The organism is Microcystis ichthyoblabe FBCC-A1114, assembly GCF_050500245.1.
Lineage (GTDB): Bacteria > Cyanobacteriota > Cyanobacteriia > Cyanobacteriales > Microcystaceae > Microcystis > Microcystis ichthyoblabe_A.
Window position 1 is genome coordinate 1028455 of record NZ_CP191408.1, and the last position, 57671, is coordinate 1086125.

Here is a 57671-nt window from a genome sequence, read left to right on the forward strand (position 1 = left end):
AATCATCACGGCCAAGGAACGGGGCGAAGGATAGAGAATTTGGGCGATTAATGACCAATCTGACCCATAACACCGCCGATAAACCGCTTTAACCCGCTCTTTTCCCAACTGTTCACAAGCTTGTAAATGCCATTGACGAAAATCCCTCCGCATCTGCTGATGAGTTCGCAAATCTCGCTGGGCAAATCTGCCCTCAGCTAGTTTATTAGCCCCGATAGTGTTAAAGTTACCATTAGCGATCGCTTTTAGATCCCAGTAGAGATGATAAAAAGGATCTTGACCCAAGGCGAGACTTTCCAGAATTTCCTTAGCGTAACCTCTAGCTGGATTTAATCGCAATAATTCCCGTAATTCCCGACAAAACTGCTCATTTTCGGGCATACCACGCCATTGCCAATAATTAACATCCGGTTTTGCCAGAGACTGCCTATATATACTACGCCAAACTTGCGGAACAGTACAAGCGATCGGGGTAGCCAAGGGAGTAGCCAGGGGACAAAATTGACCCTTTAAAGAGCTTTCAGGAGCATCTTCTAGTAAACAGGCAAGATGATAGGCGGGATGACTACGGGGCTTTTTTTGGGGGCTAATAAACCAAAAAGCCGTTAAAATAAGAATTAGGTACAAGAGTAGAGAAAGAATTTGCTCCGCCATCGCCACTTTTAGTTAGTCTGCTCAGTTACCTCAAGAATTATAATTGGTGCTATGGTCGCTGAAAAGTTCTTTGTATCTCGGCTGATTGTCAGAAATCTACAAAATTGGGTGATATGCCGAAAGTTTCCATATATTCTTACTCTAAGGATTGTTGTTGGCAAATTTTCTTTATAGTTAATAGTTAGCTTGCCATCTTTACGCTCAAAAATCGGAGTTCATAGACTTATATAGTCTCCAGAGTAAAATTAACCAAAGGGTGATTTCATGAAATTGCTAATAAAAATACTAAAAAACTTTCGGAAATTATTCAAGTCAGAAGTTACTTCTCAAGAGTTAAATATCAGAGAAGGTTTGGAGTACCTAAAAGAAACCTCTGAATCCGCCAATAAAACATGGGAATTGTTTCAATATTTTCGTAGTGAAATTCAACATGAACATAGCTTATTAATGGGTCGTGTAACTTGGTATATTACTTGCCAATCTTTTTTACTTACTGTATATGCTATTACTTACAGCAATAGCAAAGGACCAAACTGGTTTTCTAATCTTTTGCTACCGAGCCTAGCAATTATTGTATCTTTTTTGTCTTATTTTATGATTCAGGGTGCTACAAAAACTATTGATATGTGGGGGAAATTACGTTTAAAATTAGTTAGTGAGAATTCAAAATTAGACCCTGTTCTTATTCCTCGATGGCGTTCAAATGCTCCTAAAGATGACCCTATTCATTTGAGAGCACTTTGGTTTCCTCAGTTTATTTCAATTCTTTTTGTAGTCATTTGGGTGCTGATTGCATATTTTTCTTGGAGGTTTCCTTGGCTATAACTACCAGCGATCGCCGCTATGGTAGATATGGTAAAGTGCGTTCCTTAATGCGAGTCCTACCGCTACAGCGATCGATTTTGGGGAACACACCATGGTCATTGATTCAAGTAAATGATAATAAGCTAAAAACGTCTAGGCACAGGGACGGACGGGAGTGCGATCGGATATAGACAAATATGGGGGCATTTTACCTTACTTTTTGGAGCCGTGATCTGTGGGCAATATGACATGATTAATAGAAGAAACAGGGAGTAAAGAGTATGGCTACCTATCAAGATGTTCGCCGGCAAGTGGAGAATCTCACCCCAGACGAGCAACTTCGCTTGTTAAAAGAGTTAGCTGTAATGGTACGTCGCCCTATGCTTGTTAAGCCCAAGCATAGCATTATGGAACTAGAAGGACTAGGAAAAGAAATCTGGAATGGACTTGATGCTCAAGAGTACGTTAATCAGGAACGAGCCTCATGGAATGGCTAATGCAACTACAAGGTCAAGTTGTGGGTTTGGATACCGCGCCACTCATTTACCTGATCGAGCAAAATCAGGTATATTTAGGGCTTGTTCGTGCCTTTTTTGGGGCGCTAAGTCGAGGCGAGTTTCAAGTTGTTACCTCTACGTTGACGCTGACGGAAGTTTTGGTGCATCCATTACGCTCAGGCAATGTAGAACTTGCCTGCCAGTATCGTGATATTCTTCTCGATCAAGAAAACTTAATTACAGTACCTATTTCTGTTGAGATTGCCGAAGTTGCCGCCCAGTTAAGAGCAAGACAAAACTTGCGAACTCCAGACGCAATCCAGATTGCCACTGCTATGGGAGAAGGTGCTATGTTTTTCTTGACCAATGATGCCCGTTTAGCTGCTGTCCCAGATTTAAAAGTTTTGGTTTTGGATGCTCTGTAACAGTACGCCAATCTGGTAGAGTTCGTTCCTTGAACATTGATTAAAGTAAATGATAATAATCTAAAAACGTCTAGGCACAGCGACGGACGGGAGTGCGATCGCTTATGATGGGGTTGTAAATTTTTGTTACGAAGTGCAGATATGGTAGGGTGCGTTCCCTAATGCGAGTCCTACCGCTGCAGCGATCGATTTTCAGGAACCCCAACATCCTCACCTATTACCATGAAAGGGTATAATAAGTTTACTTAAGGTCATCAAAGAGGTAACAAAACCTTAATGGAAAGTCGTATCCATATCCATCCAGATATTTGTAATGGAAGACCTGTTATAGCTGGAACCCGAATTCCGGTGCAAACAGTTATGGAATTTTTAGGATCAGGGGATTCTATTGAAGAAGTAATTGAAGAATATCCTTCTCTGAATCGAGAAGATATTTATGCCTGTATGCAATTTGCAGCAAGATTGATGGCGAATCACTATGAAGTCAGAAAAATTGCATGAATGGTTTTTTCTTTGATGAAAATTTACCAGCTAAAATCCTGTTCACTCCATCTTTACCGATCATTTTTAGGGAGAAGTCCAAGGGATACGGAAATTTGGCAATATGCAAAGGATAAAAAACTGGTTATTGTTACGAAAGATACAGACTTTTTCGATCAACTAATGCTTAATTTTTTTGCACCCAAAGTAGTACATCTCCGTTTTGGCAATATACGAAAACGAGAATTTCATCAGTTTTTAGCTCGTATTTGGCCAGAAGTTGAAGCTTTGGTTATTGAACATAAATTAGTTAATGTCTATTTAGATAGAATTGAAGCATTTAGATAATTTTTCCTAACATTCATTGCGATATCGCTAAGGTGGGTAATGCCTGCCTTACTCTAGGGAAAGTCCAGTAATAATATCTTCTGGGGGAATCCCAGCTTGAATTAAAGTGGTTGTTAATCCTTCTTCAAGATTATCATCTTCAATGACAATTTTATTTTTCAATAAACGAGCGTGAAATAAAATTGTATTAATCCATGCTTCTTTTTCCCAACCAGTCATAATTATTAAAAAGTTGCCTGATTCTGGATCACAAACTGGGGTAATTTTAAGGGTTTGTAATCGAGGTTGCATCGCCGACTCTTTTCTGATAACTTGAGTCAGAATATCGGCATAATTTACTGTGTTATCCATTCGCAAATTATCTCCTTTTGAGGATTATAAATAATTAAATTGATTCTATTACGTTTAATAACCAGTTGGAAAATAGCTTTTTTGAAGTGTTTTAAATAAACCGCTTGACTAATGCCCAAAAAAAGTTTTCTTTCAGGTTCTTGTGAATCTAAAGCCCATTGGTATAATTGAAGTTGTCCTATTGTTTTTTCTAATTCACTGATAACTGAAGGCGTATCAAAGTCTTTGATTTCTACGGCAATTTTACGTTCTTCTTTTTCCGCAGCAAAAAACTTTTCTGCTCCTAAATCAGCTTTAAGCAAGGTTTTTTCTAAGGTTAGAATTAAAGGATCATCAGTGATTTTCCAACCTTCTTTTTCTAAAGTATGACGTAATGATAAATGTAGATCGTCTCGTCTGGACATCCTTATAAACCCTGCTTAAGAGGTTCGGTTTCTATTCTACTACAGTTCGCCCTAATTCGGATTTATTATGACCGAAAAAGCGGTAAGGTGGGCAATGCTCACCCTACTATTTCTATTTTCGCTTGGTCAGGCTAGAGACTAACCCTAATCCTCCTAATCCTAACAAGGCAACAACGGAACTCAGTGCAGATATGGTAGGGTGTGTTCCTTAAACATTGATTCAAGCAAATGATAATAATCTAAAAACGTCTAGGCACAGCGACGGACGGGAGTGCGAGTGCCGTCGAATAATTGTAAATTTTTGTTACGAAGTGCAGTCAGATTGAAGAATTAGTGATATGGTCGCTGAAAAGTTCTTTGTATCTCAGCTGATTGTCAGTAATCCACAAAACGGGGTGATATGCCGAAAGTTTCCCCATATCCTTACTCTGGTTATTCGGAAAGTTTCTGTATAATCAATGGTTAGCTGGGCTCGTAATATCACGATGTATCTGATTAGGAGCGATATTATGCGACTTAGTGAAAACTTTTTACAGCCAGCATTGTCAGATGATTTTTACTGGCTCAACGAGCCGACGCATTATCGTTTGGGTAATGGCTTGGAAATTTCTACAGATGAAAAAACTGATTTTTGGCAAAACACACACTATGGTTTTCAAAGAGACGATGGGCATTGCTTATTGATGCGACAAGTTGGCGATTTTTCCCTAATGACCCAAGTAGAATTTCAGCCTCGGGAAAAATATGATCAATGTGGCCTAATGGTGCGGATTAACAGTCAGAATTGGATAAAAGTTTCCACGGAATATGAAAGCGAACAAGCTAGTCGGCTTGGTTCTGTGGTGACCAATTTGGGATATTCTGATTGGGCAACGCAAGACATTTCTTCACGATACCGCGAAATGTGGTATCGCATCAGTAAACGGGGGAGCGATTTTCTGCTAGAGAATTCTTATGATGGGCAGGCTTGGCTGCAAATGCGGATCACACACTTACACAAGATAGCCGACGATTGCCAAATCGGAGTGTATGCCTGCAGCCCGATAGGCAAAGCGTTTCGCTGTTGTTTCAAAACCTTGGAAATCTCAGACAATCAGTGGCTGGTAATACCAGAAGCCAGCTAATAACTGTATGCACCTGACTGGCACTTATGCGCCTTAACGCCTGGCTTGTTATGGTTCACGGCTTGTCTGTCTTATGCTAGAGTTTCATAATTACCCAAAGCTAATGAGGCAAAAAATAATGACGGACAAAAATAAGCCAGAAGAATTTCAAGAAGCAATGATTTCAGTGGGAGTGGGTACAGCGATTGGAGCTAGTGCATCGGCAGTAGTTGGCGGTATGGGACTTGCTGTAGGAGGAACTGCTCTAGGAGTCGGTATGGCTCCAGTAGCAGCAGCAGGAGCAGTGGTCGGCACAGCAGTTTACGGAACCAAAAAAGCAATAGAAGAACAAGACGCAACGGCAATTGGAGCAGCGGCAATTGGTGCGGGTGCTGGAGCCGGCATATCAGCATTGGTTGGGGGTATGGGATTAGCAGTAGGAGGGACGGCAGTTGCAGTGACGATGGCTCCCGTAGCGGCAGTAGGAGCAGTAATTGGTTTGGCTGGGTATGGGATCTCTAAATTATTCACTGAGTAAGTAATGGCTAAACGGAAAAGACATTCCCCCAATGCTGCTCAAAAATTAGTAAGAGGAGCAATTCGGGACTTTATTAATCAGGTTAATGGCATAGTTATTGAGCCGGAGATAAATACTCCTGTAAAGGGGACAGAGGCTTGGTATCGGGACAAACTGGCTAGAGAATTAGGAGGAAAAACCGAGGTTTACATTGATAAGGTAGGTAGAATAGATGTCTTAACTAATACGGAAATAATTGAAGTTAAAAATACAAAAGGCTGGAAATCAGCGATCGGGCAAATCAAGAGTTATGGACAGTATTATCCCAAGCATAAAATGAGAGTTCACCTATTTGGGAAATTGACTGAGAGTAAACTAGAAACTATTCAGAGAGTATGTAACCTAGAAGGTATAACTCTAACTTGGGAATAGTATGATCGCCGATTTAGTAAGATTCGTTCCCTGATGCGAGTCCTACCGCTGCAGCGATCGATTTTGGGGAACACACCATGGTCATTGATTCAAGTCAATGATTATAAGCTAAGTAGCTGGTTATAATTAAATTAAAAATGGATTTTAGGTTCGATCCCCCCTGCCCCCCTTGATAAGGGGGGTGTCTGACAACTTTTAACGCCTACCTACTTAAAAACCTCTAGGCACAGCGACGGACGGGAGTGCGATCGGATATAGACAAATATGGGGGCATTTTACCTTACTTTTTGGAGCCGTGATCTGTGGGCAATATGACATGATTAATGGAAGAAACAGGGAGTAAAGAGCATGACTACCTATCAAGATGTTCGCCGGCAAGTTGAGAATCTCACCCCAGACGAGCAACTTCGCTTATCAAAAGAGTTAGCTGTTACCTCTACGTTGACGCTGACGGAAGTTTTGGTGCATCCATTACGCTCAGGCAATGTAGAACTTGCCGGCCAGTATCGTGATATTCTTCTCGATCAAGAAAACTTAATTAGGGTTTGCTGTATAGTTCCCCAGAGAGAATCTAGGAGCCACACAGTTGGCAAAATGGTAGTTTCGTCCCTTAGTTTCTCAATTTTATCTGGCGTTCGCTCATAAAAGTGCCAGGGTTTTGAGTCCCTCCGATCGATTTCTCAACGTTTGTTTCTGGCACTTTTTTGGCTGAAAAAGTAACAAAACCCTTTTCTGGTAAGGCTTTCACTGATATTCAGCCAGCCCTAATTTAGGTTAACTACTCCCCCACAAGCCCGCTTTTAAGTACATATATTCTACCTTTTTGTGATTGCTCGTCAGCCGCGCTCGATCGATGTTATTATCACTATCTCTCTAGGCTTTCTATATTTTTCTCTCTCGGTGGGATGTTTTTCTGTATGCTGGTAATGGTTTCCTTTTTTTATCCGCATATCTCCCCCCCCTATGGTCGATAGTCTTCCCCTACGCAATTTAAAATATTATTGTGAAAGATTCGCATCTTTGAATGTTAATGTTAGTAAAAAAAGAGGTAATGCTCAATATAAACCAATTTTACTTTTATCAGTTATCGATCTAATTTCACAGGGATTAATCACGGAGAATAAAATTTTTGTTTCGGATGAATTAATTAATACATTTAATAGATACTGGAATGTTTTATCGTCTCAATACGAGGGGGGGTTGTATTATCCATTTTTTCACTTACAAAGCGAAGGATTCTGGTATTTAAGATTAAAGCCAGATTTTAATGGGCTACAGCCAAAGTCAATGAAAAAACTCAAATTAGCTGTAGAATATGCCTCATTAGATGAGGATTTATATAATTTGCTTCAAGACCAAAATTATCGTCAAGAATTAATAGACACTTTAATATCAGTATGGTTTTTATCATCTCAAAAAGAAATTAGTGAAATATTGACTATTAACACTAACTTGCAGGATGTAAGTACGGAAGAATTATCAATATTCGATAATGTAGAACAGGAGAAAAAATTCTACCTACGAAAATCTTTAATAAGAAGTGCTTTTTTTCGTAAAGCAGTCGTTTATATATATAATTATCAATGCTCTTTTTGTGGTCTTAAAGTAAACCACTCCTTGACACAAAGTATTGTCGATGGCGCACATATCAAACCTTTTGCTAAATTCTATAATAACCAGATAAACAATGGTTTATCTCTGTGTAAAAATCATCATTGGGCATTTGATCAAGGATTATTCACAATTGATAATCAATACAAAATTATTATCACAGAAGATTTTGAAGAAGTTTCACCGAACGCAAAGTCTATAAAAGATTTTCATGGTGAGAATCTTATACTGCCTGATAATCACGAATATCTGCCTAATCTTGAATCCGTAAAATGGCATAGAGATAATATATTTAAAGGTTAAATTTATGAGAAATAATGTTATTTTTGGCGAGCAAACACAGATAAATATTTTTCCTTCTAGAACTGTTGATGACTTTGTTATAGACGTTGAAATAATTACAAAAGAAATTCAAAGTTTATATCTTTCTAACAGTATTCCATTTGTTATAGGTTACTCAGGAGGAAAAGATAGTAGTGCTGTTGTTCAGTTAATTTGGAATGCAATCAGCAAACTTTCCATCGAGGAGCGTCATAAAAAAATTTATGTAATGACTACAGATACTCAAGTTGAAAATCCTCTTGTATCTACTTGGGTTAAACAATCTTTAGCCAGAATGAAAAATGAAGCTAAAATGCAGCAGATGCCTGTAGAACCTTATTTATTACGCCCAGAAATAAAAGATACTTTTTGGACTTGTTTAATTGGTAAAGGCTATCCTGCACCTCGTCATGGATTTCGTTGGTGTACTGAAAGACTAAAGATAACACCAACAAATCATTTTATTCGTCAGCAAATTCGAGAAAATGGCGAAGTTATTCTTATGCTCGGTACAAGAAAGGCTGAGAGTAATAAACGTGCTTCAACAATGAATAAATATGAAATTAATAGCTTTCAAGAACAACTTAATCTTAAGGAGAATATTAGTAAACCATTGCGCTATAGTGGTAGCCTTCCCAATGCAATTATTTATAGCCCTTTAGAAGATTGGCGTACTGATGAAGTATGGATGTACTTGATGCAGTGGGAAAATCCCTGGGGAGGAGACAACAAAGAATTATTAGCAATGTATCGAGGAGCGACTGCGGATAATGAATGTCCCCTCGTGGTAGATACCTCCACTCCTAGCTGTGGGGATTCGCGCTTTGGTTGTTGGGTGTGTACGTTGGTAAATAAAGATAAATCCATGGAGGCAATGATACAGAATGACCAAGAAAAAGAATGGTTACAACCACTTTTAGACCTTCGCAACGAATTAGATATAGAAGATGACCGACCAAAACGGGATTTTCGCCGTATCTTTGGGAAAGTACAATTATTTGAAAGAAACTTAAATGGAGAAATATCGATCGAACCGATACCCGGCCCTTATACTAAAAAATGGCGGGAATATTGGCTGAGAAGGGTATTAGAGGCCCAGGAGAGCGTGCGTACTAATGCGCCAGAGGATATGAAAGATATTACCCTAATTACCACGGAGGAACTCAGCGAAATTCGCCGGATTTGGAGGGAAGAAAAGCACGAATTTGATGACCAATTACCGAAGATTTATAAACAAGTGACTGGAGAAACTTTTCAAGATCCGCGACCGGGAGCGGATAATAATCTTTTGGGGAGTGAAGAATGGGATATCCTCGCGGATATCTGTGCCGAGGATTCCATGCACCTAGAATTATTGGCTAAACTTATCGATACAGAACGTCAATATTTTCTAAAAATCTCTCGCAAGGGTATTTACAAAGACCTAGAAAAATGCTTTGAGTCTAGTTCTCGTAGTAAAGAGGAAGCGATCGAAAATGCTCGTTATGTCTATGATCTAAAGAATGCCGCTCAAAGTGGCAATATTGCTCAGGTGAAAGAACAACTCAAGGAGAGTTTTAGTGAACCGGAAAAAGACCCACAAAAACAGTTAACTTGGGCCAGTATGAAATTCCCTACAACCGATGAGGAGGAGGAATAACGGGTTTATTTTACCCGTAAACTGGCGATCGAGTTGACCATCAATAAAATTACTGTTTCCCGATGACGAGATGAAACCCTACCAAAAAATTCCTATTCGTGAATGTGGGGAACCCCTAGTACCTATACCCGCAGATAAGTTTGTTATCCCTTCTCCCCATGCTTACGAGAAATTAGGAGCTAATTATCGCGGTAAATCTCCCTATTTTTTGCGACAAGGGGTGTTAAATCCCCTGATTGATGCTCAAAACCGTCTGCAAGTCTATCAACCCGGTTGGCAAATTTTGATTTTTGATGCCTATCGACCGGTGGAAGTGCAACAATTTATGGTCGATTATAGTTTTCAGACTCTCCTAGACACAAGAGGATTAGCCAGAGAGAAACTATCGGAGGCAGAAAGTCAAGCGATTTTAACAGAAGTTTATACTATTTGGGCGGTTCCCAGTGATAATGCCGCCACCCCGCCACCCCATAGTACCGGAGCAGCGATCGATATTACCCTAGTGGATGAGAAGGGACAAACCATCGACATGGGGGGAGAAATCGATGAGATCGGAGAGCGATCGCATCCCGATTATTATATCGCCGCAAAAAGCCCGCAAGAACAGAGCTATCATCAAAAACGAGTTTTATTGGCTAAAGTGATGAAGGAGGCGGGATTTAGCCGACATAAGGGGGAATGGTGGCATTTTTCCCTAGGGGATCAGATGTGGGCCTGGTCGCTCGATCGAGCCTACGCTATCTATGGCAGAGTGGAGGATTAGGGAGATAGCTGTTAGGGGTAAACTGAAAGCAGCCGGTCTAGATAAATACTGATATACTAACAAAAGAAGACTCAAAGCTTAGACCGGCTTCTGATCGATGATCGCCAAGATTTGCTCAACAAAAGCTTGGTGATCAACCACTGGTTTAGAAATATAACCATCGGCCTGACTCTGCTTGAGAAAATTCTCTCGATCGCCTTCCATAGCGTGAGCAGTGACGAGAATAACGGGTAAATCGGCGGTTTCGGGGTTAGCTTTGAGAATTTGGCTGATTTTAATGCCATCTACCGCTTTCCCTTCATAGACACTATGGGAGAGGGAGACATCCATTAAGATCACGTCCGCTTTCTTGTCCCGAGCAATACGAAGCACTTCTTCCACGTCTTCAGTCCCTTTGACCTCTAGACCACCTCGTTTAGTCAAAATTTTGGCAAAAACGCGAAAATTTATCGGGTCGTCTTCTACAATCAAAACAGTTGTCATAGGGAAGCTCAGGGATAAACAAGGTTAAAACGGGCAAAATGCCCTATGATTCACAGCTAGACAGATTAAAAACGAGAGACTCATGGCCAAACAACTGGATTTCTTAGCTACTGGTCAAATTATACCCACGGCCTTACACCAAGAGATGGAACGCTCCTATCTAGAATATGCCATGAGTGTGATCGTGGGGCGAGCCTTGCCGGATGTACGCGATGGATTAAAACCAGTCCATCGTCGCATATTATACGCTATGCACGAACTCGGTTTAACCCCCGATCGCCCTTTTCGCAAATGTGCGCGGGTGGTGGGGGATGTCTTGGGTAAATATCATCCCCACGGCGATCAGTCAGTGTACGAGGCACTGGTTCGTATGGTACAGGATTTTTCCAGTCGTTACCCACTTTTATCGGGCCATGGTAACTTTGGTTCGATCGATAACGACCCCCCGGCGGCCATGCGTTATACCGAAACCCGTTTGGCCGGCATCGGTGATCAGGCGGTTTTAGGGGGAATTAGCGATGCTATCGTTAATTTTAGCAGTAATTTTGATAATTCTCAACAGGAACCGGTTGTTTTACCCGCTCAGTTACCGATACTAATTCTTAATGGTTGTTCGGGTATTGCAGTAGGGATGGCGACTAATATCCCTCCCCATAATTTAGGGGAAGTGGTGGAAGGTTTAATCGCTTTGATCGATAATCCCGATTTAAGCGAGGAAAAGTTAGTAGAAATTATCCCCGGTCCCGATTTTCCCACGGGAGGCGAGATTTTAGATGATACCGGCATTCGGGAGGCCTATCGCACCGGTAGGGGGATTATTCCCGTGCGCGGAGTGGCGAAAACTGAAACAATTATCATTGAGGGCAAGCGCCGAAGGGAAAGGACGGCAATTGTGGTTACTGAGTTGCCTTTTCAGGTGAATAAGGCTGCATGGATCGAAAAAATCGCCGAATTAGTCAATTTAGGGAAATTGGAGGGAATTGCCGATATCCGCGATGAAAGCAATCGCGAAGGCATTCGGGTGGTGATTGAATTAAAGCGGGAAAGTCAACCGCAGCAGGTTTTGGCCGCTTTATACCAACAAACGGCGCTGCAGAATAATTTTGGGGCAATTATCCTGGCTTTGGTCGATAATCAACCCCGGCAGTTGTCTTTAAAACAAGTTTTACAGGAATTCTTGCACTTTCGAGAAACGACTCTCACTCGTCAGTATGGCGATGAGTTGCAACAGGCCAGCGATCGCTTACACTTAGTCGAGGGTTTATTATTAGCTTTGCAGAATATCGATCGAGTGGTGGATATTCTCAAAAATGCTCCCGATGGGACGACGGCTAAGTATCGTTTTCAGGCAGAATTGGGCATTAGTGACCCTCAAGCTGATTCTATCTTAGCTATGCCTCTGCGTCGTTTAACCGGTTTGGAAAGACAAAAGTTAGAGACGGAAGCGACGGAATTACAAACAAAAATTCAACAATTGGAAACTCTCCTCCATAACCGTCAGGAGTTTCTCAAGTCTCTGAAAAAAGAATTGCGCTCTTTAAAGAAAAAATTCGCCGATAGCAGACGGACAAAAATTCGCACCGGCAAGTCGGGGGACAGGAGACAGGAGACAGAAGGGAAGAAACAGGATTCTGTGGTGAAAAAACAGGAGACAGTCCCGATGAAAAAATTTTCACCCCCACAGACGAAAGAGGTTTCCTTACCTACACCCCACACCCCACACCCCACACCCTCTTTGAAGGCAGAAGTTAAAAAACAGGAGAATAAAGTTAAGAAAAAGCCTGAGAGTGAGAATGCACCGAGTTTAAGCCTATTTACGCCCCAAGAACCCCCAGAAAATGCGATTTTATTGCTTGATGCCGAAGATAAAATTAGTTGGACGACACCGGAAGAGCGAGCGCCGGACCGGGGTTTAATTATCTATCAACAGGCGATCGAAAAACGGGAAAATTTCCTAGTTATCCTCGATAATGCTAAAGCTTACCCGATTGCTATCCGGGAAGTTCCTCCAAAAGACAATCAACCGGTGTTAATCTCCAGTCTGCTGACCAAAACCGCCCAAAAAGAGTCAGAAGCCGTGTTAAATCAATTTTTCTTGACAGAACCTCAAAAAAATCAAGAATTGCTTTTACTGAGTCAACAGGGGCGAATAAAGCGACTTCCCATCAATGAATTAGAGGGGGTTGGTAGTCGGGGTTTGTCCCTGATGAAATTGAAAGAAGATGATCGCCTATATGGTGCTATTTTTACTCACGAAGGCCTAGACTTAGCGATCGCCACCAGTAGCGGTCGGGTGTTGCGTTATCCCGTGCGCGAGGAATTATTGCCAATTATGGGTAAATCTGCCCAGGGTTTAGCAATTTTGCGATTGCGCTACGGGGAACATCTAGCTGGCTGTGTTTCTCTCCCCCATCGGGAAAATCTGCTGCTGATTTCGGGATTAGGTTACGGAAAAAGACTGGCGATCGAGAATTTACGCCTATCACAATTAGGCGATCTTGGTTCACCTGCTTTACAATTCGTCAACAAACAGGATAGTTTAGCGGCCATGGTAGCGGCGCGGGCGGGGAGTATAGTGTTATTAAGTACCAATCAGAATCGAAAACTACCCTTAGAGGTGGAAACTGTGGCAGTCACGGGTAAAGACGGGACAGGTTCACAATTAGTCAAACTCAACCCCACAGAAAAAATTATCAAAGCACAATTGTTACACCATCTCTAAGTCAATGGCGAAAAAACCGAAAAATGTTGCTCGTAAACACCGAAATTGGCAAAAATGGTTAAAACTAACTCTGGTCGCAGTTTTTGGGTTTATTATACTTAATTTAGCGATTAATTTAGCCATCCGCTGGCCAATTAATCAACAAAAACCCGTTGATGCCATCTTAGTTTTGGGGGGCAGCATTCGTCGGGAAATTTATGTGGCCAATCTGGCCAAGCAATACCCCAATATACCGATTTTAATTTCCCAAGGCTCGAAAGATCCCTGTATTTTATTACTATTTGAACGGGCAAAAGCACCAAAAACTAACGTCTGGTTAGAAAAGTGTGCTAATTCTACCTTCGGCAATTTTTTCTTTGCCGTGCCAATTTTAAAACAATGGGGAGTACATAAAGTAAAAGTTGTCACTTCTCCTACTCATTTACCCCGCGCTAAATGGTTAGCAGAAATTCACTTGCAATCCCACGGTATAGCAGTAGAAATTGATGCAGTCCGAGAAATTGGTATCCCTGGTAATCACGAATCAAAGCTAAAAACTGGTTTAGATGTGACTAGAAGTATAATTTGGGCTTTTGTCGGACAATTAATCTCTCCCCCCTGTTGGCAAGTCATTCCCTTAAATTCCGTTGATTTAGAAGCTTGGCGCGATCAAGGTTTTCAATGTGAATATCAAGGTAAGATCAGCTAAACCATCCTCTCCCAGTTAGTTTTTTAGCGGCTGCATCCCATGTTTGTAAATCCACTAAGTTGGTGTTTTTAAAGGCAAACTCTCTCTTTCCACTTGCCACTTCCCTATACCTTTTAAATAGGATTTAGTATCAGAAACCCTATCGGGAATTTGCGCGGGAATTTGCGATCGCATCTAGAGCCAGATTCAGTTTCAGCACGTTAACCCCCGGTTCGCCGAAGATGCCGAGAAAGCGCTCGTCGGTGTTTTTGATAATCAGTATCTCCACTTGATTCGTCGGTAATCCCCGCACCTGCGCCACCCGCTCGATCTGCGCTCTGGCGGCCTCCGGGGTGATATGGGGATCGAGACTGGAACCGGAGGTATATACCAGAGCTGCGGTGGGTTTGATTCCCGCTTTCTCTAATCGGGGAATCTCCCCCTCTATAGCTTTCGCCGGATCAGGATCGGGTTTTCCTTTAATGCGATCGATCAATACAGGGTTACTGGGAGCTAGGTTACTCGCTCCCGAAATTCCGGTTTGCAAGATCTTGTTAGGATCGTTTTTCGGATCGGCCGTACTGTAGTCGGTGGTGCTCGGACGACTATTAAAATAGCGATCGCTGGTGAAAGGTTGCCCAATTAGAGCCGAACCCACCACTTGACCTTGATTATTGGTAATTAAACTCCCGTTCGCTTGCCAGGGAAAAAGAATTTGACCGATGGCGATCATCGAGAAAGGATAGATCAGCGCAGTGATCACCCAGAGAACTAGGGTAGAACGGATGGCTCTACCGGCATCGCGTGCAAAACTCATGATTAAAACCTCTCCGGTATAAAGATGACAAGGAATAGGTAGATAAATAAAGCAAAAGCGACTAATCCTAAAAGGGTTAATGCGAAGGATTGCCCCCTATCGATAGTGCTTCCCGTAGAAGCTTGAACGATGGAGGAGAAAAGAATTGTTAGACAGAAATTTAAGAAAATATACCAAAAAAATCGGTATTTTCTAAGGGATACTTTCATAAGAATTAGAGTTTTTTGGAGATTTGTTTTTGCCAGTAAATCAAGAAAATAAGTAGGTAGGCGTTAAAAATTATCAGACACCCCCCTTATCAAGGGGGGATTAAGGGGGGATCAACACCCCCCTTATCAAGGGGGGATTAAGGGGGGATCAAAGACAAAATCTATTTTCAATTTAATTATAACCACTTACTTAGCTGTAGTTGTCGATAGGTTGTCTTTTTCCCTTTTTCAATTCATAGTTAAGAATACATTGGCCTACATATCTAGCCAGATTAACAGGGACAGCATTGCCAATCATTTGTTCTAGATTAGATTTTGTTCCAGCAAAAATAAAGTCTTTAGGAAAAGTTTGGATATAGCTTCGCTCGCTCGTTGTTAGCGGTCTTAATTTTTCATTAAGATGACAAGCATCACCGGGATGTTGTCGATAGGTTTTGGGAACTGGTCGATTTACTCCTCGAATAGTAGGGCTAGGTTCATAAATACTGAATATCGCCCTTCTTTGATAGCTTCTAGGATGTCTATAATAGTATTCTATATCTAATTCTTTGCCCATATAGTCAAATACAGTCAGAGGTTGACTTGATAGATTTTCATTAATTTCATCGATTAAAAAATCATCTTCTTCCTTCATTTTACCGATCAGAAAATATCTTTTTCTAGTTTGAGGAACTCCGCATTAACAAGAATTAATAACTTTTTCAGTTAAACCATAACCATGGCTTTTAAAAATTTGTTTTGCTTGAGTGAGTATTTTACTTTTCTCAATTCTATCCACATTTTCCATAACAAACCATTGCGGACTTACTCCAGTTACAATTTCGGCGAATGTGAGCGTTAGATTCGCTCGTCCTAAACCCTCGTCTCTCTTCCCAGCACTGGAAAAGTCTTGACAAGGAGGGCTGCCGACAATAATCTCAGGATTATATTGAGCCAATATTTCTTGGCTAGATTCTCTAGATAAATCGACATTAAATATCGGATGACTAAAGTTATTTCTATAGACATCTATAGCAGGTATCCAATTATCAAATGCGGCCACAATAGTAAACCCCGCTTTCTGGAAACCTAAAGATAAACCACCACAACCAGCGAATAAATCGATTGTGATCATTTTGCTCCCTTCTCTAAATTGACTCTCGAAAGCGTAAAATAAATGGTTCTTCCGAACTTACACTGTAGAAAATTCCCCAAGCTCCCTCTCTGTCCAGCAATGCTCTAAAGTTGATAAATATCAATCTAACAAAAACTCAAAGCCTTGCTGTACAAACTTTACAAGCATGAGTTGTTAATAGTTTTGCATGACAGATTCGGTAGAGCCAAATAAATTATCGGAATCGGGAGCTAGACCGTATAACTCTTGTGTACTTAACTCCGCCGGTTGAATTTTTAAATTTTCATCGAGTTTCAGATATACATTTTTCAGTCCTTTCCCATCCAAGTAAGCGCACAAAGAAGCTGGAAATGAGGAGTTAAATTGATTTTTACCCCATGTTTCTTTTTGGCTAAAATCCCGATTCGAGTGCTTCAATCCGAATAAACTAGGCTTAAATATTGCCGATTTTCCCATTACCTCAACCCGATCGCTGAAATTATCTCATCAATAATCTTAATAGCAATAAACGGCGCAATCATGCCTCCCACGCCGTAGATGAGGATATTGCGCCGCAATAGTTGGTCGGCGGTGAGCGGGCGAAATTGAACGCCTTTAAGTGCCAGGGGAATCAAAACGGGGATAATCAGGGCATTGTAGATCAGGGCCGAGACGATCGCCGATTGAGCGCTTTTCAAACCCATGATATTTAAAGCACCGATCCCGGCAGCGGCGAAAATCGTCGGGATAATGGCGAAATACTTAGCGATATCGTTAGCTACCGAAAACGTGGTCAGGGCGCCGCGGGTAATTAATAACTGTTTGCCGATGGTCACTAAATCGATCAGCTTGGTCGGGTCGGAGTCGAGATCCACCATATTGGCCGCCTCCTTCGCCGCTTGGGTTCCGGAGTTCATCGCCACACCGACATTAGCCTGGGCCAGTGCCGGTGCGTCGTTGGTACCGTCTCCCGTCATAGCAACTAACTTGCCCTTGGCTTGCTCGCGACGGATCACCTCGATCTTATCTTCTGGGGTGGCCTCGGCGATAAAATCATCCACCCCCGCCTCCGCCGCAATCACCGAGGCCGTGATCTGGTTGTCGCCGGTGAGCATGATCGTTCTCACACCCATGCGCCGTAATTGGTCGAAACGCTCTTTTAATCCCGGCTTCACGATGTCCTTGAGATAGATCACCCCGTAGATATCGTTACCCCGACAGACGGCGAGGGGAGTCCCCCCCAAACGGGAAACCCTTTCCTGTGCCTCATCGAGGGTCTCGGGAACGGAACCACCCCTAGAACGGACGAAACCTTTAATCGCGTCTACGGCTCCCTTACGGTATTCCTCCCCGTCCCTATCGGTGCCGCTCATGCGGGTACGAGCGGAGAATGGGATTGCCTCGCCGGGTTGGCCATCGATATCGAGGTTTGCGCCCAAATTCCGGGCTAAAGCAACGATCGAGCGTCCTTCCGGGGTTTCGTCGAAAAGGCTGGCCGCTAGACAGACGCGGGCTAATTCCTCGAGGTTATGACCGTTGACGGGGATAAATTCGTCAGCTAGCCGGTTGCCGAGGGTGATCGTTCCCGTTTTGTCGAGAAGGAGGGTATTTACGTCACCGCAGGCTTCCACCGCACGCCCGGAGGTGGCGATGACGTTAAACTGAGCCACACGATCCATCCCGGCGATACCGATCGCACTCAATAAACCGCCGATCGTCGTGGGAATGAGGGCGACGAGGAGGGAGATCAAGATGGCGATACTGGAACCGGCCCGAAAGGTATCCGCAACCGCAGGACTGAGGCTCGTTTCCAGGAAACCGGCGATATAGTTCCCGATCGACGGAATCGTGGCCACGACAATTAAAAAGACCTGGGTTAACACGGCCAGAAGTACCGTCAGGGCGATCTCGTTGGGGGTTTTCGTGCGCTCGGCCCCTTCCACGAGGGAGATCATGCGATCGATAAAACCCCGGCCGGGATCTTGGGTGATCCGCACTGTCAACTCGTCCGAGAGAAGCCTGGTGCCACTGGTGACGGAACTGGCGATGTCGGTGCCGGGTTGTTTGAGGACGGGGGCCGATTCTCCGGTGATCGCCGATTCATCCACCGAACCGATTCCCTCGATCACTTCCCCGTCGGCGGGAATCACGTCCCCGGCCAGCAGTTTTACCCGATCACCCCGATGCAAGGCCGTGGAACTGACCGACTCGATCGAGCCGTCGGCCAGGATTTTTCTGGCGATCGTGTCGCTGCGGGTGGAGCGTAGGGCATCGGCCTGGGCTTTTCCCCGTCCCTCTGCGATCGCCTCGGCGAAGTTGGCAAACAGCACCGTCAAGAAGAGGATCAGGGTGATGATGCCGTTAAGTAGCCGTTGTTGTCCCCTCTCCCCAGCGATCGTGCCGAATAGATGCGGGTCGATCGTCACCAGGGCCGTGACGATTGTTCCCAACCAGACCACGAATAGGACAGGGTTACGCACGGCGATGCGCGGGTCGAGTTTGAGGAAGGACTGCCGGATCGCGCTTTGATAGAGACCGGTCCGGTTTACCTTGGGGGTATGGCGGCGGTCGTCCCGGCGACCTCTCGGCACTCGCAACGGGCGGGGGGACTTAGAATTTCCTCTGTTCGTTCTCATAAATTATCCAAACTCCTAGCCGATCATCCGGGTGATTTGAAAGGCTTCCGCGATCGGACCCAAGGCCAATATCGGCAAGAAAGTGAGCGCACCGAGAATTAAAATCACCCCCGCCGTCACGCCGGTAAAGAGTCCGGTATCGGTGTGGAGGGTTCCGGTGGTGGCGGCAACTGGTTGTTTGCGGGACATCCCATCGGCTAAGAAGAGCAGGGCGGCGATCGGAATATACCGTCCGGCGAGTAAACTGAAGCAGGCGCTCAGATTCCACCAGAGAGCGGTCATCGTCGGTTTCGCCCCAGCCGCGATCGCAAGTGGTGCGGGCTGGGAATCTCCTAGTCCCTCGAAGCCCGATCCGTTATTGGCGGCGGCGGAAGCGTACTCGTAGATAACTTGAGATAATCCGTGAAAGCCGGGGTTACTGATGCCTTGAAAATCAGGGATAGCAAGGGCGATCGCTCCGGGGATAAGGATGGCGATCGGGTGAACCAGCAGAATTAAAAAACTCGCTAACACCACTTCCCGTTTCTCAATTTTGCGCCCGAGGAATTCCGGGGTTCTTCCCACCATTAGCCCGGTGACGAATACCGCAAGGATCAGATAGGCAAACAGGTAGGCGGTGCCAGTTCCCTGGCCTCCGAAAACGATTTGCAGGAACAGATTCGAGAGGGTGGCGAAGCCGCCGTTCGGCATCAAGGAATCGTGCATGGCGATCACCGCACCGCACATGGTGGCCGTGGTAGTTACTGCGTACAAGGCCGATTGCGCCCAACCGAAGCGTACTTCTTTGCCCTCAAAGTTAACCGCTCGATCGACCCCTAGCAGCGAGTTAATCGCCTGGTTGCCGTTATATTCCCCGATCGCTGTGATGATCGTAAAGCCGATGAATATACCGAGGGGAATTAGATAGATTAATCGAGCTTGCTTGAGATTATCGGCGAAAACCCCGTAGGTATAGATCAGGGAGGTGGGAATCGAGAGAATAGCGACTAATTGCACCAGATTGACGAATCCGTTCGGGTTTTCAAAGGGGTGGGCCGAGTTGCTGGCGAAAAATCCCCCGCCGTTTTCTCCCAATTCCTTAATAATCTCGAAGTGGGCCACTGGACCGCGGGCGATCGCCTGACTGAGGTTGGGGTTTTCTAGCGTCGGCAAGATTGCCGGGCCGGCGAGGGTTTCCGGAACTCCGGCGATGATCAGGGCCATTGCCCCCACGATCGAGATCGGTAAGAGGATACGGGTGATCGCTCGGATCAGATCCACGTAGAAATTGCCCAACGGTCGCCCCGTCAGTCCCCGAATAAAGGCGATCCCCACCGCTAGACCGGTTCCGGCCGAGGTGAACATCTGGTAGCCGAGTCCCCAGATCTGACTCGCGTAGCTGAGGGTGGTTTCTCCGGAATAATGCTGTTGGTTGGTGTTGGTGATAAAGGAAATCGTCGTATGTAGCGTGGTGTCCCAAGTGGGAGCGGGGATCGCCGTCGGGTTGAGGGGAAGGACTTCTTGGCCCGCAATCAGGGAAAAAACCAGAATTGCCATCACCGCGTTACTGTAGAGAACGGCGCGGAGGTACTGCCAGCCGGTCATATTCTCTTTCCCTTTCACCCCGACGAAGCTGTAAAGAAGACTCTCGACTCGATCGCACAGTGGGTCGAGTAGGGTTCTCCGTTCCATGAAAACCCTCGCCATATAGCGCCCGAAAAAGGGGCTGATTGCCACGATTATCAGGATCGTGAGCGCGATTTGAATCCATCCTTGCAACATGGTTCGATCGACTCCGAAAAAAGGCTAGTGGTCATTGAGCTTGTGGAAATGTGGCGGCTCAATCGACGGATTCGACAAGCTCACCGTCCATGGTCGACCGGGAAACTCAGGGGTTCGCTGTCTCGAAACCGCTTGAGAAAACCAAGTTTGTCTAATTATTAGCGATCGTTAACCAGTGGATGATCGAGGGATTACTATCGCCTCTGCTGGGATGATTATAGCGATTTCAGAGCAGTCGCACACAATTCTTAACATTTTTGGACTTTGGACAAAGAAAAAAAGATTTGCGTAAAATTTACGGGTTCTCCTAGACTGGTTATGGCAAATTAGTAGTTTCAATGAGCCTAAACCCTTAAATAGACTAGGATCGAACAAAGCAAAAAGCTTTTTTATTAAAATTGCTTTTTTTAATTCTGGTGAGCCTTACTTGGCAAAGCTTGTGTGGACTATTTTCTGCTAAAATATCATAGCTACTCTAGAAGAGCCCTTTTACGCAAATCTAATTGGAGACAATATCTCCTCTTTCTCAGCGCGTAAAAAAGCTGAAAAATAGCGGTTCTTAGGAGCGTTTTGCCATAACCAATATTGATTCCGCACCATTGTCATCTGATTCGTTATCAAACAAAGCAAAATCAAAAAACAAAGCTGGTATTATAAACTATAAGCCAACGAACTGATTTTTCCAACAGCAACTGATAGTAACAAAAAAAGTAGGATTTTAATTGGTGTAACTTTTACGCCAATTAGGTTTTATTTTGTCCAAAGTTTAATAACATTTAGTTCGTAGAAATATTAAGACAACCAAGAACAGTTTCCAGATAGTGATTATTCCAACCAGCAGTAAGTCGCTTGTTCTCAATGCCTACCCTGGCAGTCTTTTCTTGGGACAATAAATTTACGCCAATATGACGTATGACAGCTATATTTTCATAAATAAGAACCGAATTTAGGACAACAAGATGTTGAAGTTTATTAATTTTTTGTCAGAAGAAAATGTTCTGAATCTCCATCATAATTTAACCAAAGTTTAATTATACAAGAGAAGATATTGATAAAAATAGCAATCATAAAAAGCAAATCTTTAACATTTATCAAGCAATTATTTTTATTAGTAAATATTCTACACAACTCAGGCTAGATAAGCAAGAGAGCTACGCCACTACTACCGAATCACTACCCGACAAAACTTGAAACTGTGACTAATAGCCACTGTTTAATTCTAGGGATTACCTGAAAAAAATACTTTCCAACCAGCAGTAGCGATCGCACTTGCCAAAAGAATAATTAATGTCCAAACCTGATTTTTTTGGGTTCCTTCCACTGATTTTAGGCGATTATCGATGCCCTCAACCTTTTCAGTTAACTTTGCCTGTCCCACCTCTAGCTTATTTAATCGTTCGTCGAGTTTGTCAAATTTTTGGTTAAAATCTTTTTGGAGACTTTCAAATTTTTGGTTAAAATCTTTTTGGAGACTTTCAAATTTTTGGTTAAAATCTTTTTGGAGACTTTCAAATTTTTGGTCAACATCTTTTTGGAAACTGTCAAATTTTTGGTTAACATCTTTTTGGAGATTGTCAATTTTCCCCTCAATCCTTGTCAAAACAGCTTCTAGGGAATAGGTAACGGTTTCGTTAGACATAGTATCAACTCCCATTAGATATATTTTCTCGGTCCGCTATCGGAGACTATTTTAAGACTAAACCAGTTCACCGCTTTCTTGCAAAGAGTGGAGACGTTGATAGATTCCCTGCTGATTTAATAATTGATCATGGCTACCGATCTCGACAATACGACCATTATCCAAGACGACAATTTGATCCGCTTCTCGAACGGTACTGAGACGGTGGGCGATAATAATTGTGGTGCGAGTGCCTAAAATGGATTTCATGGCTAGTTGAATGGCTCTTTCTGACTCATAATCTAAGCTAGAAGTGGCCTCATCAAAAACTAACACATCTGGATCGACAATTAAAGCTCTAGCAATTCCTAAACGCTGTCTTTGTCCCCCCGAAAGACGCACGCCCCTTTCCCCTACAATAGTGGAATAACCATTAGGTAATTCATGAATAAATTCATCGACACGGGCAATTTTACAGGCTTCTGCTACCTTCTCGAAGCTAATATTAGGATTACCGTAGGTGAGATTTTCTAACACCGTACCATTAAACACATCTACTTCTTGATGGACAATCGCTAACCGTCGCCGATACCAAGTCACATCTAAGCGACGAATATCCTCGCCATCCATCATAATTTGCCCTTGATTCGGTTCAAAATAGCGGAAAAGTAACTTAACTAAAGTGGATTTTCCTGAACCCGATTTTCCGACTAATGCCACGGTTTGATAGGGTTCAATCAGCAGATTAATATCCTTGAGAATGGTTCTTTCTGGACTATAGCCAAAGCTAAGATTACTTAATTCTACTTTCCCCGTAAAATGATAGGGATTATGTTGGGCATGATCGGCTAAAAGACTACCGGCATCAGTGCCACTGGGTAAGTTGATAAATTCGTTTAGACGTGCCATAGAAGCATAGCGACGGGCAAAAGTTTCTGCCATTTGGGATAGGGGATCTAATTCCGCATAGGCCATACTAGCGAGGGTATAGGTGGTGATAAAATGCCCGATCGAGATTTTCTGTTGAACGGTGGCTAGGAGAGTAAAGAAAAATACTCCAAATAAACTAGCTTGGACGAGGGTTTTTTCCCAAGTAATTAAGTCCACATAACCCTTATGAATGCGATAGATAACGTAGGTAAATTCTCTCTCTAAACGCTGTTTCTGACGATATAACTCCTGTCCTTCTGTGGCAAAAGCTTTGACAGTTTTGATATTAGTAATAATCTCAGAATTGCGACTTTGGGTATTTTCGATATGCCGATCAAGAATTCTTTCTTTTTGCATTAAATCTTTTAAATCTCTCACAATAAAAGCTAGAATTAATACAAAAAAAATAACAAAAGCGAGGGCGATCTGCCATTGAATTACCCAAATAACAATAAAGATACCCAAAACTCTAAACAGTTTTGGGATCATCATTCCCGCCACTTCGGGATAAGTCCAAGTATGACTTTCTATCCCTTTGGCGATCCGGTTAGCGATGCGTCCCGGATTATTTTCATCGTAAAAAGATAGAGGTAAGGTGAGAATTTTGGCAATAATTTTTTTGAGATGATCTCGTCGCGCTCTTAAGGATATTTCCCAGTGAAACCATGCACCCAGCCAAGGCTGAATTGGTGCTTTAATTACTGTAGTTAGGAAAATTAAGCCTAATAATACCGCCAAACTAACCCACTTTTCTGAGGCAAAGGGAGTTAAAATCATGGTGCGATCGACCAAAGATTGTACGAATCCATCTAAAGGTTGATCGGAAAGAACATTAAGAATCTGTCCGACAGCGTAGGGAACCATCAGATCGATAATTTCAAAGACACTGGAGGCAGCAATGCTCAAAAAGGCGGCTTTTTGATAATTGCGATAGTAACTGAGAATATCGCGTAAGGAAGCCATAACATCAAGTAAATTGCCAATTTTTAACTTCTATCTGATAACTGCTAACTGAAAAGACTAAAGGCACTTTTGGGATTGTTTTTCTGGAGTTACCATTATACTACAATACTACAAAAATCTGCCGACCTAGAAATTTATAGGACAAAAGCCTTGTCATAGTCTTGTATTCTCAATCAGCTATTAGTCAGGAGACGATGCCAGATCAGCTTATATTTCATCCTTGGCAAAAGCACCACATATCAATTTATCGGAAATTTTGGCGAATATTATCACAAAAATTAATAAATTTCTGAAAGGTTTTTAATTGTTCAGTTTTATCGATACGCTTTTTTAATTGATTAAGATAGTATTGTTCTTGAGCTACCCCAGGGAGTTTTTTAGAATAAGACAAACCTTTAGCTTTAAAAATAGACTTTAGATAAGCAAAATGAAAATCGGCATGATTTCTGCAATTAAATCTACCCATTAGTTCGGGATCATTTTCGTAAACATCATAGTGTTGAACATAATCAGCTAAAAGTCCCTGTAAAGGTTGTTTAGGATTAAATATTGTGCGATTGCCTAATAGCCATGTTTCAAGACAGCGATTTTGAATAATGATCACGATTTCAAGTTGTGCGGGGATAGTAATATTTTTGGTGATAAAGTCATTAACATATTGTTCTCTTTCTTCGACAGTATCCTCATCAGCATCGAGACAGATGACTAGATAGTTATATTTGGATACTTCTTGAATTTTATCGATGGCGTTAGGAATTCCATCATTAAGTATCGAGGGGTAGCCATTACTACTAATCAGAAAGTAATTGTTGTGATTGACTTGATCGTAAAAATCAACTCGCTTAAATTCGGGGATAAGATAAGTTAACCAGGCAGTATAAAGCTTTTTTTCGGTACTTCTTCCTTCAACTAAAAAATAAATATTCATCGATTAACTAATTCCTTGGGGAAATTCTTCTAGGACATTGATAAGATCAATAAAGGCTTTTTGTCGAGTTTTAGAAATATGAAAATCAGCCGCATTGTGTACCTGAATTACTCCTCCTTTACGAGTGACTATTTTCCAATAGGCAGGACTGATATTATTAATTATATAGGGATGATGACTGGTAATAATAAACTGTAAATCTCGATAATTAACTAATAAATCTTCTGTTAAAGTGTCCAAACAGTTAACTCCCAAACTATTTTCAAATTCATCGATTAATATAACACTGCCATCAGGAGATAATTCGATCGTTGCTAAGAACATCAGGCTTTTTATCATTCCAGAGGAGATATTTGGTTCTACAATCCAGACATGAGAGTTTTTTTCTTTTATTTGTATGCGAGGTAGCTCTTCAAGTAAACCAATTCTAGTTAATGAAACAAGCAGATCACCTAGTTCGGATGGTTCTAAAAATTCTATTTTTAAATCTTCAACTTGAGGAAAAATATCTAAAAACTTTCTCTTTATTATCTCGAACGTATCGGGATATTTTTGATATGTGATCAGTAGTTTGTCAGAAATAGGAAGTTGACTCGATTGTAATTCAGAGAGAGAGTTATATTTGGCATATTCGTCGTTTTCCAAGATTTTATCAACTGCTGAATATGAGATATTAAACTTAAGTGGATTGAAAATCATTTTGTTAAATTCCTGTCGAACAGGGAAAACATCTTCTTCTTGATTGAAAAGCTCTATACAGCTTAAATAAGATGGTAGTTTTGGTGTCTTTGAATGTTTAAACTCAATTACCTCTTGATTTCTTGCGATCAAAACCTCTTGATCTTTTAAAAGAGTTTCACTAATTATACTAACCCTATTTTCGCCGTCATTACCATTGACTTCATCTTCTTCAATCTTGATGAGAGAACGCGCTTTTTTTACCTCAAATTCACCCAACCAATGATAACGAACATTATCATTGGTTAAAAGTTCCACATCCCATTTCACCCCATTTATGGATGCACCGTTAGCGATTCTTTTTAAATTACTAATAGCCTTTAAAATCGAGGTTTTTCCTGCACCTGAGATACCAACTAATAAATTCAAATCTGGAAAAAATTTGCAAGAATCTATACTTAATCCAGAGGATAAATCTTGATAGGATAATCTCAAAAGTTTCATAATAATTCCCCACTGCTAAAACTAAAAAGGGTGAGTTAATTCTCACCCCAAGATTTTACTGAGGATCGAGTTTTAGGACTGCCATAAATGCCTCTTGCGGGACATCAACAGTTCCGATCGCTTTCATCCGTTTTTTCCCTTTTGCTTGCTTGTCTAACAGCTTTTTCTTGCGGCTAATATCACCACCATAACACTTAGCTAAGACATCCTTTCTTAAAGCGGGAATATGTTCACTAGCGATAATTTTAGAACCAATAGCTGCTTGAATGGGAACCTTGAATTGATGCCGGGGAATCAATTCTTTTAACTTTTCGGTTAACGCACGACCAACATAATAAGCTTTATCCCGGTGAACGATCATCGCTAAAGCATCAACGGGATCACCATTGACCATAATATCTAATTTAACTAGCTCATTTTCCCGATAGCCAATTAATTGATATTCCATACTAGCGTAACCGCGCGATCGAGATTTTAATTGATCAAAAAAGTCCGTCACCACTTCCGCTAAAGGTAACTCATAAATCAAAGCGGTGCGAGTTTTAGTAAAATAACGCATATCCTTGAAAACTCCCCGACGACTTTGACATAATTCCATCAAAGCACCTACATAGGTTTCCGGAGTAATCATTTCCACTTGGATATAAGGTTCCTCAATTTTTTCCCGTTTTTGTGGGGAAGGTAACAAACTGGGATTATCCACTTCGACAATTTCCCCATCGGTAGTAGTTACCTGATAAACTACCGAGGGAGCAGTGGTAATTAAATCTAAGTTATATTCCCTTTCTAGTCTTTCCTGGACGATTTCCATGTGTAGCAGTCCCAAGAAACCGCAACGGAAACCAAAACCCATGGCGCTAGAAGTTTCCGGTTCGTAGGATAGAGCTGCATCGTTTAATTTTAACTTTTCCAGGGCATCTTTGAGATCGGCATACTGATCAGCATCGGTGGGGAATAATCCGCAGAAAACCATCGGTTTTGCTTCTGTATAACCGGGTAAAGGCTCTTTTGCCGGTTTAGTGGTTAGAGTAATCGTATCACCCACCCGGGCATCAGCGACGGTTTTAATTGCGGCTGCCAGATAACCCACTTCTCCCGCGTGCAGTTCATTTACTTGTACCTGTTGCGGTGATAAAATTCCCAATTCATCGATCACAAATTCTTTACCGGAAGCCATAAAACGAATTTTATCGCCCTTTTTCACCCGACCATCCATAACGCGGAAATAGACAATTACTCCTCGATAAGCGTCGTAATAACTATCAAAAATTAAAGCTCGGAATGGTTCTTCGAGGGTATCTTGGGGAGGGGGAACTAATTGGACGATCGACTCTAGAATATCATTAATACCGATCCCAGCCTTAGCCGAGGCCCGAATCGCCTCACTACAGTCTAAACCCACCACTTCCTCGATTTCCGCCGCGACTCGTTCCGGTTCGGCACTGGGTAGGTCGATTTTATTTAAAACTGGGATAATTTCGAGGTTATTTTCCAGTGCTAGGTAAACATTGGCTAAAGTTTGCGCCTCTACTCCTTGGGACGCATCCACAACTAATAAAGCTCCCTCGCACGCCGCTAAAGACCGAGAAACCTCGTAGGAAAAATCCACATGGCCGGGGGTATCAATCAGATTAAGAACGTATTTTTGACCATCCTTAGCGGTATAATCCATGCGTGCCGCCTGTAACTTGATGGTGATACCTCGTTCCCGTTCCAAGTCCATATTATCGAGAAATTGTTCTTTCATCTCCCGTTGGGCTACGGTTCCTGTAATTTGCAGGAGGCGATCGGCGAGAGTTGATTTACCATGATCGATATGAGCGATGATGGAAAAATTGCGAATGCGAGAAACGGGAACGTCAGTCATCGTGGTTCACTGTTGGCAAAAGTCAGGGGTTTATAAAATTTTAGATTCCTTAATTCATTGTAGAGGTAAAGTCTCTAAGGCTGGAGCAAAAGCGAAAAGTAAAAGGTAAAAAAAGCTAAACTGCAAGTATAGTCAGGGTTTTGACCTTAGCTTTCCCTCTCGGCATCCACAGGAAACTATGGTCAGTTTGAGTATGGGGACAAAATCAGGCAAAGGGCAATGGCTAAGGAAAGGCTCTATGATTTGTCCAAATCGGATTACTATAGATAAACTCTTGGATGAGAATCCTCGACTGACGGGTAGAATGATAGATAGCAATCATTAATAGAGCTTATGAACGACAATGCTACACCGACTCAGCGCACGGCGGAGAAAGTTGAAATCGCTATTCACCTTGACTCGGAAGTTTTAGACCAGATTAAACACCTGACTAACGATCCTAGTCGCATTATCGAAACAGCGATTAAACAGTGGCTAAGAGGAGAGAAACAACCGGATGAGGACTTAACCCGTCATCTTCGACGCAATCCCCCCGTACCACCCAAAGGGGAATGGAATGACTAAGATTTTTCAGTCTCTAATAGGTTATTTCCCGACGGAGAGACTGAAATATTTTCTTAGGTCAAGCATTGATGGTAATTGAGATTTTTTCCCCAACTAAGCTGGTCATACTAGATTCGTTGAGTATAGGCTACATATCAGGACAGGCAAAGGGGGGAATAGATAATCAGTTTTTAATAAACGGATTTAGGATCATTTTGCTTGGGTACTGACAGGAGGAACAAAACTGATGCAGATAGAAATTCAAGGAGCCGATGCTATCAAAGTTGCTCAGGATATCCTAGATATGGAAGGGGTGCAAGGCAGCTACGAAGTTATCTCCGAAGAGGAGAAAGAGGGAACCCTTGCTACCATCGCCACCATCATCGGCATTATTAGCGGAACAATCACCATCGCTGAGAAATTTTACCAATTAAAGCGAAAAATTGACTCTCCTGAAACCCCGAAAATCGAACGGGTGTTAATTGTCAGCAAAAACGGCGATCGCCTGCTGCTCAAAGATGCTACCCTAGAGCAACTACAAAAACTCTTGGAACAAGAAAAATCATGAAGATACTGCATATTGACCTTCAGGAGAGGGGTAGCAATAGCGTTGAGTTCCGATTTTTCTGGGATAACCCCAACCAGATTGATTTCTACACAAGATCCTTGAGTGAAATAGACAACCTAAGTAAAAAGGCCGACACCGATTACTATACCCGTTTACCGGAAGATCACGCCACAACAGGACAAGGTTTGTACCGATGGTTAGATGGTACGGAGCGCATCCTCCAGAACGAATTAGATAGCCACCGGGGAGAGAAAATAGTTCTAGCTATCAGCACCAGCAAAGGATTAGTCCATCTACCCTGGGAATTATTACACGATGGTCAGGGTTTTCTGGTGTCTAAGTATCCCGCTATTGTTCCCCTGCGGTGGATGAAAACCGGTAATGAAAGGCTGTTAACTGTGGACAACAACCCGCAGGATCGAGCCTTAAATGTAGTTTTCATGGCAAGTTCTGCTAAGGGTGTAACGCCTATACTAGACTTTGAGGCAGAAGAAGGGAAGATCCTCAAAGCAACTAGAGGAAAACCCCTATCTTTAACCGTTGAAGAGAGCGGCTGTATTCAAGAATTAGGCGAATTGATAGCCAGTAAAGATAGGGAATATTTCGATGTTATCCACTTGAGCGGACACGCCACCATCAAGGATCAGAAACCCTATTTTATTACCGAGACGGAATACGGAGATAGGCAAGATACCAGCGCCGAAGATATTGCCAGAGAATTACAGTTTAATTTACCCAAGCTTTTGTTTTTATCAGGGTGTCGGACAGGCTACTCCGATGGTGATGAGATCCTTTCGATGGCCGAGAAGTTATTAGAAAATGGGGCTAAAGCTGTTTTGGGGTGGGGTCAACCCGTCAGGGATAACGAAGCTGCTGACACGGCGGCCATCCTCTACGAAAAGCTTTCCCAAGGCTTTACTTTAAGCGAGTCGTTAGCTTTTGCCTATCAGAAATTATTGGGGAATCAGGCGAGGGATTGGCATTGTTTACGCCTTTATGTCCGGGAAAGTATCCCAGAAGCTTTGGTAAAGAGAGGACAGAAAAAACCTTTACCTCCCGTATCCTTTGTTGACCAATTTGTGGACTCAGAAACGAAATATTTGCGGGTAGCCACACGGGAAACTTTTATCGGTCGCCGCCGTGATCTTCAGGATTGCTTGCAAGTGCTGAAAAAACCCTTTGATAATTCTAAAGCAATTCATAAAGCTGGGGTTTTCCTGCAAGGTTTTGGTGGTAACGGGAAAAGTACCCTCGCCGCTCGGTTGTGCGATCGCCTTCCAGACTATACTAAGCTTGTCTGGCATCAACAAATTGATCAAACTAGCTTAGTTGATACCCTAGCTAAAAAATTAGATCGTCCACAACGTCAAATCCTTCGAGATTCTAACGAGGAGCTAGACTATCGCTTAAGGGATGTTTTTGGTCAGTTAAACCAGCCTCTTTTGCTTATTCTTGATGATTTCGAGTGGAACTTGGAATGCCCTTCATCCAGCGATGACTACATCCTTGAAGCAAAGGTAGCTCAACTATTAAAAGCTCTCGTTGAGGCGATACAGGAAACCAAGTACTATCATCGCCTGATTATTACCTCGCGCTATACCTTCAATTCCCGTCTATTAGAGGAATTTTATCATCTGAACTCTTTGCCTTCTCTCAAATACAAAGAGTCCGATTTAGAAAAGAAATTGCGGCGGTTAGAGCATTTTAGTTCGGGTAAGATTGATAAAAACTATATAGAAAGAGCTTTAACCCTTGCTGATGGCAACCCCCGTCTGTTGGAATGGCTCAATAATGAGGTTTTGAGTTCAGGGGATATAGATGCTAAGTTGCAGTCATTTGAGAATGAATCTGATGTTACTTGGCGCGATAAGATAGTCTGGCGGTTAGAAGAAGAACCTCAACTCTTGACGGATGAAGCTCTTGAAAAAGTGGTCAGTAATTGCCTAATCTATGAAATTCCTGTCCCTTTGGCTGCTTTAGAAGCGGTTTGTCAATCGGTTCCCAACTATCAGAAAAAATTACAACAAGCACAAGATAAAGGTTTGATCGAGGTAATCCACAATGAAGATAGAGAAACCCTCTACCGCGCCTCTCACATCAAACATATTAACCCCCATATCGAGCTTCCCAAAGATGCAAGTAAGCTTTCTGATTTAGCGGGAACAGCAGCCAAGGCTTTAACCGAACTTTGGGGGAATAAAGAGAACGAAAACGAGGAAAAATGGGTAGAGATTTTCCGTCTAGCTTTTGCAGAGACAGAAAACCCAGATCGTTTCCGAGAACAATTCGATAAGATGATCTCGGTACCATATAACCAATCAGCTGATAGTGCCTACGAAAAGGAACTGAGAAAACACAGGCAATATCTCAAAGCAAATACAGGGCAAATCTATCAAAAACTAGAGGAATATCTAGAGCAAAAGGATTGGAAAAAAGCCGACTACGAAACCGCTTTCATTATGTATCAGTGGATGGTTATAGAAAATTATGGTGACTTTTATGTGCTTTATACAATGGTATCCTTAGACATAATCGATGAGATTGACCGTCTCTGGATGGACTACAGCGAAGAGAAATTTGGTATCAAGGGACAGGCGAAAATTTACCGTGACCTTGTTGGTGGGACAGGAGAATATAACGATGAAATATGGGATCGTTTTGGCGATCTCGTAGGTTGGAAACAAGAAGAACGATGGTTTAATTTGGACAATATGGAAGTAGCATATCGTACTCCAGAAACCCATTATAATCACTTCCCCGTACTAATGTACTGCCGAGGAGATTTGGGTGGTTGGGACATTTGGAGTCAGGTTTACTGGGGTTTTTATGGGAGGCTGGCTTATCCTGGGAGGAATCTGGGTATTGGATCTCTTCTCTCGCGTCAAGACTTAAAGGACTGTAGCATATAGGGTTACAAGATTTTGTGAACAATTATTAACGAGTAATTTTCCACGAAGCCATGCGGGTTGTGGCTTTTGGATACCTGTCACCGAGGGGTTAACCACCGCTCCGATTTTTTTGTAGTATGGTTCCTACTAGAAAGTTATGAGTGAGAAAATCTTTGTGTTCTTTGTGCCTTTGTGGTTCTTTATTGCCCTTTTTGGTAATCTTCACTGCAAATCATCCCATGTAGAATTATCCGGCAATTTATCGATTAAATTTCTGGCTTTTTGTTTAATGTTTTTTATTTCCATGATGGTTTCCAAAATGACTCCTGACAGTTTACATTATAGCAAGATAGGCTCCTAGAGATGGTGTATTCTAAAACCACCGCTAACGCTCAGAATATCCAAAAAGGCTTTTCCCTCTCGATGTCCTCAACGAAACCTCAACCCGTGATTGGTGTTAGTTGGTGGATAAATGCTGTATATTTACTCTCGTCGCCGCTTAATTCACACGCAGCAGCGCAGAAACTTGCTCAACATTCATTGCTGTATGTAACAATACAGGAGGAGTTTATCTCAGGAGTTCCACGGTGATTAGAGAGCTAGACCGTATTACTGTTAATCCACAAATATGTCTTGGACAGCCAACGATTCGAGGAATGCGTATCACTGTAGGATTTGTTTTGAAACTGTTGGCTAGTCAGTTATCTATTCAGGAAATCTTAGAGGTTTATCCAGAGTTGGAGGAGGAAGATATTCGTCAGGCTCTTAATTATGTAGCTTGGGCTGTATCCGATTATATCGTTAGCTTCACTTCAGCAGCCGTAACGCACCGCTAACTTTAATGATGGTGGGTGATATAATTTAAAATTCTGAGGTAAATCATGCAACTAAAACTAACAAAAATATTCCAGAAAGTTCCCGAAGGCTATATTGGTTTTGTCGAAGAATTGCCAGGAGCTAATACTCAAGGAGAGACTCTAGAAGAAACTAGAAGCAATTTAGAAGAAGCAATTGAGCTAGTTTTAGAAGCTAATCGTATATTAGCTGAAGAGCAACTGCAAGGACAAGAAGTGATTCGAGAGTCTGTTACTTTCTGGGCTGCATGAAACGTATAAACTTAATTCGTCATTTAGAAGCTTATGGCTGTGAATTCTTAAGAGAAGGCGGCAATCATACGATTTATGTAAATCGTGTCAATCAGAAATCTTCAGCCATTCCGCGCCATCGTGAAATCAATGAATTCTTGACGCGGAAAATTTGTCGAGATTTACAAATACCAGAACCATGAGTGCGACTCCTGTTAAGCTGCTGTAGAGTGTAGGGTGCGTGTTTGCGACTACTAATTTGGATAATAAAATAAAACTAACAATCCGCCGTAACGCACCAATTCTATTACTACTAATTAAACATAATCAATTACATTTAATTTACCTGTGTATCATCCCCTGTAAAATTTCTGGCAATTTATCGATTAAATTTCTGGCTTTTTGTTTAATGTTTTTTATTTCCATGATGGTTTCCAAAATGACTCCTGACAGTTTACATTATCAACTATTCATTATTAATTAAAAGGGCGATCGCAAAATTACGCCTTCTTAAAAAAGAGATTAAACACCTTCAGCAAAACCCAAAGGTTGAAACTGAGCATCATTGATAATTTTAACCGTTTCCCCCGACTGCTTAATCACAAACAAACCGCGCCGATAGGCATAGACATCTATCCCCTGATCAATTTCAATGCCTGCCACTGCCCCATAAACCCGAAACTCTCGAAATTGGGGGAAAGCAACCTTAAATCGCTGTAATCGGCTGACAAAATCATCTACATCATCCCTCGACAGTCGAGATTTACATTCCACAGCCACCAACTCGCTCCCATTCACCGCCACAATATCAATCTCCATTGCCGCCCCAGGACGCTTACTTTTCAAGCGACTCATCGTTTGGGTGACATCAATGCCCCGTTCCTGAAATAAACGCACAACCGCAGGCTCTACCATTTCTTCAACGAATCTGCCCCAGCGCGTTGTGAGGTTATTAACGGCTTTGGTCGTTTCTTGTACCTGTTTTTTTAATTCTTCCATCGTGCGATTAGCTTCCTCTCTGCGGCGATCAGCTTCGGCACTGCGGCGATCGGCTTCGGCACTGCGGCGATCAGCTTCCTTTTGAAACTCGGCAAATTGGGCCTCAGTTCTTTCAAATAACTTGTAAATATCGGCGATCGTTACAGCGTCTGACATAGGAAGATTCTTCAAGCTTGAGGAGTCTAGTCCCATTCTAGCGACTTGGCCCAGAAAAAATGTCCCTAGCTTCTCATCCGTGTTTTTTCAATCAATTATTGACTATCAACTAATCAGCGATCGCAGTTCAAGGGGAAGGGGTCAAAGGTCAAAAGGCGATCGCGGTCAATGGATAATAGGCAATTGACAATGGATAATTATCAACCGAAGCTCATGCGGCCATGGGCTACTATTTTGATCATCAGGAAGAAATTGACCTGGAAATCACCCAAGAATGGGATCAGGTACAAATTAGCATAACGCGAATAGCTAAATCACCTTTTTACACCGGGATGAAAGAAGTGACTTTTCCCCCCTTCCCCCGAATGTACCCCGTAACTGATATAAGTAGAGATGTAGGTCTATAACCAAAATTGCCGCATCAGTTCGGTTAGGTGACTGTTTTTCGCTTGTCTAGGAGGGTAGATATGCTCAACGAATTAATTTATGAAGGATTAGGTTTAAGTGCTGTTTTCGGAGGACTATTCCTCTGGTCGCGCTCTAGTCTCGTCAGCAAAAATACCGCCCTTTTAGCTGCACAAGCGCAATTACAGCAAAGTAACTCAGATTTGTTGGTTCAAGTCAAGGGTTTAGACGTGGCGCAATCAGATTTAAAAGACGAAAATCAGCAGCTGCACGCCAAAATAATTTACATAGAACAACATTCCGCCCAATTACAGCACAAAGCTACGGATTTAGAAAATTCTCTCCAGTCCCTCCAGCAAGCTATCCAGATAGGTGAGAGTGAAATCGAACAACTGAAAACCACCGCTAAGGACATAGAAGCGGAGAAAGCTGGTTTGATGGAGCAGTTAGAGGCAGAAAAAGCCCAAATTACTAGCCTAGAAGCACAGATTCAAACTTTAGAGCAGCAAAAAGGCGAAATTAACCGTCAATTTGATTTGACCAAAAAACAGACCACCTCTCTCTATAGTCAAATTCAGACCCTAGAACAGGATAAAACTCTCTTACAGCAAGATATAGAAAAAGCCGAGGAATTAAGGGCGAAAGTGGCCGATTTAGAGCATAAAAACCAAGAATTAAGCGATTTAGCTGCTCAAATTCCCAGCTTGCAAGGTCAAATTCAAACCCTAGAACAGAATCTGGCTCACCAAACAGAACAGTATGAGCGAGGACAGCAAGAAATAGCCAGCTTACAGGATCAAATTACTGGGTTAGAGCAGCAAAAAAAGTCTCTCAGCGAAGATTTAGCCGCAAGTCAAACTCGATCGCTCTCTTTAGGGCAAGAATGCGACAATTTAACTATAAAACTGCAAGAAACCGTCGCTCAAGTGACCGCCATAACCGCCGAAAAGGACAGTCTCGGCGCTCATCTCGAAGCAGCTAAACTGGAGTTACAAGCTTTAGAAGTCCAGAAAGGGGAATTATCGGCAGAATTAACCACTGCTGCCGAAAAAATTGGTGATTTAAAAGGTGAATTACAGGAATTAACCCAGTTACCGCCACAATTGGCTGATTCTCAGGCAAAAATTGCTGATTTAAAAGGTGAATTACAGGAATTAACCCAGTTACCCCAACAGCTAGAAACCTATCGGGAAAACATTTCTAATTTAGAGATTCAACTACACCAGTTAAGTGCCGAAAAAGACCAATTAGAAACCACAACTTCCCGTCATATCGAGGAATTAAGCCAACAAAATCGCCAACTAACTCAAGATTTAGAAGCCCAAAAAACGGCAGCTAAAGCTTTAGAAAAGGAAAAAATTAAGTTTGAGGGTGAGTTAGCAACTAAGCAAGCAGAAATCGCCGCTTTAGAGGTTAAAATTCAAAACCTACAGCAAGAAAGAGACTATTTCTCTCGACAAACTGCTCCCATTATTACTAATGAACCAGAAGCAATTATTAGTGAAACTCTGGTAGTAGCAGAACCAGAAACCCCCCCGGTGATTGCCAAGGAAACTCCGGTAGTAGCAGCAGAAAAAATCCCGGTTGCCGACACAAGTTTAGAAGTGCAACCAGCAGCAAAGATAGTCCAAAAGAGTCAAGAATCCGCAGAAAATCCCCTAAGGGGAAAAAGCGTAGTTATACTAGGAACCTTCAGCAAAATCAGTCGCGAGAAAGCGAAATCATTGATTATTAATGTCGGTGGTACTGTTACCGGTTCCCCCAGTGCGAACACTGATTATATTCTCCTCGGTAAAGCTCCCGGTGAGAAACTCAAAAAGGCTCAAAAATTAGGCATTAAAACCCTTTCAGAAGCCCAATTTCTGCAAATGGTAGAATCCTAAATCAGTTATCAGTAATCAGTTATCAGTAATCAGTTATCAGTAATCAGTAAACAGTAATCAGTTCACTGTTTACTGATTACTGTTCACTGAAAATACACCCCACACCCCACACCTCCCTTTCCCTTAATTACCAAAATTATGAGTCAAAAAATTGCCTTTTTAGGATTAGGAGTAATGGGAGCGCCGATGACGGTTAATCTTGTCCGTCAGGGTTTTGCTGTTAATGCTTGGAATCGCAGCCCAGAAGCGCCGGGGATAATCATTGCCAGGGCATCAGGTGCGAACATTTGTTCTAGTATCGCCGCCGCCGTCAGGGATGCCGAGATTGTCTTTACCTGCGTCGGAGATGTGCCTGACGTGGAAGCGGTAATTTTAGGACCGGGGGGTGTCATGGAATCGGCAGCGGTGGGAACTCTGGTGGTGGATATGAGTACCATTGGCTCTCAAGCCGCTAGGATGATTGGTAAAAAGCTAGAGGAAAATAATCTCCGTTTTCTCGATGCTCCCGTCTCTGGGGGCGATATTGGGGCGAAAAACGGCACTTTAACCATTATGGTGGGGGGGAAAGAAGCGGATTTTCAGACTTGTTTGCCCTGTTTTCAAGCCATGGGCAAAACTATTCGCTGGTGTGGCGAAATCGGCAACGGACAAGCGGTAAAACTCTGTAATCAAGTCTTGGGGGCGGTTCACATGGTGGCGCTGTGTGAGGCTCTAAAAATGGCAAAAATTCAAGGATTAGACCCCAATTTAGTCATAGAAGTCTGTAAAACGGGGGCGGCGGGTTCTTGGGCTTTGGAAAATTTGGGACCAAAAATCCTCGCCCAAGATTTACAGCCAGCTTTTATGATTGAACATATCTTAAAAGATTTGCGATTAGTCAAAGAAACTGCCCAGACAGCCGGGGAAATTCTGCCTGGGACAGATTTAGCAGAAGCTTTATTTAAAGTAGTAGCGGAATTGGACGAAGGTAAGGGAATTAAACAGGGAACCCAAGCGATGATTCGCGCCTACGATTAAGCATTTTGTTGGCGATAAATATCATCGGTACGGGCAGCCATGATGAAATCATTTTGATGTAATCCCCCCACGTCATGGGTCCACCAAGAAACGGTAACTTTACCCCATTCTGTCAATAAAGCTGGGTGATGGCCTTCTTTTTCCGCCGCTTCTCCCACGGCATTAGTAAAGGCGATTGCCCCTTGAAAATTGGCAAATTTATAGAGTTTTTGCAGACGGGGAATACCCTCGTATTCTAAGAGATTCCAATCGGGAATTTTAGCCTGTAAAGCGGTAATTTCCTCGGCAGTGATAGGAGAAGAACCCGATTGATAAGGTTGACATTTTTGTTGAGCAAGTTCGGTCATAGGGGTATCAATCTAGATTTTTTAAGTAAGTGGTTATAATTAAATTGAAGATAGATTTTGCCTCTGATCCCCCCTGCCCCCCTTGATAAGGGGGGTGCCGATAGGCGGGGAGATCCCCCCTGCCCCCCTTGATAAGGGGGGTGCCGATAGGCGGGGAGATCCCCCCTGCCCCCCTTGATAAGGGGGGTATCTGACAACTTTTAACACCTACCTACTTACCTTTATTATAGAGGAAAATCCCCCAGAGAAATTTTCTATTCTTCCTCTGACTCTGGAGAACTTACCCAAGGGGTAGAAGATTCGGCAGCTTTCGGGAAAGAAAAAGATTTTTTCGGAGGAGAAGGCAATAATTCCAATTGTCGATTACCGGTTTTATAGCTAGTTTTATTTTTCTGCTCTCCCCGTCGTCGTTGGGAGGTTTTTTCCTCTGTCGTATTTTCGGCTATCACTTCATACAAAATCGCCCGTTTATCCTCTTGTTGGCCTTTTCTTAAAACCCGTCCTAAACGCTGAATATATTCCCTCGTGGAACCGGTTCCCGATAAAATAATCGCGATGCGTGCTTCCGGCACATCAACCCCTTCATTAAGAACATGGGAAGTCACCAGAATTTTGTATTCTCCCTGACGAAAACGGGTCAGGATTTCATGGCGTTCTTTCACAGGAGTTTGATGGGTTATGGCAGGTATTAAAAAGCTCTCGGAAATGCCGTAAACTGTGGCATTATCGTTGGTAAAAATTAAAATTGGCTCCGGATAGTGTTCACAGATTAACTCGGCTAAAACCCGCAATTTTCCCTGGGTTCCGGAGGATATTTCCTTCGACTCCCGGTGCGCTAACATGGCGCGGCGCCCTTCGCTACTTCTGGCACTAATCATGACAAAATTTTGCCAACCATCTAAACCAGACAAACTGAGATTATTTCTTCTTAAAAAATCATTGCGAATTTTAATTGCTTCTTGATATTTTTCCTGTTCTTTTGCAGATAGTTTCACTTTAATTTGAATTATTTCATGATCAGCTAGGGCTTTTCCTGACAAGTCTTGGGGACTTTTTTGATAAACAATTGTACCAATAAGATAATCTAAATCTTGATGACTACCATCACCGCGATCCGGTGTTGCTGTTAAGCCTAAACGATAGGGCGCGATCGAATCTTCCGCTATTTTCCGAAAGAAATCCGATGGTAAATGATGACATTCATCAAAAATCAAAAAAGCGTAACGATTGCCAAGAGTTTCTGAATAAATTGCCGCACTTTGATAGGTGGCGATTAAAATAGCACTATTATCCTTAGAACCTCCCCCTAATAATCCTACCTCGGCATCGGGAAAAGCCGCCAACATCTGGGCATACCACTGGTGCATTAAATCAATAGTCGGCACGATAATTAAGGTACTGCGGGGAGTCGATTGTAGAGCTAATTGGGCAAGATAGGTTTTACCGGCAGCGGTGGGAAGGACGATAACACCCCTTCTCTGGGATTTTTTCCAAGCGATTAACGCTTCCGTTTGGTGGGGGTAGGGTTCCCGTTCAAAACTGGCAATTAATTCTAAATTGTTGAAAGCTTTTGCTTCATCTTGGAAGTTAATGCCCTCCTCCTGTAGGGTTTCCACGAGAGGACGATAATGAATGGCCAAAATGCGAAATCTTTCGATACGATCATCCCAAGTGGCGAAATCTAGCCATTTTTTCCCTTTTGGTGGTGGATGGAGAATTAAGGTTCCTCGCTCATATTTGAGGGTGGGTAAGCGCATTTTTCAGTTATCAGTAAACAGTAAACAGTTATCAGTAAACAGAACGTAGGTTGGGTTGAAGCATGAAACCCAACGCCCGCTCATGTTACGCTACCGCTAACCCATCCTACAAATAATTGTGCCTCCCTACTTATCAGTAAACAGTAAACAGTAAACAGTAAACAGTATAAGTGAACTGAAAACTTACATCTGATAACTGATAACTGATAACTGATAACTAATTCAAGGCTGACGGCGGCAAGATAGCTTATCGCTAGATCATATTGATCGGGTTAAAAAAATAGAGTGTGAATTAACACACTCTCAGCATATCGAAACAGCCAAAGTTTGGCAATAGATTAAATCTTTTCGGTTAGCTTAGTCAGAACGCGATTGGAACGTTCCACAAAAGCTTGCATTCCCTCAGCATCAAATCCTTTTTGAGCGATTAAAGCCAAATCATAAACGTGCTGACAGAGCATTTTCGCTAATTGCGCCGATGGAGATTCGCCACTACCAGTAACAATACTTCCCTGACTAATCTGGACAATCTGTTGAATTAAGGGATGATTAGTATTAATCATCAGAATGTGTTCTTCGGGGAAAGCCATGGCTTTTTGTTGCATCATTGCCGTCATTTCCTGTAAGCGTCGCATCGCTTCTGGAAGTAAGACAATTGCCGGGGGAGTACCTTGGGGATCATCGGATTTCAAGGCTTCAGTTTTGATATTGATGCGGGAATTATCGAGAGCTTTGGCGAAGATTTCTTTGATCAATTCAGCCCTGGTTTTATTACTACCGGGATCGATAATTTCACTAGCTTGATCCTGTTCGAGCAGCGTCGAGTCTAATTCAGAATCAACCCGGGTGAATTTCACATCGGAGTATTCTCTTTCTAGGAAAGGAATAAAGTAATTAGTATCGATGAAAGAATCAAAGAAGAGGATCTCTAACCCTTGATTTTTGTAGAGTTCAACGTAGGTGGATTGGCTCCGAGGATCGGTACAGTAAAAAACTCGATTTTCGTGGCGTTCTTTATGGCGTTCCAGGTAGGCTTTGAGAGTAGTATAACCTTCCTGTTCGATCGCTTCTAGGGGAGTTTTCGCCGTTGCTTCTTGCCATGCGTCACCTTCGGCGGTTTGTACTTCCACTTGTACCGCAGTTTCTGGGGTTTTGTAGGTAGTGCGATAGATTAAAATATCTTCTACCTGCTGTTTAAATTTATCCTCTTTTAAGGAACCAAATTTAATAAAAGTTCCCACATCTTCCCAACAACGAATATATTCTTTTGCGTCTTCATTGTATAGAGATTTGAGGCGATCAGCAATTTTTTTGGCAATAAAATCGGCAATACGGCGAACGGTGCGATCTTTGGTTAAAGCACTTCGAGACACATTTAAAGGAATATCTGGACTATCGATAACTCCTCGCAAGGGCATCAGGAAATCGGGAATAATTTCCTCGCAATGATCGCTGACAAAAACCTGGTTACAGAATAACTTTAATTGTCCTTTTGAGACATCCACATCCGGTCTGAGTTTGGGAAAATAAAGAATGCCATTGAGCAAGAAAGGATAATCGGTATTCAGATGTACCCAGAGTAAAGGTTCTTCTTGGAAAGGATAGAGATAACGATAGAATTCTAGGTAGTCTTCTTTCGTCAGATTTTGAGGAGATTCTTTCCATAAAGCCCGTTGTTGATTAATCACTTCCCCATCAATTTTAATGGGAACGGGCATAAAATCTGAGTAGGTTTTGACTAACTGGCGAATGCGGGCAGGTTCTAAATATTCCCCTTCCTCATCCATTAAAGTTAGGGTGATAGTGGTGCCGATTTGGCTGCGGGAAGAAGCGGTTAATTCAAACTCTGGAGAACCATCACAGCACCAATGGACAGGGGTAGCACCTTCCTGATAGGAAAGAGTATCAATTTCTACCTTTTTAGCCACCATAAAAGCCGAGTAAAAACCTAGGCCAAAATGACCGATTAAATCGTTGGCTGATTTTTGGTATTTATTGATAAATTCTTCCGCACTGGAAAAGGCAACTTGGTTAATATATTTCTTGATTTCTTCCGCCGTCATCCCGATCCCATTATCGGTAATTGATAGGGTACGATTTTCTTTATCGATGGCGAGATTAATTTCTGGTTCGGGGACTTCTCCTCTCGCTTCTCCTGCTAAGGAAGCCATTTTTAATTTCGAGATGGCATCAACACTATTAGATATCAATTCCCGCAGAAAAATTTCATGGTCAGTGTAGAGGGATTTTTTGATAATAGGGAAGATATTCTCGGTATGAATCGTGATATTACCTTTTTCGAGTACCGTCATACGTTCAATCACTAAGGGTTTGACTATTCTAACTTTTTTATTTTGCTCGATAATGGCACCATTGATCACAGAGCGATTGCCCAACTTCCTCTAGGGTGATAACCGTACCGATAAAGGGATTTAACGGCAGCGGGGCGATTTATAGAACTCGAACGCAAAAATCGCGGTTATTGATGACTTTTTGACTTTTGCAAGCGGTTGGTTGAGATTTGCCGATTGAGCCAGAATTGCAGTAGCTCTACTTTTCACTTTGCAGATATCCCTCAATCAAAATATCGGGATTGAGATAATTAACCGTGACATTTTCTAACTGTAAAGCTTGGCTCATTAGCTGGAAACCTAAATCACCCACGGCAGTAGGTGCATTAATTCCCCCGATGATCTTGGGCGCAATAAAAGCGATAATTTTTTGTACCATGCCCTCAGCGATCGCGGCTGCACTTAAACCACCACCGCACTCCCACAAAACCTGACAAAATCCCCTCTGATAGAGATTTTCCATCACTAAAGTGGGTGTCACCTCGGTTAGTTCGATCACTTCCACGCCTTTTATTAATAATTGTTGCTGAAGCTTGACATTAGCATCAATTTGTGTATAGACAAGGGTGGGAAATTGACTGGTATCCCAAAGATGAGCGGAGGGTGGTAAATCGAGCGATCGAGTCATGACCACGCGCAGGGGATTATGATCAGAGAGGCCGTGAGTGGTGAGGTGGGGATTATCTTGACGGACAGTGCTACCGCCGACGATAATCGCATCACAGGCCGATCGCAGTTGGTGGACTATTTGGCGAGAAGCGGGGCTAGTAATCCAAGTGCTATGACCGCTAGTAGCGGCAATTTTGCCATCGAGAGTCATGGCATATTTGAGAATACCGAAGGGTTTTTTAGCGGTGATGCGATGGATAAAACCCTGATTGAGTTGACGACATTCGGACTCCTCCACTCCCACCAGCGTCTCGATGCCTGCCGATGCTAGTCTTTGAATGCCTTTCCCCGCCACCAGGGGATTAGGATCGATCATCCCTACCACCACTTTTTTAATGCCTGCTTGCACAATTGCCTCGCTACAGGGGGGAGTACGTCCATAGTGGTTACAGGGTTCAAGATTGACGTATAAAGTGGCACCACGGGCTTTTTCTGCTGCCTGTCTCAGGGCGAAAACTTCTGCATGGGGTTGTCCGGCCCCTGGGTGAAAACCTTCGCCGATAATTGTACCCTCTTGAACGATCACAGAACCGACTAAGGGATTAGGAGAAGTCCGCCCCAAGGCTTGCCTAGCAAGGGTTAGACATCTTTGCATCATTTTGCGATCAAATTCCGTTGCCTGGGCCATGGTTGATTTCTCCAAAGGAGGGGAGACTTTATCAGTGATCAGTAAACAGTAATCGGTGATCAGTGGGAATTATAAATTATAAATTATAAATTATGAATTATGAATTGGGAGATGGGGGAGCGGGGAGAAAAAAGCTGACGGCTGATGGCTGATAGCTAAAAATATGCGTCCCATGTTTGCCTCTTTTGGAATTGCGATCACCAAAACTTCGTTGACATTTGTTTCTAAATATGCTGTAAAAGCGGGCATTCCTGAGAAGTTAAAGCTGAAAAAAACCGCCGTGGCCGTGTCGAATACGCGCAATATCAGTAAGGCTAGTATGAAGCTTAATGACGCTTTATCGCGCATGGAAGTTAATCCCGAAACCTACGAAGTGCGTACTTACGGGGAATTATTAATCTGTGAACCCGCTACGGTTTTACCCATAGACCAACGCTATTTCCTATTTTGAATTCTGGTTTTTTTAAAACCCTATTTTTTGGGTGTTTTGGAATGCAGGAAGCTAAAGGATAGGCGGTTAAAATCCGTCTTAGCGGATTCTTTAAAAAATAAGACTAAGTATTAAACCAAATGCACTACCGAATAAGGTAATGATCATCAAAATAATGCTAGTAAAGGTTTTACTATAGCCTCTTTCTTGAAAATCGTTCATTACTTGCTGGGCTAAGTGATACACCCCGAAAGAGAAGTAGAACGTAGCAAAAGCGAATAAAGTTGCGAGAAAAAATCCGATCAATAAGCCGACAAATCCGCCTATAAATCCTCCTGACAAAATACCAATTAATAGCCCGATAAGATAAAGAATTTTTTCGGATAGGGCTTCTATACTGGGAGTAATCGAAAATACTTGAAGAGGATATTTATTAATAAAATAGACACTGGCTAATGCGGCTCCTAATGCACCAATAAAATTTTTATTTTTTCTATCCTGAGTTGTTCCCCCGTATCCTCCAACGGCGGCAAGGCTAGAATTAAATAATAAGGAATTAGGATCAAAGTGTTTCCCAAAAACTTGATTTAAGTAATTTCCTAATAAGTTTATAAAAATCGCACCGACAATCGCAGCAACATTATTGCTGAGTCTGTATCTTTGTTTTCTAAGTATCCATTCTCCTAAATCGCCAAGCCAAGTTAAGAAACCAATCGAGATAATAATTAACCAATAGGGTTGAGTTGCTAATTTCATTGTCCAATAAATTGCGATCTCCTTTGTTAGTGATATTCCTACAAAAATCGCACTAATTGTAATTATTAAAAATGTCAGAAAATAAAGAGGGATAAAGGTTATTGTTGGGAAAATCAACCATTTTTGCTCACGTTCTGATAATTTGTTTGTAAAGGAATAACTGATTAGGTTTGGGAATATGATTAGGTCAATGTTAGAGAGGTTAGAGAGTTTAGACATATTCAAGATTGGTGTGATAGCTAAACTGCCTAAAACTACGATAGTAAAAAAGCTAAAGCATAAAATTGAAATTAATTCTCTCAATAATCAAAGAGGATTTTGGGTGAGTATTACTTCTTTGAATGTAAAAGGAAAGTTGTTATCTTGACCGATAATAAACAATAAGATGACAGGAATTATAAATGTAACGAGAATTGCTGGATGAGAAATATTATTGGGATTTTTGATAAATTTTTTAAGTTGTCTAGAAAGTTGACTTGTTTTAATTTTATGGATTAAGTATTGCCCATCTTCTTGAAAATCAAATTTATGAAATAAAAGTTTAATATCATTCCATGTTTTTTTCAACAATTCTATTTTGTTTGTATCAGGCTCAACGATCAATTGAAAATTTTCAAAAATCTGACTTAATAAAACACGAATTTCTTGAACTAGGTATATAACATGAATTTGTTTAGTTGTATTCAATTCAATGTTATTATCTGATTTTTTTATGTCTATAACTTCTCCTGAGTTCATAATCTCATTTTCTATATTTAATGTTAATGGTGGCGTGAAAATTTTATCTGGACTAACATTAAAACGAATATAAGAACTATCAAGAATTGGATAGGTCTCTTGCTCACCGATAAATGCCCGCATCCAACAGGCATCACTAGCAGCTAAAATAATTTCTTCAGGCTTGTATAATTCTTCAAGTTCCTCCTTTCTTTGCATTATTGCTACCGCTTCAGTTGTTTTACCTTGCTTTGAGTAAATATTATAAAGATTATTGAGTGTTTCAATCAGTTTTTCGTGAGTTCTCCCTAAGAGTTTTTCTTGTTGCTCTAAAAAATTTAGCAAAATAGACTCAACTTGATAATCTGCCCTTACACAAGCATAATAGAGATCCATATAAGTTTTTCCATCTTGATTATTAGCAATAAGACAACTGATTTTAAAATTAATTTTGTAATAAACATGAGAACTAGGAAAAAAGAATAATAAGGAGCCATCTAAATCATCAGTCCATATATTAAGGCTTGGTATGGGAAAAAAAGGCAAGGCAGATTGTCTCGATTCATCAATAAATATTTCTCGTTTATAATATAAGCGTTGATTAAGATAGAGCTTAAAATTTAGGAACCCAGGCCCAATCATCCAAAAATTAATATACGGATTAATTTGAGGAATTTCCCAAAAATGCAAACTTTTTTCGATTAAAGTATCCTGCTTATCAGAAATAAATTCCCATGAATATCCTGATTCTTCACAAAAAGTTTTAATGAGTTTTTCGGATACTTTTTCAACAGTAAAAGCAATAAAATTATCTTCTTTTAATATTTCTTGATTAAAAAAATGAGCGTTAATTGAGGATTCAAACAATATAATTATTCTTTCGTTATTTTTTTGTAAGTAGTGATAAACAACTTCGTTTTTATCTTTATCGTACCCCAATAGAATATAGTAGTTATTTGAACTATTTTTTTCAATAGCCTCTTGTGATGATAAAAATAAATTTATTTTTTCAGGAAAAACTGATGGAGTGATAACTTCAAATAAATGGTATTGTTCTCTATCTAAGTTTCTCCCAATTACATCTCCAATAATTATATTTTTATTATTTGGTGAAAAAAGGATAAGGCTGACGTGATTTTCTAATTTAAAAGCAGTAGTTCTATTCGTAAAAAGAATAATTTGTCCATTTTGTGAGGCGGAAAGAGTTGTTAAAACTCCGTCTATAAATTTTGTCTTTATAAAAGTGACAGGAGACTGATGTAAAAGAAGTGATGAAAATTTCTCCCCATTTCCCAATCTATAATACTCAATTTTACCGTTTTCAAAACCAAGCACTAAAATTTTATTGTCATCTGAAAGAGAAAAGCTAGTATAAGAATTATTCTCAAGAATAGGAATAGGATTTTTATTAATTAAATCAAAGTAACGCAATCCTCTTTCATAGTTATATCCGCCATCAAGAAAATCATTTTCTAATTTAGGCGTAATAACAAATTTTGCATCATTTGATAAAATTATTTTTTTCCAAAAATATTCATCATTTTTTTTAATTTCTGGTAGTAAGCTATAACCAAGTGAAGTGATTTCGTTAGCTTTTAAATCGTGCAATTGAAAACATCTTCTTTTTGTTTCCCTTAAAGCCCATTGACCATTTTGGCTGACGGCTCTATAAATAAAAGGAGGATTGGGTTGTTTTTCTGTATTTTCTGCGAAAATTTGCGCTAAAAACCATTCATCAAAAGTATTGTCTTCATAAACAAAAATTAACCAGAGTTGATTAACACTTTTGGCAACAGCACTAATAGCAATATTTTTTCTTCGATATTTAAAAGGACTTAATTTTAAGGTATTGAATTGTTGACCTGTTACCGAATCAGCGACGATTAAAAGATTAGGTTCCTGCCGAAAAAGAACCCATGCCCCATCAAGACTAATGGCAATTTTATAATTAAAATCAAATCCTACAGATGCCATAGTTTAATGCCTCCATTATTACCTTTTAGAATAAACCATTGAAAGTCTGGAGTTATATCATCTGGAACAATATAACTGGGTATATTAATGTTAATCTTTGTGATAGGAAGAGTTCTAAGTTTTCGCAAATTGGTTATTTTTTTATTGACTAATAAGTAAACTAATCGCTGGAATAAATTATTATAATTATAATATTTAAAGCTACAATTTAGTTTGATAAGATCATCTTCAGAGTTTTTTTCAAGATAAGAGTATTTAAAATGTAGTGAAGGAAACTCATCAAATATGTCAGAAAAAAATTTATTTATTTTATCTATTTTTTCATCCTCATCTTCTATTTTTGGAAAGCTAAAATATGTAATAGTTTTTTTAAGAAAATTAATCACTCTTACCCATTTTTTATCTAAAATATCATAGTCTTTCATTAAATAATTTTTTAGGTTGACTTTATAAACGCCCATACTGGTTATTAAAAAAAGTAAGGATTTTGATGAGTGTAATTTAAAACGCTTAATTGAAGGAATATTATTTACACGAATAATTAATTGAAGACGACCTTTCACTAAATCCCATATCTTGATATATTCACCCTGTCTAACAATTAACCAACGATTATTATCTCCAATAGCCAGCGTATCAATTTCTTTTTCATTGTCAATATCAATCCAAATCCAGCTTAAGTGATTAAGATAACTTGAAGTTCGATTATTTGGATCGATTTTCTCATGATAACCAGGAACACATGATTTAATATTAATACTTCTAAAATCTAATATTTGTAAAAAATATTTTTCTAAATCAACTACATATAAACTAAACCAACCTCCAAAATTTTCATTACGGCTAAAAGTAAGGTATTTTGCGTTTAAACTTAGCGCAAGACAATCACATTCATCATCATCTCTGTAGCCATTATAAGCAGTAGATCTAGCTAACGGAAAGCAAAGCACCGAACTATTTTCGTCTAAATTCCATAGCTCAAATACGGAAATCGCTATGCCTGCCCCAATAGGTTGTGACTTTCTAGATGAAACAGTTCCGACCCAATTTCCATCAGGACTAATTGTTATTAAGTTAAACTGAGTTCTTTCTATTATCTCTTTTTCAACAATAATATTATTTATAATTTGTTGCTTTTTATTTTTTCCATCTTCCTCATCTTCAACTGAGTCAAAGTTATAAAAATTAGAGGCAATAACTCGATAAGTTTCTCTGATAGTAAAATCTTTAATTAAGACTCCTGTTTTTAGATTCCACTGTTCGACTAAACCATTGCGTACCGTTACAGCAAATTTACCATCATCGCTAATTGCCATTGCATGAAAAATATTACCCCCTGCGATAGTTCTCACTAAAGAATCTTGAGGTGAAATCATGTCAACTTTTATCGGTTTTAACCAAGCATATTCCCGCCAATCATTAATCTGCTCTAAAAAAGGCTTTAGCTTCGGTTCATCAATCTTCATCAATTTACCTAACAACTGCCCTGGCAATTGATATTTATCCTGTTGTAAAACATTTGCCGACTGCTCAACTGCTCTAAAAATTAACTCTAAAACTCGTCTGTCTTCATTGGAGAAAACAAGCTGAGACTCCAACGCCAAACGATAATCTTCAATTAACGATTGAACCTCTTTTTTTCGGGATAACTTGTAGTCAAGAAACATGAAATCCGTCAAAATTTCATACAAATCCTCTACCGCCTCTCCTTTTGTCAAATGAAAAGGCAAATCCAACATCGTATCTAAATCTTCTGGCAAGAAATCTTCAAACTCATTCATGGTGGCGTTTTTTCATCTCCTTTCTCTTTTTCCAAAGGTTAGAATCAACTTGAGAAATATTCCTATGAATTTCCTGAAATGTTACTGGATAATCATTCTCTGTAAGTCCATGTAAAAAATCTTGGTAACTTGAGTGATAGATACCGTAACGCTTTTCATTATCTTTCATGATTTCATGTAAGAATTGTCTCCATTTTAATAAAATGTCCTGAACCGTTAAAGGACTTTCCCTAGAATAATCACAAACTTTACGCTGAGAAACAGCTTGTTTAACTGCGGCTAAAACAATTACAATTTTAATCTTTTCAACAGGTAAAGGATCATCTGTCATTCCCATTCGTCGCCAGTGAAACATATAATAACTTTGTAGGCCTTTTGGAAATTGTTCTAGTGTTAAATCCTTATATTCCCCTTTTTCTATATTTGAGAGAACGTAGCGGAGATACATAAAATTATTTTCACTTTTATTACTAATTTTATTAGTAAAATCTGCAACTGTTTCCTTTCTTTCTAGTATTTGAAGACGTAATTTTTCGCTTTTTTTAACTCGATTTTGAATATAAGTTCTAACATCTCGTTCACTATCAGCTTGATATTTATCATCAAGTAAATTTAACGACTGAGAAGGAGTATAAACTGTCATCGGAACATCAACACCTCTCCGTAAAGTTAGAATAAAATAAACTCCATTCGGTAAATGAGACGGCAAAAAAAGGATATTTGAAACACCTCGATAACTAGATTGATCTACCTCATCTAAAGCATCAACAACAATAATAATCGGATTTTCACTTTCTTTTTGAACAGACTCATTTAACAATCGTTCTAGAAATTTTCCATCCTGTGTCGCATTAGTTGGTAATGAGTGATAGTCCAACTGATAACGCTCAATTAACTGATTACAAATACTTTCAAGAAACTGTTCAGTACGATTCAGACCTTCTAGGACACTATTAAAATAAGCAATACAGCTAGTATTCTGAACATACTTAGCCAAGATTGCACTTTTACCCTGTCCAGGATCACCAATAACCGTAAAATAACCCTTAGAATTACTCGTAATAAATGAATTAATTTCATTAAATACATATTCACGACCAACAAAATCCTCAGTTTTATCGGCAATCAAAGTCTGAAATTGAGGAGGTATTTTATTAATTTCATCACGGTTTTGTTTGACCTGCTCCGTAACAGGCGGCTTCAGTCAATAAAAATTCTGAGTAACCGTTACATTAGAACCTGCTTCTGCAATAAATCCAAGATTCTTAATGATTTTAATTGCTTGAGCTTGCTTGTCGAGGTTTTGCTTGGCTACGGTTTCTGCTAATTGCTTAAATACTCCATCTTTTTCAATTAATGTCGCCATCATTTGTATCGGCTGTGCCAGAGCGTCTGTATTATCTTCCGAAGACGCTTCTAATTGTTTAAGCGTGTCAGGTGACTTTTGAGCCAATTGTTTTTTGATTTGCTCAACACTTTCCTCGACAATAACTTCCCCTGTTTTATTGAAAATACCAACTAAGACAAGAGCAACTATTCCTGCAAGGGTAAATGGCTCCATAGCGATTAGCCTAAATTATAAATTTGGATAACTATAATAGAGGGAGCATCCCATTTAGGCAATAAGTACAAATGCTGTGGCAATTGCCTGATTGAGATAAGCACAACGTAACTTTAAAAGCTGGAGGTTTTATTTAACAAAGTACAGAGAAATATTATAGGGCTGTCCTTCCCATTTCAATCCATAGCTTTGTAGGGTGCGTTCCCTGAAAACATGACAATTTCAAGGTTAACCAATATTTGGGAACGCACCACCCCTACCATTCATGGATTTGATTGTGGACTGCCTGTTTTAATACTAAATCCGCTTATTGAAAACTGATTATAGCGTTTCCCATTCACAAAAGGTACATTCTCGATCTTGAAAAGCTTAATCAGCAAAGGTTTAAGTGTGCCGTACAGGTACGAGAACCGCTATATTTAGGGTTGGCTGAAAAAGTTTTTCGTGGGGACAGGGTATGGGCTTCGACGGTGAGACTTCGGTGTGAGCTTGTCGAATCCGTCGAACCGCCAGGGTCAACTACCTAATTTTCAGAGAAAAAGTACCTGAATTTTACCCCCGATCACTCCCATATCCGGTACTTTTTGATTTCCAAAAAGTCTAAAAGTCTTACCCAACAGGGGTTTTAGATTTATTCAGCCAGCCCTAGTTAGTAATTTTGCTGCTACCCCATCAAGATCGATTTTTTCCGCTAAGTAGTCGGACATAAATTCTGTTGTCTATCTTAAGAAATGTGAATTGCCGCAATTCTTACTGACTCCGTTCGGTTGATCTCACGGCCGAAGCCTGAGTGTTCGTGTTAGTAAGCTTGTCGAACCACTGAGCATTCGACAAAAGCTCACGCCGAAGTCTCACCGTCGAAGCCTGAATACTGAATACTGACGACCGATAGCTAAAAAGCTGATCACTTCTCTACTATTATTATTTTAAAGTGAAACGTATCAGAGGATACAGAAATCTCAAATAAAAAAAAACAAAGATCGAAAAACATTGACTACTCACACATCAAGATAAATCCCTAGGCGTTTGGTCTTCTGAAATGATTGACCTCTGTTCCTAGGATTTAGCGGTTGAACGGACATAATTGCTCGGTAATTATTTTCAAAAGTAATGAATCGACCTACTAACTCAACAAAGTAAACGAATTAACGATGAAACGAATTGCTCGAAAATCTGGGGAACTTGTCGGTTTATTACCGAAAATTAACCCTGTCTGGTTAGCCTGTGTTCCCTTGTCTGCGATTATTTTTGTGGTTTGGAACACGGCCGTACAGGCCCAAGATGCGAAACCCTTAACCCCCGAAGATGTCCAAAACGCCCTCAATACAATCTGGGTTTTAATTGCCGCCATCCTCGTGATCTTTATGAATGCGGGTTTTGCGATGCTAGAAACGGGATTCTGTCGTCAGAAAAACGCCGTTAACGTTCTGGCCAAAAACCTGATCGTTTTCGCCCTCTCCACCATATCATTTTGGGCGATCGGTTTCTCCCTGATGTTTGGGTCTGTCAGTAACGAATTTTTCGGTACAGGAGGCTGGTTCCTTAGCAGTAGCGATCCCGCCACCTACGTTATGCCTGCCTCCTTGCCCACCTCAGTATTCTTCCTGTTCCAAGTAGCTTTCGCGGGAACGGCGGCAACCATTGTATCTGGGGCGGTGGCAGAACGGATTAAATTCGTCGATTTCCTCGTTTTTAGCTTAATTATCGTCGGTATCATGTACCCGATCACCGGTCACTGGGTTTGGGGTGGCGGTTGGTTAGCTGACCTTGGTTTTAAAGACTTCGCTGGTTCGACGGTGGTTCACTCGGTGGGTGGTTGGTCTGCTTTAACCGGGGCGGCAATTCTCGGCCCGAGAATGGGTAAATACATCAACGGTCGCACCAGTGCCTTACCCGGCCATAACATGAGTATCGCGACCTTGGGTTGTTTAATTCTCTGGATTGGCTGGTTCGGTTTTAACCCCGGCTCTACTTTGGCAGTTAATGAAACTGTACCCTATATCGCTGTCACCACTAACCTCGCCGGGGCCGCGGGTGGCATTGCCGCTACCTTTACCGCTTGGGCGAAAGATGGTAAACCTGACCTTTCGATGATTATTAACGGTATTCTGGCCGGTTTAGTAGCCATTACTGCCGGTTGTGATGGTGTTTCCTATTGGTCGGCGGCAATCATCGGTTTAATTGCCGGTGTAGTCGTGGTTTACTCGGTGTCTTTCTTCGATAACCTGAAAATTGATGACCCCGTGGGTGCGACTTCCGTTCACCTCGTCTGTGGTGTGTTTGGAACTTTAGCCGTCGGTATCTTCAACAAAGATGCGGGTTTAATCACCGGTCAATTCCAACTGTTTATTAACCAAATTATCGGAATTGTGGCAGTAGGGGCATTTACCGTGATTGTCAGTGGTATTGTTTGGACAATCCTTAAGGCTACCCTCGGTATTCGTGTTACTCCCGAAGAAGAAATGGAAGGTTTGGATGTGGGTGAACACGGAATGGAAGCCTATAGCGGTTTCGTCAAGGAGTCCGATATCGTTACTGGTGGCTATTATGCTTCCAGTGTTGACATGGAAACGCCTAGCGCTCGTTAGGTTAAACCTTGTAAAGATAGATTAACTTATCCCCGACAAAGTTAAAGAGAAAAGGAAGAAGGCCTCGCCCCGATGCGATCGGTGGCTATAATTAGCTTCTAAACCTTTTCTCTTTCGGTTTTTTGTCTCTTTCCAGACAGAAAAAATTAATCTTGCTACTAGGCACCAACCGTCAATGAAAAAGATCGTAGGAATAACCATGCTTTTGCTGGGACTGGGATTCAATTTCGGAGTTGCCCCGGTTTTTGCGGAAACCGTCGCCGCCGCTCCCCCCAATCCGATTAGTGCTGGAGATACAGCTTGGATGCTGATCTCGTCGGCTTTAGTTTTATTAATGACCCCCGGACTGGCTTTTTTTTATGGGGGTTTAGTACGTTCGCGTAACGTCCTCAACACCATGATGATGAGTTTGGTAGCCATGGGCGTAATTGGTGTAACTTGGGTGCTTTGGGGTTATAGTCTCGCTTTTGATGTCACCCCGGGTAAAAGTGGTTTTGGTGAAGGGATTGAAGCTTTTATCGGTGGTCTGGATTGGATTTTTCTTAACGGTGTCACCGCCGCCGCACCTGACAATATCGGTTATGCACCCACCGTTCCCCATCAAGTGTTTATGGTCTATCAGATGATGTTTGCGATCATCACCCCGGCTTTAATTTCAGGGGCGATCGTGGAACGGGTCAACTTTAAGGCCTATTTTTGGTTTTTACTGCTTTGGTCCACCTTTATCTATTCTCCCCTAGCTCACTGGGTTTGGGGTAAGGGTTGGTTAGCAGCCACTGGGGCGCTGGATTTCGCCGGTGGAACCGTTGTTCACGTTAGTTCCGGGATTTCCGCACTGGTGGCCGCTTGGGTAATCGGTCCGCGGCGTAGTTTTGGCACTCAAACCTATGCACCCCATAATGTGCCGTTTGTTCTCCTCGGTATCGGTTTACTCTGGTTTGGTTGGTTTGGTTTTAATGGGGGTAGCGCACTTTCCTCTAGTTCCCTAGCCACCACAGCTTTTGTTAATACCAGTATCGCCGCTTCGGCTGGTGGTTTGACATGGATGTTTATAGAATGGATTTTACGCGGTAAACCGACGGCGATCGGTATTGCTAGTGGATTTTTGGGGGGATTAGTGGGTATAACTCCCGCTGCCGGCTATGTGCTGCCGATTGGGGCGATTCTCATTGGTTCGATCACTGCCCTTAGTTGTTTTTTTGCGGTTAGTCTCCGAGCAAAATTGCGCTTTGATGACTCTTTGGATACCTATCCCGTCCATGGTGTGGGTGGGACAATAGGGGCAATCCTTACGGGGGTTTTTGCGACTAAATCGGTTAATTCCTTCGGTAATGACGGTTTACTATTTGGCAACCCCGGCTTAGTTTGGACGCAATTTGTTGGCGTTGCCGCTACTTATATCTTTGCTGCCGTGGGTACTTTTGTCATCCTGAAAGTTCTCAGTTTATTCATGGATTTGCGGGTTAAACCGAATACGGAAGCAGAAGGTTTGGATGTGCCTCAACACGGAGAGGAAGCCTACGGACAGGAATTCGAGTTTGGTAGCAGCTTTTCCTACCAAGAAAATCCTCCTAGCACAAATCCTCGAGAAAATTATTAGCGATTCAATCGGCTATCAGTCCGGCTAACAGAGGCGAAATTTCGTCTCTGTGGAACTTGGCTGAACAATCAAAAAAAAAGAACGGGTCTGCTTCTAGATGATACTAAATCTGGTTATTAAAAGGCCAATTCAAGTCTGAATTGCATCACTGTCTGATCTACCTTTATAGAATACCTCATTCGGGGTACGATAGTCAAGACATTTTCGAGGACGATTGTTAATCAAGTTTACGGCTCTTTCCACCTCCTCTGGCTTAACGATTTTAAAATTCGTTCCCTTAGGGAAAAATTGTCTTAACAGTCCATTGGTATGCTCGTTTAATCCCCTCTCCCACGAATGATAAGGAGTAGCAAAATAAAAATCTGCTCCTAGTTTCTGACTCAACTCTTGATGTCCACAAAATTCTTTGCCGTTGTCACAAGTAAAGGTTTTTCTTTTGTCAGGGTGAATCTCTTGAAAAAGTTTTTCTGTGACTCTATTGATTTCCGATGCGGTTTTGTTTTTGGCTAATCCTGCTACTAAAAATTTCGAGGCTTTATCTACATGAGTAACGAGAACTCCTAGATGATTGCCTCCAATCATTGTGTCACTTTCCCAATGACCGATTTCAGTTTTCTGGTCAGCAATTACTGGTCGCTCGCTGATATCTACACGCCCTGGAATCCCTCCACGCTTACTTTTTGCTCCGCCTCGACTCTTTCTTTGACAAAGCCCCCGGCGTAAATATTTCTGGTACTCTCCACATCCGTGATAGTTCTGATAGATCATTTGATAGATGGTTTCGTGACTGAGAGATTCTTGACTGGCTCTTTTCAGACGACCTGCTATTTGTTCGGGACTATGATAATCTTTCAATCCTTCTTTGACCAACTCTAAGGCTGACTCGCTGACATTTTTAAAGGGTTGTTTGGCATTTTTTCGCCTTGTCTCGCTTTCAGCTTGTGCTGTGTCAGGTAGATAGCAGCCAAGAGAACTTTGATTCCTTTTTAATTCCCGTGATATTGTGCTTTGATGACATCCGAGCCAGACGGCCATTTGCCGTTGAGATAAATTTCCCTCCTGACTAAGTTGGTAGAGCAAGTTTCTTTGTTCTATGTTAAGATGTTGGTGGCTCATTTTGGGTCTGATTTGTTTTTGTTAATGATCAGACAGTACCTGATGAGCCTTTCTTTGTCAACTCTTGAGGTTGATGCGTTTCATTTTTGAATTGGCGAAAACTGATTATTTATTCCCCCTTTTGCCTCTTGCCTCTTGCCTCTTGCCTCTTGCCTTTCCTGATATGTAGCCTATACTCAACGGATTTAGTATGAGATGAGGTTTCAAGCCCTCACACATTGCGCCAATACCAGCGAGTAACATCGGTTAAAAACTGTTTGACTCTGGGAGGAGGGGTTATTTTTAATCCTAGCCATTGATAGGTAAGTTCTCCTACTACATGATATTTCTTAGAGATGTTCATATTTGTCGGTAACTCCATTCCCCAGCGTTTAAAACTAGCGGCGCAATTTTCTGTGATTTCACCGCGACTGGTGCTTTCCCCATACACGGCTATATTCTTGTCCACAATTAATTGTCTTTCTCCCACTAACTTTGTAATTCTGAAACTATCCATTTCCTTAGCAACAAATGGTCGATCAGGAAAACTTTCAAAAACTCTTCTCAAAGCTTTTACTTTTATGAATTGATGAGACCAGAGATCCGGGAGAGTATCTGCTTGAGAAAATACCGTTTCTCGTAAAACGACTTGCTTTTTAGGGGTGAGAATCTTGACTCCTTCTTGAATAAATTTGTCGCTTTTAAAGTAATACCAATTCTCCAAAATGTGACTACAGATAGGCTAGAATATCATATTACCCATATTCCGCACTTCACTTTGAAGTATAAAAAACTACAGGTCTTTTCAAAGAAAAAAAATCAGAATAATCAAAAAAAATACTCAACCAATCAGATGTTGAGGAGAAATCATAAAATGCCAAATATTTTTTCGGCTCGAAGAGTTAAACTAAGTCACAACAATTCGAGGAGTAGTGACTCTCCTATAAGCATATTACTCAATTGTTATCAACTTTGTTGCTTTGTTATTTAGACTAACGATGACAGATAATATTTTTGACAAGATGAAGGCAGAAAATTTAAAATAAAACGGCGTTCTTCAGTTAAATTGACAATTTGCTTGACCCCATTCACAATAAAAATATGAATGCCCTGAAAACATTGAAATATCCATCTCATTGTGGGACGACTCGTTAATTTACTGACTTGATTTTTGACTCCAGCCTTTGCTCTTTTTAAGCTATTTCTTAGTTCTCTTTGTCCGAGGTTATAGACTAACAAGCAGAAAGACATCAAGAATAACATTGTCTCGATTCTTTCCGTTTTTTTAACAAAGAAACTATCCGCAAAAAATAAAGGCTCTTTCAAAAATCTAAATCCTCTTTCACAAGACTGTTGATTTTTATAAGTTGTCACCATTTCGGCTGAGTCTAATTTGTCTTCTTCATCAACTAAGTTAGTTGCTAAAATAAATCTGCCTGCTTCCTTTCTTCTTCTGACTATCTCTTCAGTTTTTTCTTGCCCTACGCCGCTAATTTTATAAATCGTTTTATGGTCTTTTGATTGACTGGCAATTAGGTCAATTTCTAGGATTTTAACGAGGTTTAATTTTTGATTAATTGCTCTTAATTTATATCGGGCTTGTTGGGGATTTTCAAACTCTTCTTTCTGCAAGCTCTTGAGAATTCTC

General features: G+C 41.3%; 50 protein-coding genes and 3 pseudogenes (2 of these 53 only partly in view). 25 read left to right on the forward strand and 28 right to left on the reverse strand.

All coding sequences use genetic code 11. The features are described 5' to 3' along the window. On the reverse strand, positions 1-654 hold the 5' portion of the coding sequence (locus tag ACQY1Y_RS04990) for a J domain-containing protein (protein WP_430014094.1). 246 nt of this gene lie to the left of the window's left edge; 654 of the gene's 900 nt are visible here — the first part of the coding sequence; its start codon is at positions 652-654; its stop codon lies beyond the left edge, outside the window. Positions 655-918: 264 nt separating this feature from the next. Here ACQY1Y_RS04990 and ACQY1Y_RS04995 point away from each other — a divergent pair, with 264 nt between their 5' ends. From ACQY1Y_RS04995 to ACQY1Y_RS05015, 5 genes are all read left to right on the forward strand, one after another. Continuing rightward, on the forward strand, positions 919-1479 hold the full coding sequence (locus ACQY1Y_RS04995) for a hypothetical protein (protein WP_069474518.1): 561 nt from the start codon (positions 919-921) through the stop codon (positions 1477-1479). A 260-nt stretch (positions 1480-1739) separates the two neighbouring features. Beyond that, positions 1740-1955 (forward strand): hypothetical protein, encoded by a 216-nt coding sequence (locus ACQY1Y_RS05000; protein ID WP_002732614.1) that lies wholly within the window; start codon positions 1740-1742, stop codon positions 1953-1955. After that, positions 1943-2380, forward strand: coding sequence for a type II toxin-antitoxin system VapC family toxin (locus ACQY1Y_RS05005; RefSeq protein ID WP_004161546.1), 438 nt, complete (start codon positions 1943-1945; stop codon positions 2378-2380). The genes ACQY1Y_RS05000 and ACQY1Y_RS05005 overlap by 13 nt, the downstream gene beginning before the upstream one ends. A gap of 276 nt (positions 2381-2656) precedes the next feature. Beyond that, a complete protein-coding gene (locus ACQY1Y_RS05010) occupies positions 2657-2881 on the forward strand; it encodes a DUF433 domain-containing protein (RefSeq protein WP_287700677.1) in 225 nt (74 codons plus the stop codon). Continuing rightward, positions 2882-3208: a DUF5615 family PIN-like protein gene (locus ACQY1Y_RS05015; protein WP_430014095.1), complete on the forward strand. Its 327-nt coding sequence runs from the start codon at positions 2882-2884 to the stop codon at positions 3206-3208. It begins immediately after the preceding gene. A 48-nt stretch (positions 3209-3256) separates the two neighbouring features. Here ACQY1Y_RS05015 and ACQY1Y_RS05020 read toward each other — a convergent pair whose 3' ends face one another. Together ACQY1Y_RS05020 and ACQY1Y_RS05025 are read right to left on the reverse strand one after the other, a co-directional pair. Beyond that, positions 3257-3559: an element excision factor XisI family protein gene (locus ACQY1Y_RS05020; RefSeq protein WP_002734790.1), complete on the reverse strand. Its 303-nt coding sequence runs from the start codon at positions 3557-3559 to the stop codon at positions 3257-3259. Then, positions 3544-3963: a XisH family protein gene (locus ACQY1Y_RS05025; RefSeq protein WP_002732677.1), complete on the reverse strand. Its 420-nt coding sequence runs from the start codon at positions 3961-3963 to the stop codon at positions 3544-3546. The genes ACQY1Y_RS05020 and ACQY1Y_RS05025 overlap by 16 nt, the downstream gene beginning before the upstream one ends. A 509-nt stretch (positions 3964-4472) precedes the next feature. Between ACQY1Y_RS05025 and ACQY1Y_RS05030 the strand changes: the two genes are divergently transcribed. From ACQY1Y_RS05030 to ACQY1Y_RS05060, 7 genes are all read left to right on the forward strand, one after another. After that, a complete protein-coding gene (locus ACQY1Y_RS05030) occupies positions 4473-5087 on the forward strand; it encodes a DUF1349 domain-containing protein (RefSeq protein ID WP_430014096.1) in 615 nt (204 codons plus the stop codon). Positions 5088-5205: 118 nt separating this feature from the next. Next, the gene (locus ACQY1Y_RS05035; protein WP_430014097.1) at positions 5206-5604 is read left to right on the forward strand and encodes a hypothetical protein; all 399 of its coding nucleotides are present in this window, start codon (positions 5206-5208) and stop codon (positions 5602-5604) included. A gap of 3 nt (positions 5605-5607) precedes the next feature. Continuing rightward, positions 5608-6015: a hypothetical protein gene (locus ACQY1Y_RS05040; protein ID WP_130757902.1), complete on the forward strand. Its 408-nt coding sequence runs from the start codon at positions 5608-5610 to the stop codon at positions 6013-6015. 348 nt (positions 6016-6363) lie between these two features. Continuing rightward, positions 6364-6660: a hypothetical protein gene (locus ACQY1Y_RS05045; protein WP_430014098.1), complete on the forward strand. Its 297-nt coding sequence runs from the start codon at positions 6364-6366 to the stop codon at positions 6658-6660. Between the two features lie 318 nt (positions 6661-6978). Then, positions 6979-7929 carry an HNH endonuclease gene (locus tag ACQY1Y_RS05050; protein WP_016514284.1) on the forward strand — a complete coding sequence of 317 codons (951 nt, stop codon included), beginning with the start codon at positions 6979-6981 and terminating at the stop codon, positions 7927-7929. A gap of 4 nt (positions 7930-7933) precedes the next feature. After that, on the forward strand, positions 7934-9586 hold the full coding sequence (gene dndC, locus ACQY1Y_RS05055) for a DNA phosphorothioation system sulfurtransferase DndC (RefSeq protein WP_016514285.1): 1653 nt from the start codon (positions 7934-7936) through the stop codon (positions 9584-9586). Positions 9587-9656: 70 nt separating this feature from the next. Further along, a complete protein-coding gene (locus ACQY1Y_RS05060; protein ID WP_430014099.1) occupies positions 9657-10349 on the forward strand; it encodes a M15 family metallopeptidase in 693 nt (230 codons plus the stop codon). 78 nt (positions 10350-10427) lie between these two features. On the opposite strand, the gene ACQY1Y_RS05065 is transcribed toward ACQY1Y_RS05060, so the two are convergent. Then, positions 10428-10832, reverse strand: coding sequence for a response regulator (locus tag ACQY1Y_RS05065; protein ID WP_002744345.1), 405 nt, complete (start codon positions 10830-10832; stop codon positions 10428-10430). 82 nt (positions 10833-10914) lie between these two features. On the opposite strand from ACQY1Y_RS05065, the gene ACQY1Y_RS05070 reads away from it, so the two are divergent. Further along, positions 10915-13554, forward strand: a complete 2640-nt coding sequence (locus ACQY1Y_RS05070; protein ID WP_430014100.1) for a DNA gyrase/topoisomerase IV subunit A — start codon at positions 10915-10917, stop codon at positions 13552-13554. A 4-nt stretch (positions 13555-13558) separates the two neighbouring features. After that, on the forward strand, positions 13559-14242 hold the full coding sequence (locus ACQY1Y_RS05075; protein WP_002734010.1) for a YdcF family protein: 684 nt from the start codon (positions 13559-13561) through the stop codon (positions 14240-14242). Between the two features lie 139 nt (positions 14243-14381). On the opposite strand, the gene kdpC is transcribed toward ACQY1Y_RS05075, so the two are convergent. The 11 genes and pseudogenes from kdpC to lepA form a co-directional block, all read right to left on the reverse strand. Beyond that, the gene (kdpC, locus tag ACQY1Y_RS05080) at positions 14382-15038 is read right to left on the reverse strand and encodes a K(+)-transporting ATPase subunit C (protein ID WP_430014101.1); all 657 of its coding nucleotides are present in this window, start codon (positions 15036-15038) and stop codon (positions 14382-14384) included. A gap of 2 nt (positions 15039-15040) precedes the next feature. Then, complete coding sequence (locus ACQY1Y_RS05085) at positions 15041-15247, reverse strand: potassium-transporting ATPase subunit F (RefSeq protein ID WP_071590266.1); 207 nt, start codon at positions 15245-15247, stop codon at positions 15041-15043. Positions 15248-15437: 190 nt separating this feature from the next. Further along, positions 15438-16361, reverse strand: a pseudogene (locus ACQY1Y_RS05090) (DNA cytosine methyltransferase). Between the two features lie 213 nt (positions 16362-16574). Next, positions 16575-16817 (reverse strand): annotated as a pseudogene (locus tag ACQY1Y_RS05095) (HindVP family restriction endonuclease); the annotation flags it as partial. Continuing rightward, complete coding sequence (gene kdpB, locus ACQY1Y_RS05100) at positions 16817-18976, reverse strand: potassium-transporting ATPase subunit KdpB (protein WP_430014102.1); 2160 nt, start codon at positions 18974-18976, stop codon at positions 16817-16819. The gene kdpB and the pseudogene ACQY1Y_RS05095, both read right to left, overlap by 1 nt. A 15-nt stretch (positions 18977-18991) precedes the next feature. Then, entirely contained in the window at positions 18992-20737 is a 1746-nt protein-coding gene (kdpA, locus tag ACQY1Y_RS05105) for a potassium-transporting ATPase subunit KdpA (RefSeq protein ID WP_430014103.1), read from the reverse strand. Between the two features lie 1219 nt (positions 20738-21956). Next, complete coding sequence (locus ACQY1Y_RS05110) at positions 21957-22376, reverse strand: hypothetical protein (RefSeq protein ID WP_002734645.1); 420 nt, start codon at positions 22374-22376, stop codon at positions 21957-21959. Between the two features lie 57 nt (positions 22377-22433). Continuing rightward, a complete protein-coding gene (locus ACQY1Y_RS05115) occupies positions 22434-24248 on the reverse strand; it encodes an ABC transporter ATP-binding protein (RefSeq protein ID WP_430014104.1) in 1815 nt (604 codons plus the stop codon). 244 nt (positions 24249-24492) lie between these two features. Then, positions 24493-25176 (reverse strand): hypothetical protein, encoded by a 684-nt coding sequence (locus tag ACQY1Y_RS05120; RefSeq protein ID WP_430014105.1) that lies wholly within the window; start codon positions 25174-25176, stop codon positions 24493-24495. A gap of 3 nt (positions 25177-25179) precedes the next feature. Beyond that, entirely contained in the window at positions 25180-26358 is a 1179-nt protein-coding gene (locus ACQY1Y_RS05125; RefSeq protein ID WP_430014106.1) for an AAA family ATPase, read from the reverse strand. A gap of 55 nt (positions 26359-26413) precedes the next feature. Then, positions 26414-28225: a translation elongation factor 4 gene (lepA, locus tag ACQY1Y_RS05130; RefSeq protein WP_287693303.1), complete on the reverse strand. Its 1812-nt coding sequence runs from the start codon at positions 28223-28225 to the stop codon at positions 26414-26416. Between the two features lie 333 nt (positions 28226-28558). On the opposite strand from lepA, the gene ACQY1Y_RS05135 reads away from it, so the two are divergent. The 6 genes from ACQY1Y_RS05135 to ACQY1Y_RS05160 all read left to right on the forward strand — a co-directional run bounded on the left by ACQY1Y_RS05135 (position 28559) and on the right by ACQY1Y_RS05160 (position 33512). Then, positions 28559-28789: a type II toxin-antitoxin system CcdA family antitoxin gene (locus ACQY1Y_RS05135; protein WP_002732463.1), complete on the forward strand. Its 231-nt coding sequence runs from the start codon at positions 28559-28561 to the stop codon at positions 28787-28789. Positions 28790-29015: 226 nt separating this feature from the next. Beyond that, positions 29016-29336 carry a hypothetical protein gene (locus tag ACQY1Y_RS05140; protein WP_430014107.1) on the forward strand — a complete coding sequence of 107 codons (321 nt, stop codon included), beginning with the start codon at positions 29016-29018 and terminating at the stop codon, positions 29334-29336. After that, positions 29333-32245, forward strand: coding sequence for a CHAT domain-containing protein (locus ACQY1Y_RS05145; protein ID WP_430014108.1), 2913 nt, complete (start codon positions 29333-29335; stop codon positions 32243-32245). The genes ACQY1Y_RS05140 and ACQY1Y_RS05145 overlap by 4 nt, the downstream gene beginning before the upstream one ends. Before the next feature lie 566 nt (positions 32246-32811). After that, positions 32812-33060, forward strand: coding sequence for a DUF433 domain-containing protein (locus tag ACQY1Y_RS05150; RefSeq protein ID WP_430014109.1), 249 nt, complete (start codon positions 32812-32814; stop codon positions 33058-33060). Between the two features lie 45 nt (positions 33061-33105). Beyond that, the gene (locus ACQY1Y_RS05155; protein WP_002734968.1) at positions 33106-33330 is read left to right on the forward strand and encodes a type II toxin-antitoxin system HicB family antitoxin; all 225 of its coding nucleotides are present in this window, start codon (positions 33106-33108) and stop codon (positions 33328-33330) included. Beyond that, positions 33327-33512, forward strand: a complete 186-nt coding sequence (locus ACQY1Y_RS05160; RefSeq protein WP_002735013.1) for a type II toxin-antitoxin system HicA family toxin — start codon at positions 33327-33329, stop codon at positions 33510-33512. The genes ACQY1Y_RS05155 and ACQY1Y_RS05160 overlap by 4 nt, the downstream gene beginning before the upstream one ends. A 319-nt stretch (positions 33513-33831) precedes the next feature. On the opposite strand, the gene ACQY1Y_RS05165 is transcribed toward ACQY1Y_RS05160, so the two are convergent. Beyond that, positions 33832-34464: a DUF3782 domain-containing protein gene (locus ACQY1Y_RS05165; protein WP_123230167.1), complete on the reverse strand. Its 633-nt coding sequence runs from the start codon at positions 34462-34464 to the stop codon at positions 33832-33834. A gap of 467 nt (positions 34465-34931) precedes the next feature. Here ACQY1Y_RS05165 and ACQY1Y_RS05170 point away from each other — a divergent pair, with 467 nt between their 5' ends. Together ACQY1Y_RS05170 and ACQY1Y_RS05175 are read left to right on the forward strand one after the other, a co-directional pair. After that, positions 34932-36752 carry a BRCT domain-containing protein gene (locus tag ACQY1Y_RS05170; protein WP_430014110.1) on the forward strand — a complete coding sequence of 607 codons (1821 nt, stop codon included), beginning with the start codon at positions 34932-34934 and terminating at the stop codon, positions 36750-36752. Between the two features lie 138 nt (positions 36753-36890). After that, on the forward strand, positions 36891-37769 hold the full coding sequence (locus tag ACQY1Y_RS05175) for an NAD(P)-dependent oxidoreductase (RefSeq protein WP_430014111.1): 879 nt from the start codon (positions 36891-36893) through the stop codon (positions 37767-37769). On the opposite strand, the gene ACQY1Y_RS05180 is transcribed toward ACQY1Y_RS05175, so the two are convergent. From ACQY1Y_RS05180 to ribD, 4 genes are all read right to left on the reverse strand, one after another. After that, positions 37766-38116 (reverse strand): 4a-hydroxytetrahydrobiopterin dehydratase, encoded by a 351-nt coding sequence (locus ACQY1Y_RS05180; RefSeq protein WP_002744294.1) that lies wholly within the window; start codon positions 38114-38116, stop codon positions 37766-37768. The two genes, ACQY1Y_RS05175 and ACQY1Y_RS05180, sit on opposite strands and share 4 nt — an antisense overlap. A gap of 254 nt (positions 38117-38370) precedes the next feature. Then, complete coding sequence (locus ACQY1Y_RS05185; protein WP_430014112.1) at positions 38371-39873, reverse strand: DEAD/DEAH box helicase; 1503 nt, start codon at positions 39871-39873, stop codon at positions 38371-38373. 338 nt (positions 39874-40211) lie between these two features. After that, positions 40212-42185, reverse strand: coding sequence for a molecular chaperone HtpG (gene htpG, locus ACQY1Y_RS05190; protein ID WP_430014646.1), 1974 nt, complete (start codon positions 42183-42185; stop codon positions 40212-40214). Positions 42186-42423: 238 nt separating this feature from the next. After that, on the reverse strand, positions 42424-43521 hold the full coding sequence (ribD, locus tag ACQY1Y_RS05195; RefSeq protein WP_430014113.1) for a bifunctional diaminohydroxyphosphoribosylaminopyrimidine deaminase/5-amino-6-(5-phosphoribosylamino)uracil reductase RibD: 1098 nt from the start codon (positions 43519-43521) through the stop codon (positions 42424-42426). A 163-nt stretch (positions 43522-43684) separates the two neighbouring features. Here ribD and ureC point away from each other — a divergent pair. Next, positions 43685-43972 (forward strand): annotated as a pseudogene (ureC, locus tag ACQY1Y_RS05200) (urease subunit alpha); the annotation flags it as partial. 90 nt (positions 43973-44062) lie between these two features. Here ureC and ACQY1Y_RS05205 read toward each other — a convergent pair. The 5 genes from ACQY1Y_RS05205 to ACQY1Y_RS05225 all read right to left on the reverse strand — a co-directional run bounded on the left by ACQY1Y_RS05205 (position 44063) and on the right by ACQY1Y_RS05225 (position 50740). Then, a complete protein-coding gene (locus ACQY1Y_RS05205; protein WP_430014114.1) occupies positions 44063-44926 on the reverse strand; it encodes a hypothetical protein in 864 nt (287 codons plus the stop codon). An 87-nt stretch (positions 44927-45013) separates the two neighbouring features. Next, positions 45014-47398, reverse strand: coding sequence for a DUF3110 domain-containing protein (locus ACQY1Y_RS05210; protein WP_430014115.1), 2385 nt, complete (start codon positions 47396-47398; stop codon positions 45014-45016). After that, the gene (locus ACQY1Y_RS05215; RefSeq protein ID WP_430014116.1) at positions 47386-49179 is read right to left on the reverse strand and encodes a hypothetical protein; all 1794 of its coding nucleotides are present in this window, start codon (positions 49177-49179) and stop codon (positions 47386-47388) included. The genes ACQY1Y_RS05210 and ACQY1Y_RS05215 overlap by 13 nt, the downstream gene beginning before the upstream one ends. Further along, on the reverse strand, positions 49172-50308 hold the full coding sequence (locus ACQY1Y_RS05220) for an ATP-binding protein (protein ID WP_430014117.1): 1137 nt from the start codon (positions 50306-50308) through the stop codon (positions 49172-49174). Before ACQY1Y_RS05220 ends, ACQY1Y_RS05215 begins: the two co-directional genes overlap by 8 nt. 75 nt (positions 50309-50383) lie before the next feature. Continuing rightward, the gene (locus ACQY1Y_RS05225; protein ID WP_002733541.1) at positions 50384-50740 is read right to left on the reverse strand and encodes a hypothetical protein; all 357 of its coding nucleotides are present in this window, start codon (positions 50738-50740) and stop codon (positions 50384-50386) included. Between the two features lie 1151 nt (positions 50741-51891). Here ACQY1Y_RS05225 and ACQY1Y_RS05230 point away from each other — a divergent pair. Together ACQY1Y_RS05230 and ACQY1Y_RS05235 are read left to right on the forward strand one after the other, a co-directional pair. After that, positions 51892-53328, forward strand: coding sequence for an ammonium transporter (locus ACQY1Y_RS05230; RefSeq protein WP_430014118.1), 1437 nt, complete (start codon positions 51892-51894; stop codon positions 53326-53328). Positions 53329-53503: 175 nt separating this feature from the next. Then, positions 53504-54928 carry an ammonium transporter gene (locus ACQY1Y_RS05235; protein WP_430014119.1) on the forward strand — a complete coding sequence of 475 codons (1425 nt, stop codon included), beginning with the start codon at positions 53504-53506 and terminating at the stop codon, positions 54926-54928. Positions 54929-55057: 129 nt separating this feature from the next. Here the strand turns inward: ACQY1Y_RS05235 and ACQY1Y_RS05240 are convergent, their stop codons facing one another. From ACQY1Y_RS05240 to ACQY1Y_RS05250, 3 genes are all read right to left on the reverse strand, one after another. Further along, complete coding sequence (locus tag ACQY1Y_RS05240; RefSeq protein ID WP_002732932.1) at positions 55058-56044, reverse strand: IS30-like element ISMae39 family transposase; 987 nt, start codon at positions 56042-56044, stop codon at positions 55058-55060. Between the two features lie 211 nt (positions 56045-56255). Further along, positions 56256-56747 (reverse strand): hypothetical protein, encoded by a 492-nt coding sequence (locus ACQY1Y_RS05245; protein WP_242028803.1) that lies wholly within the window; start codon positions 56745-56747, stop codon positions 56256-56258. 263 nt (positions 56748-57010) lie between these two features. Further along, positions 57011-57671 carry the 3' portion of an IS1634 family transposase gene (locus ACQY1Y_RS05250; protein WP_430014120.1) on the reverse strand. It continues 974 nt past the right edge of the window, so 661 of the gene's 1635 nt are visible here — the last part of the coding sequence; its start codon lies off the right edge, out of view — the gene reads right to left on this strand; the stop codon is at positions 57011-57013.

Bases quoted from the DNA above. Each gene is read 5' to 3' on its own strand.
- ACQY1Y_RS05160 (WP_002735013.1), top strand. From the start codon at position 33,327: ATGAAACGTATAAACTTAATTCGTCATTTAGAAGCTTATGGCTGTGAA.
- ACQY1Y_RS05180 (WP_002744294.1), bottom strand. From the start codon at position 38,116: ATGACCGAACTTGCTCAACAAAAATGTCAACCTTATCAATCGGGTTCT.
- ACQY1Y_RS05185 (WP_430014112.1), bottom strand. From the start codon at position 39,873: ATGCGCTTACCCACCCTCAAATATGAGCGAGGAACCTTAATTCTCCAT.
- ACQY1Y_RS05210 (WP_430014115.1), bottom strand. From the start codon at position 47,398: ATGGCATCTGTAGGATTTGATTTTAATTATAAAATTGCCATTAGTCTT.
- ACQY1Y_RS05025 (WP_002732677.1), bottom strand. From the start codon at position 3,963: ATGTCCAGACGAGACGATCTACATTTATCATTACGTCATACTTTAGAA.
- ACQY1Y_RS05085 (WP_071590266.1), bottom strand. From the start codon at position 15,247: ATGAAAGTATCCCTTAGAAAATACCGATTTTTTTGGTATATTTTCTTA.
- ACQY1Y_RS05135 (WP_002732463.1), top strand. From the start codon at position 28,559: ATGAACGACAATGCTACACCGACTCAGCGCACGGCGGAGAAAGTTGAA.
- ACQY1Y_RS05040 (WP_130757902.1), top strand. From the start codon at position 5,608: ATGGCTAAACGGAAAAGACATTCCCCCAATGCTGCTCAAAAATTAGTA.
- ACQY1Y_RS05030 (WP_430014096.1), top strand. From the start codon at position 4,473: ATGCGACTTAGTGAAAACTTTTTACAGCCAGCATTGTCAGATGATTTT.
- ACQY1Y_RS05125 (WP_430014106.1), bottom strand. From the start codon at position 26,358: ATGAAACTTTTGAGATTATCCTATCAAGATTTATCCTCTGGATTAAGT.
- ACQY1Y_RS05035 (WP_430014097.1), top strand. From the start codon at position 5,206: ATGACGGACAAAAATAAGCCAGAAGAATTTCAAGAAGCAATGATTTCA.
- ACQY1Y_RS05145 (WP_430014108.1), top strand. From the start codon at position 29,333: ATGAAGATACTGCATATTGACCTTCAGGAGAGGGGTAGCAATAGCGTT.
- ACQY1Y_RS05065 (WP_002744345.1), bottom strand. From the start codon at position 10,832: ATGACAACTGTTTTGATTGTAGAAGACGACCCGATAAATTTTCGCGTT.
- kdpC (WP_430014101.1), bottom strand. From the start codon at position 15,038: ATGAGTTTTGCACGCGATGCCGGTAGAGCCATCCGTTCTACCCTAGTT.
- ribD (WP_430014113.1), bottom strand. From the start codon at position 43,521: ATGGCCCAGGCAACGGAATTTGATCGCAAAATGATGCAAAGATGTCTA.
- kdpB (WP_430014102.1), bottom strand. From the start codon at position 18,976: ATGAGAACGAACAGAGGAAATTCTAAGTCCCCCCGCCCGTTGCGAGTG.
- ACQY1Y_RS05075 (WP_002734010.1), top strand. From the start codon at position 13,559: ATGGCGAAAAAACCGAAAAATGTTGCTCGTAAACACCGAAATTGGCAA.
- ACQY1Y_RS04995 (WP_069474518.1), top strand. From the start codon at position 919: ATGAAATTGCTAATAAAAATACTAAAAAACTTTCGGAAATTATTCAAG.
- ACQY1Y_RS05015 (WP_430014095.1), top strand. From the start codon at position 2,882: ATGGTTTTTTCTTTGATGAAAATTTACCAGCTAAAATCCTGTTCACTC.
- ACQY1Y_RS05020 (WP_002734790.1), bottom strand. From the start codon at position 3,559: ATGGATAACACAGTAAATTATGCCGATATTCTGACTCAAGTTATCAGA.
- ACQY1Y_RS05225 (WP_002733541.1), bottom strand. From the start codon at position 50,740: ATGGAGCCATTTACCCTTGCAGGAATAGTTGCTCTTGTCTTAGTTGGT.
- ACQY1Y_RS05230 (WP_430014118.1), top strand. From the start codon at position 51,892: ATGAAACGAATTGCTCGAAAATCTGGGGAACTTGTCGGTTTATTACCG.
- ACQY1Y_RS05005 (WP_004161546.1), top strand. From the start codon at position 1,943: ATGGAATGGCTAATGCAACTACAAGGTCAAGTTGTGGGTTTGGATACC.
- ACQY1Y_RS05215 (WP_430014116.1), bottom strand. From the start codon at position 49,179: ATGAATGAGTTTGAAGATTTCTTGCCAGAAGATTTAGATACGATGTTG.
- dndC (WP_016514285.1), top strand. From the start codon at position 7,934: ATGAGAAATAATGTTATTTTTGGCGAGCAAACACAGATAAATATTTTT.
- ACQY1Y_RS05165 (WP_123230167.1), bottom strand. From the start codon at position 34,464: ATGTCAGACGCTGTAACGATCGCCGATATTTACAAGTTATTTGAAAGA.
- ACQY1Y_RS05170 (WP_430014110.1), top strand. From the start codon at position 34,932: ATGCTCAACGAATTAATTTATGAAGGATTAGGTTTAAGTGCTGTTTTC.
- ACQY1Y_RS05120 (WP_430014105.1), bottom strand. From the start codon at position 25,176: ATGAATATTTATTTTTTAGTTGAAGGAAGAAGTACCGAAAAAAAGCTT.
- lepA (WP_287693303.1), bottom strand. From the start codon at position 28,225: ATGACTGACGTTCCCGTTTCTCGCATTCGCAATTTTTCCATCATCGCT.
- ACQY1Y_RS05010 (WP_287700677.1), top strand. From the start codon at position 2,657: ATGGAAAGTCGTATCCATATCCATCCAGATATTTGTAATGGAAGACCT.
- ACQY1Y_RS05045 (WP_430014098.1), top strand. From the start codon at position 6,364: ATGACTACCTATCAAGATGTTCGCCGGCAAGTTGAGAATCTCACCCCA.
- ACQY1Y_RS05115 (WP_430014104.1), bottom strand. From the start codon at position 24,248: ATGGCTTCCTTACGCGATATTCTCAGTTACTATCGCAATTATCAAAAA.
- htpG (WP_430014646.1), bottom strand. From the start codon at position 42,185: ATGACGGTACTCGAAAAAGGTAATATCACGATTCATACCGAGAATATC.
- ACQY1Y_RS05205 (WP_430014114.1), bottom strand. From the start codon at position 44,926: ATGTCTAAACTCTCTAACCTCTCTAACATTGACCTAATCATATTCCCA.
- ACQY1Y_RS05050 (WP_016514284.1), top strand. From the start codon at position 6,979: ATGGTCGATAGTCTTCCCCTACGCAATTTAAAATATTATTGTGAAAGA.
- ACQY1Y_RS05175 (WP_430014111.1), top strand. From the start codon at position 36,891: ATGAGTCAAAAAATTGCCTTTTTAGGATTAGGAGTAATGGGAGCGCCG.
- ACQY1Y_RS05070 (WP_430014100.1), top strand. From the start codon at position 10,915: ATGGCCAAACAACTGGATTTCTTAGCTACTGGTCAAATTATACCCACG.
- ACQY1Y_RS05000 (WP_002732614.1), top strand. From the start codon at position 1,740: ATGGCTACCTATCAAGATGTTCGCCGGCAAGTGGAGAATCTCACCCCA.
- ACQY1Y_RS05235 (WP_430014119.1), top strand. From the start codon at position 53,504: ATGAAAAAGATCGTAGGAATAACCATGCTTTTGCTGGGACTGGGATTC.
- ACQY1Y_RS05140 (WP_430014107.1), top strand. From the start codon at position 29,016: ATGCAGATAGAAATTCAAGGAGCCGATGCTATCAAAGTTGCTCAGGAT.
- ACQY1Y_RS05110 (WP_002734645.1), bottom strand. From the start codon at position 22,376: ATGTCTAACGAAACCGTTACCTATTCCCTAGAAGCTGTTTTGACAAGG.
- ACQY1Y_RS05155 (WP_002734968.1), top strand. From the start codon at position 33,106: ATGCAACTAAAACTAACAAAAATATTCCAGAAAGTTCCCGAAGGCTAT.
- ACQY1Y_RS05060 (WP_430014099.1), top strand. From the start codon at position 9,657: ATGAAACCCTACCAAAAAATTCCTATTCGTGAATGTGGGGAACCCCTA.
- kdpA (WP_430014103.1), bottom strand. From the start codon at position 20,737: ATGTTGCAAGGATGGATTCAAATCGCGCTCACGATCCTGATAATCGTG.
- ACQY1Y_RS05240 (WP_002732932.1), bottom strand. From the start codon at position 56,044: ATGAGCCACCAACATCTTAACATAGAACAAAGAAACTTGCTCTACCAA.